This window comes from Empedobacter sp. UBA7494 (assembly GCF_002478465.1).
Lineage (GTDB): Bacteria > Bacteroidota > Bacteroidia > Flavobacteriales > Weeksellaceae > Empedobacter > Empedobacter falsenii_B.
Genome location: NZ_DLOC01000035.1, coordinates 1 through 41,284 on the forward strand (window position 1 = coordinate 1; position 41,284 = coordinate 41,284).

General features: G+C 32.2%; 51 protein-coding genes and 1 pseudogene. 46 read left to right on the forward strand and 6 right to left on the reverse strand.

All coding sequences use genetic code 11. The features are described 5' to 3' along the window. The 38 genes and pseudogenes from B4E95_RS03380 to B4E95_RS03565 form a co-directional block, all read left to right on the forward strand. Positions 1 to 149: pseudogene (locus B4E95_RS03380) on the forward strand (50S ribosomal protein L3); the annotation flags it as partial. Further along, positions 140 to 769, forward strand: coding sequence for a 50S ribosomal protein L4 (gene rplD / locus B4E95_RS03385; RefSeq protein WP_038335460.1), 630 nt, complete (start codon positions 140 to 142; stop codon positions 767 to 769). The pseudogene B4E95_RS03380 and the gene rplD, both read left to right, overlap by 10 nt. A 10-nt stretch (positions 770 to 779) precedes the next feature. Then, complete coding sequence (rplW, locus tag B4E95_RS03390; protein WP_038335466.1) at positions 780 to 1,064, forward strand: 50S ribosomal protein L23; 285 nt, start codon at positions 780 to 782, stop codon at positions 1,062 to 1,064. Positions 1,065 to 1,079: 15 nt separating this feature from the next. Continuing rightward, positions 1,080 to 1,904, forward strand: a complete 825-nt coding sequence (gene rplB, locus B4E95_RS03395) for a 50S ribosomal protein L2 (protein ID WP_038335472.1) — start codon at positions 1,080 to 1,082, stop codon at positions 1,902 to 1,904. Positions 1,905 to 1,907: 3 nt separating this feature from the next. Further along, positions 1,908 to 2,186, forward strand: a complete 279-nt coding sequence (rpsS, locus tag B4E95_RS03400) for a 30S ribosomal protein S19 (RefSeq protein WP_019974202.1) — start codon at positions 1,908 to 1,910, stop codon at positions 2,184 to 2,186. Between the two features lie 9 nt (positions 2,187 to 2,195). Further along, a complete protein-coding gene (gene rplV, locus B4E95_RS03405) occupies positions 2,196 to 2,612 on the forward strand; it encodes a 50S ribosomal protein L22 (protein WP_019974201.1) in 417 nt (138 codons plus the stop codon). A gap of 4 nt (positions 2,613 to 2,616) precedes the next feature. Further along, complete coding sequence (gene rpsC, locus B4E95_RS03410) at positions 2,617 to 3,339, forward strand: 30S ribosomal protein S3 (RefSeq protein WP_019974200.1); 723 nt, start codon at positions 2,617 to 2,619, stop codon at positions 3,337 to 3,339. 36 nt (positions 3,340 to 3,375) lie between these two features. After that, positions 3,376 to 3,795 (forward strand): 50S ribosomal protein L16, encoded by a 420-nt coding sequence (gene rplP, locus B4E95_RS03415; RefSeq protein WP_038335490.1) that lies wholly within the window; start codon positions 3,376 to 3,378, stop codon positions 3,793 to 3,795. A gap of 22 nt (positions 3,796 to 3,817) precedes the next feature. Continuing rightward, positions 3,818 to 4,006, forward strand: a complete 189-nt coding sequence (gene rpmC / locus B4E95_RS03420) for a 50S ribosomal protein L29 (protein WP_038335494.1) — start codon at positions 3,818 to 3,820, stop codon at positions 4,004 to 4,006. A gap of 16 nt (positions 4,007 to 4,022) precedes the next feature. Further along, positions 4,023 to 4,277 (forward strand): 30S ribosomal protein S17, encoded by a 255-nt coding sequence (gene rpsQ / locus B4E95_RS03425; protein ID WP_019974197.1) that lies wholly within the window; start codon positions 4,023 to 4,025, stop codon positions 4,275 to 4,277. An 8-nt stretch (positions 4,278 to 4,285) separates the two neighbouring features. After that, complete coding sequence (gene rplN / locus B4E95_RS03430; protein ID WP_019974196.1) at positions 4,286 to 4,654, forward strand: 50S ribosomal protein L14; 369 nt, start codon at positions 4,286 to 4,288, stop codon at positions 4,652 to 4,654. A 9-nt stretch (positions 4,655 to 4,663) separates the two neighbouring features. Continuing rightward, positions 4,664 to 4,978: a 50S ribosomal protein L24 gene (rplX, locus tag B4E95_RS03435; protein WP_291089938.1), complete on the forward strand. Its 315-nt coding sequence runs from the start codon at positions 4,664 to 4,666 to the stop codon at positions 4,976 to 4,978. 1 nt (position 4,979) lies between these two features. Then, on the forward strand, positions 4,980 to 5,543 hold the full coding sequence (rplE, locus tag B4E95_RS03440) for a 50S ribosomal protein L5 (protein ID WP_291089941.1): 564 nt from the start codon (positions 4,980 to 4,982) through the stop codon (positions 5,541 to 5,543). 6 nt (positions 5,544 to 5,549) lie between these two features. Further along, positions 5,550 to 5,819, forward strand: coding sequence for a 30S ribosomal protein S14 (gene rpsN / locus B4E95_RS03445; protein ID WP_019974193.1), 270 nt, complete (start codon positions 5,550 to 5,552; stop codon positions 5,817 to 5,819). A gap of 118 nt (positions 5,820 to 5,937) precedes the next feature. Continuing rightward, positions 5,938 to 6,534 carry a hypothetical protein gene (locus B4E95_RS03450; protein ID WP_291089944.1) on the forward strand — a complete coding sequence of 199 codons (597 nt, stop codon included), beginning with the start codon at positions 5,938 to 5,940 and terminating at the stop codon, positions 6,532 to 6,534. Between the two features lie 249 nt (positions 6,535 to 6,783). After that, on the forward strand, positions 6,784 to 7,185 hold the full coding sequence (gene rpsH / locus B4E95_RS03455) for a 30S ribosomal protein S8 (protein WP_019974187.1): 402 nt from the start codon (positions 6,784 to 6,786) through the stop codon (positions 7,183 to 7,185). A 21-nt stretch (positions 7,186 to 7,206) separates the two neighbouring features. Further along, positions 7,207 to 7,752 (forward strand): 50S ribosomal protein L6, encoded by a 546-nt coding sequence (gene rplF, locus B4E95_RS03460; protein WP_291089947.1) that lies wholly within the window; start codon positions 7,207 to 7,209, stop codon positions 7,750 to 7,752. A 13-nt stretch (positions 7,753 to 7,765) separates the two neighbouring features. Further along, positions 7,766 to 8,119: a 50S ribosomal protein L18 gene (gene rplR / locus B4E95_RS03465; RefSeq protein WP_291089950.1), complete on the forward strand. Its 354-nt coding sequence runs from the start codon at positions 7,766 to 7,768 to the stop codon at positions 8,117 to 8,119. A 16-nt stretch (positions 8,120 to 8,135) separates the two neighbouring features. Next, complete coding sequence (rpsE, locus tag B4E95_RS03470; protein WP_038335536.1) at positions 8,136 to 8,657, forward strand: 30S ribosomal protein S5; 522 nt, start codon at positions 8,136 to 8,138, stop codon at positions 8,655 to 8,657. Positions 8,658 to 8,668: 11 nt separating this feature from the next. Continuing rightward, a complete protein-coding gene (gene rpmD, locus B4E95_RS03475) occupies positions 8,669 to 8,848 on the forward strand; it encodes a 50S ribosomal protein L30 (RefSeq protein ID WP_038335538.1) in 180 nt (59 codons plus the stop codon). Positions 8,849 to 8,878: 30 nt separating this feature from the next. Then, entirely contained in the window at positions 8,879 to 9,334 is a 456-nt protein-coding gene (gene rplO / locus B4E95_RS03480; protein WP_038335541.1) for a 50S ribosomal protein L15, read from the forward strand. Positions 9,335 to 9,349: 15 nt separating this feature from the next. Next, positions 9,350 to 10,720, forward strand: a complete 1,371-nt coding sequence (secY, locus tag B4E95_RS03485) for a preprotein translocase subunit SecY (protein ID WP_038335544.1) — start codon at positions 9,350 to 9,352, stop codon at positions 10,718 to 10,720. 22 nt (positions 10,721 to 10,742) lie between these two features. Then, entirely contained in the window at positions 10,743 to 10,958 is a 216-nt protein-coding gene (gene infA / locus B4E95_RS03490; RefSeq protein WP_019974180.1) for a translation initiation factor IF-1, read from the forward strand. Positions 10,959 to 11,033: 75 nt separating this feature from the next. After that, positions 11,034 to 11,150, forward strand: a complete 117-nt coding sequence (gene ykgO, locus B4E95_RS03495; RefSeq protein WP_013598490.1) for a type B 50S ribosomal protein L36 — start codon at positions 11,034 to 11,036, stop codon at positions 11,148 to 11,150. A gap of 12 nt (positions 11,151 to 11,162) precedes the next feature. Further along, positions 11,163 to 11,540: a 30S ribosomal protein S13 gene (gene rpsM / locus B4E95_RS03500; protein ID WP_038335547.1), complete on the forward strand. Its 378-nt coding sequence runs from the start codon at positions 11,163 to 11,165 to the stop codon at positions 11,538 to 11,540. Positions 11,541 to 11,551: 11 nt separating this feature from the next. Then, the gene (gene rpsK, locus B4E95_RS03505; protein WP_019974178.1) at positions 11,552 to 11,941 is read left to right on the forward strand and encodes a 30S ribosomal protein S11; all 390 of its coding nucleotides are present in this window, start codon (positions 11,552 to 11,554) and stop codon (positions 11,939 to 11,941) included. Between the two features lie 47 nt (positions 11,942 to 11,988). Next, positions 11,989 to 12,591, forward strand: coding sequence for a 30S ribosomal protein S4 (gene rpsD, locus B4E95_RS03510; protein WP_114999018.1), 603 nt, complete (start codon positions 11,989 to 11,991; stop codon positions 12,589 to 12,591). Positions 12,592 to 12,613: 22 nt separating this feature from the next. After that, positions 12,614 to 13,606 carry a DNA-directed RNA polymerase subunit alpha gene (locus B4E95_RS03515; RefSeq protein ID WP_038335552.1) on the forward strand — a complete coding sequence of 331 codons (993 nt, stop codon included), beginning with the start codon at positions 12,614 to 12,616 and terminating at the stop codon, positions 13,604 to 13,606. A 12-nt stretch (positions 13,607 to 13,618) separates the two neighbouring features. Next, entirely contained in the window at positions 13,619 to 14,092 is a 474-nt protein-coding gene (rplQ, locus tag B4E95_RS03520) for a 50S ribosomal protein L17 (RefSeq protein ID WP_171623156.1), read from the forward strand. A gap of 230 nt (positions 14,093 to 14,322) precedes the next feature. Next, a complete protein-coding gene (locus B4E95_RS03525) occupies positions 14,323 to 15,393 on the forward strand; it encodes a DUF6263 family protein (RefSeq protein WP_291089953.1) in 1,071 nt (356 codons plus the stop codon). 1 nt (position 15,394) lies between these two features. Beyond that, on the forward strand, positions 15,395 to 15,646 hold the full coding sequence (locus B4E95_RS03530) for a hypothetical protein (RefSeq protein ID WP_291089956.1): 252 nt from the start codon (positions 15,395 to 15,397) through the stop codon (positions 15,644 to 15,646). Next, positions 15,643 to 18,288, forward strand: coding sequence for a YfhO family protein (locus B4E95_RS03535; protein ID WP_291089959.1), 2,646 nt, complete (start codon positions 15,643 to 15,645; stop codon positions 18,286 to 18,288). Before B4E95_RS03530 ends, B4E95_RS03535 begins: the two co-directional genes overlap by 4 nt. 7 nt (positions 18,289 to 18,295) lie before the next feature. Then, a complete protein-coding gene (locus B4E95_RS03540) occupies positions 18,296 to 19,597 on the forward strand; it encodes a glycosyltransferase (protein ID WP_291089961.1) in 1,302 nt (433 codons plus the stop codon). 59 nt (positions 19,598 to 19,656) lie between these two features. Further along, positions 19,657 to 20,502, forward strand: coding sequence for a GLPGLI family protein (locus B4E95_RS03545; RefSeq protein ID WP_219034153.1), 846 nt, complete (start codon positions 19,657 to 19,659; stop codon positions 20,500 to 20,502). A gap of 152 nt (positions 20,503 to 20,654) precedes the next feature. Continuing rightward, the gene (locus tag B4E95_RS03550) at positions 20,655 to 20,879 is read left to right on the forward strand and encodes a hypothetical protein (protein WP_125349688.1); all 225 of its coding nucleotides are present in this window, start codon (positions 20,655 to 20,657) and stop codon (positions 20,877 to 20,879) included. A gap of 55 nt (positions 20,880 to 20,934) precedes the next feature. Further along, positions 20,935 to 21,756 (forward strand): GLPGLI family protein, encoded by an 822-nt coding sequence (locus tag B4E95_RS03555; protein ID WP_185144170.1) that lies wholly within the window; start codon positions 20,935 to 20,937, stop codon positions 21,754 to 21,756. Continuing rightward, positions 21,753 to 24,380, forward strand: a complete 2,628-nt coding sequence (locus tag B4E95_RS03560) for a carboxypeptidase regulatory-like domain-containing protein (protein WP_291089963.1) — start codon at positions 21,753 to 21,755, stop codon at positions 24,378 to 24,380. Before B4E95_RS03555 ends, B4E95_RS03560 begins: the two co-directional genes overlap by 4 nt. A gap of 143 nt (positions 24,381 to 24,523) precedes the next feature. Further along, positions 24,524 to 26,788 (forward strand): NADP-dependent malic enzyme, encoded by a 2,265-nt coding sequence (locus B4E95_RS03565; protein ID WP_291089965.1) that lies wholly within the window; start codon positions 24,524 to 24,526, stop codon positions 26,786 to 26,788. 96 nt (positions 26,789 to 26,884) lie between these two features. On the opposite strand, the gene B4E95_RS03570 is transcribed toward B4E95_RS03565, so the two are convergent. Together B4E95_RS03570 and B4E95_RS03575 are read right to left on the reverse strand one after the other, a co-directional pair. Further along, positions 26,885 to 27,280: a hypothetical protein gene (locus B4E95_RS03570; RefSeq protein ID WP_291089969.1), complete on the reverse strand. Its 396-nt coding sequence runs from the start codon at positions 27,278 to 27,280 to the stop codon at positions 26,885 to 26,887. Between the two features lie 60 nt (positions 27,281 to 27,340). Further along, a complete protein-coding gene (locus B4E95_RS03575) occupies positions 27,341 to 27,676 on the reverse strand; it encodes a hypothetical protein (protein WP_291089971.1) in 336 nt (111 codons plus the stop codon). A gap of 255 nt (positions 27,677 to 27,931) precedes the next feature. Here B4E95_RS03575 and B4E95_RS03580 point away from each other — a divergent pair, with 255 nt between their 5' ends. After that, positions 27,932 to 28,855, forward strand: a complete 924-nt coding sequence (locus B4E95_RS03580) for a T9SS type A sorting domain-containing protein (RefSeq protein WP_291089974.1) — start codon at positions 27,932 to 27,934, stop codon at positions 28,853 to 28,855. A 33-nt stretch (positions 28,856 to 28,888) separates the two neighbouring features. Here the strand turns inward: B4E95_RS03580 and B4E95_RS03585 are convergent, their stop codons facing one another. The 3 genes from B4E95_RS03585 to B4E95_RS03595 all read right to left on the reverse strand — a co-directional run bounded on the left by B4E95_RS03585 (position 28,889) and on the right by B4E95_RS03595 (position 32,416). Then, the gene (locus B4E95_RS03585) at positions 28,889 to 29,815 is read right to left on the reverse strand and encodes a T9SS type A sorting domain-containing protein (protein ID WP_291089976.1); all 927 of its coding nucleotides are present in this window, start codon (positions 29,813 to 29,815) and stop codon (positions 28,889 to 28,891) included. A 116-nt stretch (positions 29,816 to 29,931) separates the two neighbouring features. Next, on the reverse strand, positions 29,932 to 31,833 hold the full coding sequence (gene dnaK / locus B4E95_RS03590; protein WP_125349684.1) for a molecular chaperone DnaK: 1,902 nt from the start codon (positions 31,831 to 31,833) through the stop codon (positions 29,932 to 29,934). 256 nt (positions 31,834 to 32,089) lie between these two features. Beyond that, positions 32,090 to 32,416, reverse strand: a complete 327-nt coding sequence (locus B4E95_RS03595) for a tRNA-binding protein (protein WP_291090005.1) — start codon at positions 32,414 to 32,416, stop codon at positions 32,090 to 32,092. Between the two features lie 615 nt (positions 32,417 to 33,031). On the opposite strand from B4E95_RS03595, the gene B4E95_RS03600 reads away from it, so the two are divergent. The 6 genes from B4E95_RS03600 to ftsY all read left to right on the forward strand — a co-directional run bounded on the left by B4E95_RS03600 (position 33,032) and on the right by ftsY (position 38,238). Beyond that, a complete protein-coding gene (locus B4E95_RS03600) occupies positions 33,032 to 34,675 on the forward strand; it encodes a M1 family metallopeptidase (protein ID WP_291089978.1) in 1,644 nt (547 codons plus the stop codon). Positions 34,676 to 34,818: 143 nt separating this feature from the next. Next, positions 34,819 to 36,474 (forward strand): apolipoprotein N-acyltransferase, encoded by a 1,656-nt coding sequence (gene lnt / locus B4E95_RS03605; protein WP_038337063.1) that lies wholly within the window; start codon positions 34,819 to 34,821, stop codon positions 36,472 to 36,474. Positions 36,475 to 36,556: 82 nt separating this feature from the next. Then, positions 36,557 to 36,793 (forward strand): 50S ribosomal protein L28, encoded by a 237-nt coding sequence (rpmB, locus tag B4E95_RS03610; protein WP_038337064.1) that lies wholly within the window; start codon positions 36,557 to 36,559, stop codon positions 36,791 to 36,793. Between the two features lie 11 nt (positions 36,794 to 36,804). Beyond that, positions 36,805 to 36,987, forward strand: a complete 183-nt coding sequence (rpmG, locus tag B4E95_RS03615) for a 50S ribosomal protein L33 (RefSeq protein ID WP_038337065.1) — start codon at positions 36,805 to 36,807, stop codon at positions 36,985 to 36,987. 14 nt (positions 36,988 to 37,001) lie between these two features. Next, positions 37,002 to 37,151, forward strand: a complete 150-nt coding sequence (locus B4E95_RS03620) for a DUF4295 domain-containing protein (RefSeq protein WP_084106961.1) — start codon at positions 37,002 to 37,004, stop codon at positions 37,149 to 37,151. Between the two features lie 124 nt (positions 37,152 to 37,275). Next, on the forward strand, positions 37,276 to 38,238 hold the full coding sequence (gene ftsY / locus B4E95_RS03625) for a signal recognition particle-docking protein FtsY (protein ID WP_114999036.1): 963 nt from the start codon (positions 37,276 to 37,278) through the stop codon (positions 38,236 to 38,238). A gap of 68 nt (positions 38,239 to 38,306) precedes the next feature. Here ftsY and B4E95_RS03630 read toward each other — a convergent pair whose 3' ends face one another. Then, positions 38,307 to 38,741 carry a hypothetical protein gene (locus tag B4E95_RS03630; protein WP_291089981.1) on the reverse strand — a complete coding sequence of 145 codons (435 nt, stop codon included), beginning with the start codon at positions 38,739 to 38,741 and terminating at the stop codon, positions 38,307 to 38,309. Positions 38,742 to 38,856: 115 nt separating this feature from the next. Between B4E95_RS03630 and B4E95_RS03635 the strand changes: the two genes are divergently transcribed. After that, positions 38,857 to 40,947 (forward strand): outer membrane beta-barrel protein, encoded by a 2,091-nt coding sequence (locus B4E95_RS03635; RefSeq protein WP_291089984.1) that lies wholly within the window; start codon positions 38,857 to 38,859, stop codon positions 40,945 to 40,947. Positions 40,948 to 41,284 lie beyond the last annotated feature (337 nt).

Genomic DNA, 41,284 nt, shown 5'->3' on the forward strand with positions numbered 1-41,284 from the left:
TGCGTATGGCTGGAAGAATGGGTGGTAAACAAGTTACTGTTCAGAACTTAAAAGTACTTAAAGTGGATACTGAGAAAAATCTTTTAATTGTTAAAGGTGCTATCCCAGGTCCTAAAAATTCATACGTAATCGTTAGAAGATGGAAGTAGTAGTATTAAACATCAAAGGTCAAGAAACTGGAAGAACAGTATCTTTAGACGAGGCAGTTTTCGGAATTGAGCCTTCTACACACACAGTGTACTTAGAAGTTAAACAATATTTAGCAGCTCAACGCCAAGGAACGCACAAAGCAAAAGAAAGAGCTGAGATTGCGGGATCAACTCGTAAAATCAAAAAGCAAAAAGGAACAGGTACAGCTCGTGCTGGTTCTATCAAATCTCCAGTGTTTAGAGGAGGAGGTAGAGTTTTCGGGCCACGTCCAAGAAACTACTCTTTCAAATTAAACAAAGCACAAAAGAGATTAGCTAAAAAATCAGTTTTATCACAAAAATTAGCTGAGAATGAAATCAAAGTTGTTGAAAACTTTTCTTTCGAAGCACCAAGAACTAAAGAGTTCAAAACTGTTTTAACTGATTTAGGATTAGAGAACACAAAATCATTATTTGTATTAGGTGAATCTAATAGCAATGTATATTTATCTTCTCGTAACTTACAAAAAGTTAAAGTTGTTACAACTGAGGAATTAAATGTATTTGATTTAATTAATGCTTCTCAAATCGTATTTTTAGAAGGTTCTTTAGCAACAGTTCAAGAAAATTTAACAAAATAAGACGAAGAAAATGGGAATCATAATTAAACCAGTAATTTCAGAAAAAGCAACTAATAACAGTGAGTTGTTAGGGCAATATTCGTTTTATGTAGACACAAAAGCTAACAAAATTCAAATTAAAGAAGCTGTAGAAAAAACTTACGGTGTATCTGTAGTTTCTGTTAGTACTTTAGTATCTGCTCCAAAAGTAAAAACTCGTTACACAAAAACAGGTTTTCAAACTGGAAAAACAAATAAGTTGAAAAAAGCGATCGTTAGCTTAGCTGAAGGTCAAGAAATAGAGTTGTTCGGATAATTTAAGAATTAAAAAATGTCAGTAAGAAAATTAAAACCTATCACCCCGGGACAACGTTTTAGAGTGGTTAATGAATTTGCGGCAGTAGATAAAAATGCTAAGCCAGAAAAGACATTAGTTGAAGGAAAATCTAAATCGGGTGGACGTAACAACACTGGTAAAATGACAATGCGTTATATCGGTGGTGGACACAAACAAAAATATCGTATCATCGACTTCAAACGTGATAAAGAAGGTGCTGCAACTGTAGAATCTGTACAATACGATCCAAACAGAACTGCATTCATCGCTTTATTATCTTACGAAGATGGTGAAAAACGTTACATTATTGCTCAAAATGGTTTGAAAGCTGGACAAGTAATTGTTTCAGGTGAAAACGTAGAACCAGAAGTAGGTAATGCTATGAAGCTTAAAAATATGCCATTAGGTACAGTGATCTCTTGTATTGAGTTACGTCCAGGGCAAGGAGCAGTTATGGCAAGAAGTGCAGGTACTTATGCTCAATTAGTTGCGCGTGATGGTAAATATGCTATCGTTAAGTTACCAAGTGGTGAATCAAGAATGATTTTAGTGGAGTGTAAAGCAACAGTAGGTGTTGTTTCTAACACAGACCATCAGTTAGAAGTTTCTGGTAAAGCTGGTCGTTCTAGATGGCAAGGTCGCCGTCCAAGAACTCGTCCAATGGTTATGAACCCTGTAGATCACCCAATGGGTGGAGGTGAAGGTCGTGCGACAGGAGGTATCCCTCGTTCTCGTAACGGTATTCCAGCGAAAGGTTACAAAACTCGTGACAAGAAGAAAGCGTCTAACAAATATATTGTTGAAAGAAGAAAAAAATAATTTATGGCACGTTCATTAAAAAAAGGACCATTCATCCACTATAAATTAGAAAAGAAAGTTCTTGCTAACGTAGAAAGCGGTAGCAAAAACGTGATCAAAACATGGTCAAGAGCATCAATGATTTCTCCTGATTTTGTTGGTCAAACAATCGCAGTACACAACGGAAAGCAATTTATTCCTGTTTATGTTACTGAGAATATGGTAGGTCATAAATTAGGTGAGTTCGCTCCTACACGTACTTTTAGAGGTCATGCCGGAGCTAAAAACAAAGGAAAAAAATAGTAAAGGGCCATGGGATCTAGAAAAAGATTAAGTAACGAAAGAATCAAAGAAGCTAACAAGCAGGTAGCTTTTGCGAAATTAAATAATGTTCCTACTTCTCCTCGTAAGATGAGATTAGTAGTAGATATTATCCGTGGAGTTGAAATTCAAAAAGCTTTAGGTATTTTAAAATATACTAAAAACCACGCTTCAATCCGTTTAGAGAAATTGTTATTAAGCGCTATCGCTAACTGGCAAATCAAAAACGAAGGAGCTGATGTTGAAGAAGCTGGATTATATGTTAAAGAAATCTCTGTTGATAGTGCACGTCAATTAAAAAGAATTCGTACTGCACCTCAAGGTAGAGCACATAGAATCAGAAAACGTTCAAACCATGTAACTTTGGTTTTAGGAACTAAAGAAGATAAACAAAAAGTACAAGATTAAGAATATGGGACAAAAAACTAATCCAATCGGAAATCGTTTAGGAATCATCAGAGGATGGGATTCTAACTGGTACGGTGGAAATGATTACGGTGATAAAATTGCAGAAGATGCAAAAATTCGTACTTATTTAAGAGCGCGTTTGTCTAAAGCCGGAGTTTCTCGTATTTACATCGATCGTACTTTAAAATTGGTTACAGTAACTGTAACTACTGCTCGTCCAGGTATCATTATTGGTAAAGGTGGACAAGAAGTTGACAAATTAAAAGAAGAGTTAAAGAAAATCACTGGTAAAGAGGTTCAAATTAACATCTTCGAAATTAAGAGACCAGAATTAGATGCAATCTTAGTAGGGGATAGTATCGCTCGTCAAATTGAGAATCGTATTTCTTACCGTCGTGCTATTAAAATGGCAATTCAATCAGCAATGAGAATGAACGCAGAAGGAATCAAAGTTCAAATCTCTGGTCGTTTAAACGGTGCAGAGATGGCACGTTCTGAAACTTATAAAGATGGACGTATTCCTTTGTCTACATTCCGTGCAGACATTGATTACCACATTTCAGAAGCTCATACAACTTACGGTCGTTTAGGGATCAAAGTATGGATCATGAAAGGTGAGGTATATGGTAAGAGAGAATTATCTCCTTTAGTTGGATTACAGAAAAAACAAAAAAAATCTGACAACAACAGAAAGGGAGGTGAAAGATCTAATAATAGAAAGCGATAATTTAGTTTAACAACTAACATAAAGAATTAAGTAGATATGTTATCACCGAGAAGAGTAAAGTTTAGAAAAACCCAAAAAGGTAAGATGAAAGGTGTTTCTCACAGAGGAACTCAATTAGCTTACGGGACTTTCGGGATCAAATCTTTAGACGAAGCGTTTATTACAGCACGTCAAATCGAGGCAGCTCGTATTGCTGCAACTCGTTTCATGAAGAGAGAGGGTCAATTATGGATTAAAATATTTCCAGATAAACCAATTACTAAGAAACCAGCAGAGGTACGTATGGGTAAAGGTAAAGGTGCACCAGAATATTGGGTAGCTCCTGTACAACCAGGTCGTATCTTATTCGAAGTAGGAGGTGTGCCAGTAGAGGTTGCAACTGAAGCATTGCGTTTAGCAGCTCAGAAGTTACCTGTTAAGACTAAGTTTATCGTTGCACGTGATTTCCAAAATTAATAATTTCAAAAATTAAGAAAAAATGAAAGCAGCAGATATTAGAAATCTAAGTGTTGAGGAGTTACAAGCTAAAATAGCTGAAGAACAAGCGAACTACGATCAATTAAAATTGACAAACGCTGTTTCTCCTGTAGCAAATCCAATCGGTATTAGAGACTTACGCAGAACAATTGCTCGTTTGAATACCGTGTTAAACGAAAAACAATCATAACAGTAATCTGTAACTGATGGAAAGAAAATTAAGAAAAGAAAGAGTAGGTTTAGTTACATCAAACAAAATGGAAAAAACCATTGTTGTAGCTGAAACTAAGAAGCAAAAGCACCCATTCTATGGGAAATTCGTTTTAAAAACGAAGAAATATACAGCGCACGACGAAAATAACGAGTGTAACGAAGGTGACACAGTGCGTATCATGGAGACTCGTCCTTTGTCTAAAAACAAAAGATGGAGATTAGTAGAAATCATTGAAAGAGCTAAATAAGATAAGTTATGTTACAACAAGAATCTAGATTAAAAGTTGCAGATAACACAGGAGCTCGTGAAGCATTAGTAATCCGCGTTTTAGGTGGTACTAAAAGAAGATACGCATCAGTAGGTGACAAAATCGTAGTTGCGATCAAAGAAGCTACACCTTCAGGAAACGTTAAAAAAGGTGCTGTATCAAAAGCTGTTGTAGTTAGAACTAAAAAAGAAGTTCGTAGAAAAGACGGTTCATATATCCGTTTCGACGATAATGCATGTGTATTATTGAACACTCAAGGAGAAATGCGTGGTACTCGTGTATTCGGTCCAGTTGCTCGTGAGTTACGTGATAAAGAATATATGAAAATTGTATCATTAGCCCCAGAGGTATTATAATAGAACAACATGGCAAAGTTAAAAATTAAAAAAGGAGACAAAGTAGTCGTATTATCAGGATCTAACAAAGGTCAAACTGGTACTGTGTTACGCGTATTCCCTGACAAAGCTAAAGCTATCGTTGAAGGGGTTAATATTGCAAAAAAACGTGTAAAGCCAAGCGCACAAAATCCACAAGGTGGAGTTGTTGAAAAAGAAGCTCAAATCTATTTATGTAAATTGGCTTTAGTAGATCCAGAAACTGGGAAAGCAACGAAAGTAGCGATCAAAGAAGAAGGAGGGAAAAAAGTAAGAATTACTAAAAAATCAGGAAAAGCTATCTAAGATGAGTACAACAACATACACACCTCGTCCGCAGGTTAAATATAAAGAAGAGATTGTAGCTGCTCTTAAAGAAGAGTTCGGATACAAATCTATTATGCAAGTTCCTAAATTAGAGAAAATTGTTTTATCTCAAGGTTTAGGTGCGGCTACAGCTGACAAAAAAATCGTTGATTACGCTATCGAAGAGTTAGAATTAATCACTGGTCAAAAAGCAGTAGGAACAATTTCTAAGAAAGATGAAGCAGCTTTCAAATTACGTAAAGGAATGCCAATTGGGGCTAAAGTAACTTTACGTGGTGAGAAGATGTATGAATTCTTAGACCGTTTAGTATCTGCAGCTTTACCACGTGTACGTGATTTTAGCGGTATTTCTTCTACAGGTTTCGACGGTAGAGGTAACTATAATTTAGGTATCAAAGAACAAATTATCTTCCCAGAAATTAATATTGATAAAATCAAGAAAATTCAAGGTTTAGATATTACCTTTGTAACTTCAGCGAAAACAGATAAAGAAGCTAAAGCTTTATTATCTAAATTCGGATTACCATTTACTAAAGAAAAATAAGAAGTCATGGCTAAAGAATCAATGAAAGCGCGTGAGCGCAAAAGAGAAGCATTAGTTGCTAAATATGCTGCGAAACGTCAAGCTTTATTAGAAGCTGGTGACTACGAAGCATTACAAAAATTACCTAAAAACGCTTCTCCTGTACGTTTACACAACCGTTGTAAATTAACAGGTCGTCCAAGAGGATACATGAGAACTTTCGGGATCTCTCGTGTAACTTTCCGCGAAATGGCGAACGAAGGGTTAATCCCAGGTGTTAAAAAAGCGTCTTGGTAATTTACCAATAGCTTTAGAAATATTAAATCCTTACTCTTTATTGAGTAAGGATTTTTTTTGTGTATTAATACATGCTTTAGCTATATTTACACAACGTATTATCAGACTAAATATATTTATGGGACCACTATTTGTCATCCTATTTCATTTGATTTTCATCTTTATTGTAGCAAGTATTTTAGCTTTTGTATTTACAATATTTAGTGCATTTTTTAAGAATAAGAAAAAACGAAAAATTGTATTTGCTCTTTTATCGCCTTTTGTATTTTGTTACAGTCTCTATTTTTTTGCACTTATAGGTAGCGGAATTGTTTCGGCAATCAAAGATGTTGATGTGGGAATTGGAGATTATTGGTCTGTTCCACTGATTGACAATGTAAAATTAAGTTTTATAGATTCTTCTGACAATTGTTTCTTAGAGACTGATCAGGAACAATTACCAAATGTTAAAAAAATTCAGCAAATCCAAAATGACTATTATATCAAAACAAGTGATAATAGTTATTTACTCAAAAATGATTCAGATGATTTTGTTGAAACAATTATTCCTTCAGAAGTAAAGTTATTGGATAGTTGGGATTTCTATTTTAAAAAGAAATATGAAATTGCTGGAGGTTTATTAGTATTCTTTGGTATAGTTTCCTTGGCTTTATCTTGTTTTATCGTCTATTTACTAAAAATAATTGTGATTGGACGTAACGTTTCTAAATCATAATTTTAGATGATTATTTCTAAATTGATTTTAAAAATTATTTTTGAATAAGTTTTTTATCAAATTAATTTTCAATAATCATCCATCAAACAAGCTTTTTGCCTACGGCTTAGCGCTTTAAAAATAAATTATTTAGATTAATAGTTTGTAATTAAAAAATATGCAATATATTTGCAACCCAAATGCATAGTGCATTTTGGTAAAAGTTTAATTTTAAAAGTAGTGCTTACGCGCTATACTATAGAATTATTTATGTATACAGATCCAATTTCAGATTTTCTAACTCGCGTTAGAAATGCAATGATGGCAGGACACAAAGTAGTGGAAATCCCTGCATCTAAAATTAAAAAAGAGATCACTAAGATCTTATTTGAACAAGGTTACATCTTGAACTACAAATTCGAAGGACAAGATCAACCTCAAGGAACAATCAAAATCGCTTTAAAGTACGACAAAGTTACTAAAGAGCCAGCTATCCGTAAAATCAAAAGAGCTTCAACTCCAGGTTTACGTCAATACGCAGGATCTAAAGAATTACCTCGTGTATTAAACGGTTTAGGTGTTGCTATCATCTCAACTTCTAAAGGTGTGATGACAGATAAACAAGCTCGTCAAGAGAATGTAGGTGGTGAAGTTTTATGTTTTGTTTATTAATCTTTTAAAAATTAAGAAATTATGTCAAGAATAGGACACGCACATATCAACATCCCTGCAGCAGCAACTGTTGAATTTAAAGATAACGTAGTTACTGTAAAAGGTAACAACATTACAATGACAAGAGAGTTAAAAGAAGGATTTGATTTAACAATCGAAGACGGAGTTTTAACTGTAGTTCGTCCAAACGATTCTAAAGATAACAAAGCTTTACATGGTTTATACCGCTCATTAATCAATAACATGATTACTGGTGTAACTGAAGGTTTCAAAAAACAATTAGAATTAGTTGGTGTTGGTTATAGAGCATCTAACAACGGACAAAAATTAGATTTGTCATTAGGTTTCTCTCACAATATCGTTATTGAATTACCTACAGAAATTAAAGTTGAAACTTTAACAGAAAAAGGTAAAAACCCAATTATTACATTATCATCTCATGATAATCAATTATTAGGAATGATCGTAGCGAAAATTCGTTCTTACCGTAAGCCAGAGCCTTACAAAGGAAAAGGAATTAAATACGTAGGAGAAATTATTAGAAGAAAAGCAGGTAAATCTGCATAAAAATCATTGAAAAATGGCATTATCTAAAGTAGAAAAAAGACAAAAAATAAAAAGACGCGTGCGTCGAAATATTTTTGGAACAGAAACTAAACCTCGTTTATCAGTTTACCGTTCTAACAAAGAAATTTACGCTCAAATTATTGACGATAACAATGGAGTAACTTTAGCTTCTGCATCATCTCGTGAAAAAGGTGTTGCTGTAGAAGGTACAAAATCTGAAGTTTCTGTATCAGTTGGAAAAGCATTAGCTGCTAAAGCTGTTGCAAAAGGAATTGAAACTGTAGTTTTTGATCGTAACGGTTTCGTATATCATGGTAGAATCAAAGCTTTAGCAGATGGTGCTAGAGAAGGTGGATTAAAATTCTAAAAAAGAGAAAGAAATTATGTTAGGATTTAAAAACGTAGAAAGAGTAAAGCCAACAGGATTAGATTTAAAAGATCGTTTAGTTGGAGTACAACGTGTTACTAAAGTAACAAAAGGAGGTAGAGCATTCGGATTCTCTGCTATTGTTGTAGTAGGAGATGGTAATGGTGTTGTAGGTTACGGTTTAGGGAAATCTAAAGATGTAGCTTCTGCAATCGCTAAAGCAATCGAAGATGCTAAGAAAAACTTAGTACGTGTTCCATTATTTAACAACACAATTCCTCACGAACAAGAAGCTCGTTTCGGTGGTGCGCAAGTATTCATCCGTCCAGCATCAAAAGGTACAGGGGTAATTGCAGGTGGTACAGTACGTGCGGTATTAGAGTCAGTTGGTGTACATGATGTATTATCAAAATCTAAAGGTTCTTCTAACCCTCACAATGCAGTAAAAGCTACTTTCCGTGCTTTATTAAGCTTACGTTCTGTAGAAACTATTGCTCGTCAAAGAGGTATTTCTGTAACTAAAGTATTCAACGGTTAAAAAAAAGTAAAATGAGCAAAGTAAGAGTAAAACAAACACGTAGTGCAATCAACCGTGATAAATCTCAAAAAGCTACATTAGTTGCTTTAGGTTTAAAAAAGTTGAATCAAGTTGTTGAGCACGAATCTACTCCTCAAATTGAAGGAATGATCCGTAAAATCTCACACTTAGTAGTAGTAGAAAGAGCTTAATCGCTTTTAACCTTTTAAAAATTATTAAAAATGAATTTAAGTAATTTAAAACCAGCTGCTGGTTCAGTACAAAATAAATTCCGTAAAGGTAGAGGTGAAGGTAGTGGAAACGGTTTGACAGCAGGTCGTGGACACAAAGGTGCTAAATCTCGTTCTGGTTATTCAAGAAAAATCGGTTTCGAAGGTGGACAAATGCCTTTACAAAGACGTTTACCTAAATTTGGTTTCAAAAACATCAACAGAGTTGAGTACACAGGAATCAATTTAGACACAATTCAACAATTAGTTGATAACAACAAAATTACAGATACTTTAAATAAAGAAACATTAGTTCAGTTAGGATTAGCTCACAAAAATGACTTAGTTAAAATCTTAGGTCGTGGTGAGTTAAAAGCTACTGTTAATGTTACTGCTGATAAATTCACTCAAACAGCTCAAGAGGCTATTGAGAAAGCAGGAGGTAAAGTAGAATTAGTTAACGCTTAAGAATATATTTTATAGATGAAAGGGTTTATACAGACCATAAAAAATATCTGGAGCATAAAAGAATTGAAGGATAAGTTACTTGTAACTATCCTTCTATTGTTGGTTTATAGATTCGGTTCTCATATTCCACTTCCAGGTGTCGATATTAACGAGGTTAATCGTTTTGTTGCAGACCAAGAAAATGCAAATTCAGGAATTTTAGGATTATTAAACTCTTTTACCGGAGGTTCTTTTAAGAGAGCTTCCGTATTTGCGTTAGGAATTATGCCTTATATCTCTGCTTCGATTGTTATACAATTGATGGGATTAGCAGTACCTTACATCCAAAAACTACAAAAAGAAGGAGAAAGCGGACGTAACAAAGTAAATCAAATTACGAGATGGTTAACAATCGGGATTTGTTTGGTGCAAGCACCAGCATACCTTACATTGGTAACTTCTCAAATTTTACCTTACGATCCAACTTCTTCATATGCTATCTATGTAATTCCTCCAACCAACTTTTGGTTCTGGTTCCCTTCAACAATCATTTTGATTACAGGGACAATCTTTGCCATGTGGATGGGAGAAAAAATTACTGACAAAGGTATAGGTAATGGTATTTCAATCTTAATTATGGTTGGTATCCTAGCCGACTTACCAAAAGCAATATTTAATGCATTTGAAGTAGATCCTTCAAACGGTATTTTCTTCTTGATAGAAATGTTAGGGTTAATCCTAGTTATTGCAATGTGTATTATGATTGTTGCAGCGGTGCGTAAAGTACCAGTACAATATGTAAGAAGAGCGCAAACTTCAAGTAGTTCATATATGAGATCAGTTACAGACTCTGTACGTTCATATATTCCACTTAAAGTAAATGCAGCAGGTGTAATGCCTATTATCTTCGCACAAGCAATTATGTTTTTACCAGGAACATTGGCAAACTATTTCTTAGACGAAGGAAGTCCAGTAAAAGCATTCTTCGCGAAAATGGCAGATCCATTTACGTGGGAATATAATTTGATCTTCGGATTACTAATTATTATCTTCACATATTTCTATACTGCGATCACAATCCCAGTAAACCAAATGGCAGAAGATCTTAAACGTAACGGAGGAATCATCCCTGGAATCCGTCCTGGAAAAGAAACTGCAAATTTTTTAGACGAAATTTTATCAAAAATTACGTTACCTGGAGCAATTTTACTAACTTTGCTTGCTGTTTTGCCAGCGATTGTAAAATTATTAGGTGTAGAACAGAGCTTAGCAATGTTCTTTGGAGGTACATCAATGTTAATTATGGTGGGAGTTATCTTAGATACTGTACAACAAATTAATACATATTTATTAAATCACCGTTACGATGGTTTAATGTCTTCAGGTAGAACTTCAAGAGATATCTAATAAGATTTTATTAAAAAGATTTATGGCTAAACAAAAACATATTGAACAAGACGGTACGATTACAGAAGCATTATCAAATGCAATGTTCCGTGTCGAATTAGAAAATGGACATGTTGTAACATGTAACATATCTGGTAAAATGCGTATGCACTATATCAAATTATTACCAGGTGATAGAGTTAAAATAGAGATGTCTCCTTACGATTTAACGAAAGGAAGAATATCTTACAGATACTAAAAGAAATAATAACGACTGGTGGTAGAGTTAATGTAGATACGTTAACTCTATCGGATTATAAATAAATTTACAAAGATGAAAATTAGAGCATCCATTAAAAAGAGAAGTGCTGACTGTAAAATTGTGCGTCGTAAAGGACGTTTGTATGTGATCAACAAAAAGAATCCTAAGTTTAAACAAAGACAAGGTTAATTATTTAGAATTATGGCAAGAATTTCAGGTGTAGATTTACCTAAAAACAAAAGAGGGGTAATCGGACTTACATACATTTACGGGATCGGAAGAAGTAGTGCTTCTAAAATCTTAGCTGAAAATAACATTTCAGAAGATACAAAAGTTAGCGAATGGACTGATGAAGAAATCAATGCAATCCGTGCATCGATTAATGAAACTTTCAAAGTAGAAGGTGAATTAAGATCGGAAATCCAATTAAACATTAAACGTTTAATGGATATCGGATGTCAAAGAGGTATTCGTCACAGATTAGGTTTACCATTACGTGGTCAAAGAACAAAAAATAACTCACGTACAAGAAAAGGTAAAAAGAAAACAGTTGCTAACAAGAAAAAAGCCACTAAATAATAAATAGGATCATGGCAAAAAATCAGAAAGTAGTAAAGAAAAGAAAAGTAGTTATTGAAGCTACTGGACAAGCTCATATTCAAGCATCGTTTAACAACGTTATCGTTACTTTAACAAACAAAAACGGTGAAGTTATCTCTTGGTCTTCAGCAGGTAAAATGGGATTCCGTGGATCTAAAAAGAACACTCCTTACGCTGCTCAAGTAGCTGCTCAAGATGCAACAACAGTTGCATACGAAGCAGGATTAAGAAGAGTAAAAGTATTCGTGAAAGGACCAGGTCAAGGTCGTGAATCTGCTATTAGAACAATTCATAACGGTGGTATCGAGGTTTCTGAAATCGTTGATGTTACTCCATTACCACACAATGGATGTCGTCCACCTAAAAAGAGAAGAGTATAATCATTTTTCTCAATTTAATTATTTAATATATTTAATAGTAACAAATCATGGCAAGATATACAGGACCAAAAACTAAAATTGCAAGAAAATTTGGACAACCAATTTTCGGTGACGATAAATCTTTTGAGAAAAAGAAATATCCTCCAGGGCAACACGGACCTAACAAAAGAAGAGCTAAAAAATCAGAATACGCTATTCAGTTAACTGAAAAACAAAAAGCAAAATATACTTACGGTATTTTAGAGCGTCAATTTGCTAACTTATACAAAAAAGCAAATGCTTCTAAAGGAATTACAGGTGAAGTATTATTACAATTATGTGAATCTCGTTTAGATAACGTAGTTTACCGTTTAGGTATCGCAAACTCACGTAGTGCTGCACGTCAATTAGTATCTCACAAACACGTAACTGTAAACGGAGAAATCGTGAACATCCCTTCTTACCAATTAAAAGCTGGTGATGTAATCGCTGTTAGAGAAAAATCTAAATCTTTAACTGCAATCACAAACTCTTTACACGCACGTAGCGAGTACGATTGGTTAATTTGGAACGACGAACAAAAATCAGGAACTTTCACAAAAGCTCCAGAAAGAGTTCAAATTCCAGAAGATATTAAAGAGCAATTAATCGTCGAGTTATATTCTAAATAAACCTTAAAATCAGACTAATAAAATGACTATTTTAAATTTCATCAAACCTGACAAAGTAATCTTAGTAGAGTCTGACTCTAAATTCGGACAATTCGAGTTCCGTCCATTAGAGCCAGGATACGGGATTACAGTTGGAAATGCTCTACGTAGAGTGTTACTTTCTTCATTAGAAGGATATGCGATCACTTCAATCAAAATTGAAGGAGTTGAGCACGAATTTTCAACTATTCCAGGAGTAGTGGAAGATGTTACAGAGATCATTTTAAATCTGAAAAAGGTTCGTTTTAAGAAACAAATTGATGAATCAGATGCTGAAACTGTAACTGCTACTATCTCAGGGCAAGATCAATTAACAGCAGGTGATTTAGGGAAATTTATTTCTGGATTCCAAGTTTTAAACCCTGAATTAGTTATCGCTAACTTAGACGCTAAAGTAAACGTAACAATTACATTTACAATCGAAAAAGGTAGAGGATACGTACCAGCTGATGAGAATAAAAAGGCTTCTGCGCCAATCGGTACTATAGCAATTGACTCCATTTACACTCCAATTAAGAATGTAAAATATGCAATTGAAAACTATCGTGTAGAACAAAAAACTGACTACGAAAAATTAGTTTTTGAAATTACAACAGATGGTTCTATAACACCTCAAGATGCTTTAACTGAAGCAGCTAAAATCTTAATTCACCACTTTATGTTATTCTCAGATGAGAGAATTACATTAGAAGCGGAAGAAGTTGCATCTGGTGAAACTTATGATGAAGAAGCATTACATATGCGCCAATTATTGAAAACAAAATTGGTAGATATGGATTTATCAGTAAGAGCATTAAATTGTTTAAAAGCAGCTGAAGTTGAAACATTAGGCGAATTAGTTTCTTTCGCTAAGTCTGACTTAATGAAATTCAGAAACTTTGGTAAGAAATCTCTTACAGAGTTAGAAGAATTGGTGGACAGCAAAGGTCTTAACTTTGGAATGGACATCGTAAAATATAAGTTAGACGTAGAATAATTTTATTAAAAAATGAGACACGGAAAAAAATTTAACCATTTAGGTAGAACTGCCTCTCATAGAAGAGCTTTATTATCTAATTTAGCTATAGCGTTGATTACTCACAAGAGAATTAACACAACAGTAGCAAAGGCTAAAGCATTACAAACATATGTTGAGCCTTTATTGACAAAGTCTAAAACAGACGATACTAACAACCGTCGCGTTGTATTTTCATACTTACAAGATAAAGAAGCTGTAACTGAATTATTCAGAACTGTAGCTCCTAAAATTGCAAATCGCCCAGGAGGATACACACGTATCATCAAAACTGGATTCCGTTTAGGTGACGGTGCTGATACTGCAATGATCGAGTTAGTAGATTTCAATGATATCTACACTAACACGAAAGTTGAAAAGAAAGCAACTACACGTCGTAGTAGAAAAAGTACGAAAACAGAAGAAGCTGCTCCAGCTGCTGAAACTGAAAGTACAGAAGAAGCATAATCTATTCGATTATAATATGAAAAGCCTCCCAAATTGGGAGGCTTTTTTTGTATTTATTAATTATGACAATTTGTAATACTTTATAATTTTCTAGATTGACAATAAATTCTTTTCAATCATCTAATTTTCTAGATATGATTGTTTTAAAATCTTAATGTTAAAAAATCAACTAAAATCCTTATTTTTGGATTGATTTTGGCAATAAACCAATTATCAAACATAAAATTGATATGAAAAAATTACTATTCATGATGGCTGTCGCAATGACAGTTGTTTCATGTAAAAAAGATGATAAAGTCGTAGGAAAAGATAAAGACGGAAAAGAATTAATTGTGAACGAAAAAGGTGATACAGTTGCCAAAACGGAAACAACAGATTCTTTGAAAGTCGCTGAAACGCCTGTTGAGTCAGAAGTTGTAGCAATAACAAAAGGTGCAGATGACAAATATGCATACAAATACAATTTGGAGATAGGAAAAACTTATCCAATGACGTTGGGAATCAAAACAACTCACACGGCTTCGGATGGGAAACAATCTCAAAAAATGTCAAGTGAAAGTAAAAAACAAATTGATTATACGGTAAAAGATTTCAAAGATGGTGTGTATACATTAGAAGTGAAATCTAAACAATATAGCGAGAAAATGACAGATCCTTCGGGAAAATCAATTTCGTATGATACAAATGCTGTAAAACCAGCGAACAAAGATATTGCGGTTTCTTGGTCGATTTACAAAGCGATGACAGGGAAAACGTATACAATGAAAGTTGATCAGAAAGGAAAAGTTGTAAGCGTTGATGGATTAGAAGGAATCAAAACTTCAATTCTTAATTCTGTGAAAAAACAAGTTTCTGCAGAAGAGTTCAAATTCTTTACACAGATTATCGACAATTCATTAAACAAACAAGCGATTTCTTCTCAGTTTGAAGAAACGATGAATATTTTCCCTAACAAAACTTTAGCGCTTAAAGAATCTTGGAGCGATAGTCAAAAAATTGATCAAGGTCCAATGAAAGGAAATATTTCAATGAAGAGAACTTTATCAAGTGTTGAGCCTGCAAATACGACAATTACTGTAAATGGAACGCAAAGTTTGAAAGGTAATGAGTCGCAACAAGGTGTTACAATGTCTGCGAATAGTAGTGCGAATGTAGATGGTAAAATTTTGTTGGACACTAAATCTGGTTGGATCAACAAAGTTAATTTAACGAAAAAGGAAACATTAAAACGTACAGTAGAAGCGCAAGGTCAAAAACAAACGATGACTGAGTCGGTTACAACTGTCACAACAGTTAACTAAAATGAAAACAATTCTTTGGGTTCTAATTTTAAGTATTATTTTCTTAACTATTTTTAGATTTTTAAGAAAAGTATTTGCTGTAAAAAAAGTTTTTCAAGAAGCAATTAATCAGCAAAGAAACGCTTATAATCAGAGCCAAAACTCAAATGATTCGTACAACGAATCGAAACCAAACACATCTTTCGACAAACCGAAATATAATATAGACGCCGAAACGGTGGATTACGAAATAATCGAAGAAAAAAAAGGATGAAAAATAAAAAGAATTTACTCTACGTTCTTATCTCATTGATGCTTTTTGCAGTGATTGCATTGGTGTATTGTTCACCAGTTTTATCGGGAAAATCTGTTATTCAGCCTGATATTATCAACTACAAAGGTAGTGCGCAAGAAATGTTAACATATCAAGACAAAACGGGCGAAAATGTCTATTGGTCTGATGCGATGTTTGGTGGTATGCCAACCTATCAAACTGGTGCGAAATATAGTTTTGATATCATTAAAACCATTGATGGCGCATTCAGATTTTTACCGCGTCCAGCAGATTACATTTTCTTGTTATTTACAGGATTTTTTATACTTGGATTAACGCTTTTCAGAAAGTGGCAATATGCTTTAGTTGGTGCAATTTTCTTTGCATTTGGCTCGTATTATTTTGAGTTAATTGCAGCCGGACATAACGGAAAGCTACATACAATTGGTTATTTCGCGCCTTTGGTTGCCGGAATTCTTTTATTGTATCGTAAAAAATATATTGCAGGTTTTGTACTCACAACCTTGTTTATGGGATTGCAATTACAAGCCAATCACATCCAAATGACGTTCTATTTGTTTTTAGCGATGTTGGTTTTTGCAATTGTTCAATTTATTGATAGTTTAAAGAAAAAAGAATTACCAGATTTCTTAAAATCATCTGCATTAGTAGTTGTAGCTGTAATTATTGCAGCAGGTTTGAATGCAAATCGACTATTGTCAACTTACGAATACAGTAAAGAAACAACGCGTGGAAAGTCTGAAATGACGTTGTTGAAAAAGAATTCAAACGGATTAGATCACGATTATATCACACAATGGAGTTATGGAAAATTAGAAACATTAAATCTTTTTATTCCAAACTTGATGGGTGGTGGTTCGCAAACGAATCCAGAAGATTTAAAGAATTATACATCCGAATTACAAAATACACAATATAGTCTTGGTGAAGACGAGTTCAATCAGCAAGTTTTTCAAGCTGTGGCAAGTCAACCGAGAAGTGCATATTGGGGAGATCAGCCAGGAACTTCTGGTCCAGCTTATCAGGGAGCTGTAGTCGTTTTTTTGTTTATTATCGGAATGTTTATGGTACGTGGAAAATACGCGACCTATAAAAAATGGTTAGTTGGAGCAACGATTCTAAGTTTCATTTTGGCTTGGGGTAAAAATTTACCATTCGTTACCAACTTATTCATTGATTATTTCCCGATGTATGATAAGTTCCGCGCTGTATCATCAATCTTGGTAATTGCCGAATTTACAATGCCTTTCTTAGCAATTTTGACTTTATATTATTTCTTTAATTCTGACGAATCAGATGAATTCAAAAAGAAAGTACTTTATATAGCTGGTGGTTCTACAGTCGGAATTCTAATTATTTTCTTCTTATTCGGTGGAATGATTTTTCCATTTACATCAGAGAATGAAAAATTAATGACTGAACAATTAATCGGACAAATTCAGCAAGCAAATCCAAATGCAATCGGACTTTGGGATGGATTAATAAAACGATTAGATGAAGCATTAATTCAAGATAGAATTTCTATGTTTAAAGCGGATACAGTTCGCACATTGATTTTTGTTTTGTTCACAATGGCTTTGTTGTTGGCTTATTTATTCAAGTTTATCAAAAAACCAATTATCGTTATTTTAGCGATTGGTGCGTTGGCTTTTATTGATGGATTTACGGTGAATAAAAGATATTTGAACGAAGATAATTTTGTGTCTAAATATATTGTTGACAATCCTTTCCCAACAGAAATGTCGCCTCGTTTACAAACCGAAGCTCAGAACAATAATAATGTAGCGCAAATTGCTTACAAAGTTCCGTTGAACAATTTATTATCAAATATTTCAAAACAAGATAAATCGCATTTTCGTGTATACAACACAGTTTTGAGTACGTTTAACGAAGCTGGAACTTCATATTTTGTTCCTTCAATTGGTGGTTATCATGCAGCGAAATTAGGAAAATACCAAGATGTTGTGGATATCTATTTTTCGCAAGATCCACAATTGAAAAAATACGGAATCAAAGATGAAACAGGTTTGATTAATGTATTGAATATGATGAATACGAAATACATTATTCATGGAAGTCCAACTGAGCCGCAAGTGCAGCAAAATCCTACAGCTTTGGGAAGTGCTTGGTTAGCATCGAATATTAAATGGACAGAAAATGCCAATGACGAAATCCTAGCGATAAATTCTACACCAGTTGATCATACCGTTATTTTACGTAAAGATTTGGTTGAGAATAAAAACTTAAATGTTTCGGCAGATGCTAATTCTAAAATTGAATTAGTTGATTATTCACCAATGAAGATGACGTATAAATCTTCTTCTAATACAGATCAAATTGCTGTTTTCTCAGAAGTTTATTACCCGCACAGTTGGACTGCAACGGTTGATGGAAAAGAAGTTCCGATCGAAAAAGCGAATTATGTTTTGCGTGCAGTTCCCGTACAAAAAGGAAATCACACAATTGTAATGGAATTTAACCCACAAGTTATTTCTACTGGAAATATAATTGTGATTGTTTCGAATATTTTACTTTTAATCGTTGTGGCTGGAGGTATTTATTTGGGATATAAAAAATGTTCTATAAAAGAGAATTTAAACTTAGCCGCTGAAAAGGCTTAATTTTAGAATGAAAAAAATATTAATCATCACCTATTACTGGCCTCCTGCGGGAGGTCCTGGTGTTCAAAGATGGTTGAAATTCACAAAATATCTTCCTGAATTTGGATATGAAACCTATGTTTATATTCCAGAAAATCCTTCATATCCAATTCTTGATGAAACATTATCCAAGGACATTAATCCAAAAGTTAAAATCGTCAAGAATAAAATTTGGGAACCATACCAGTTAGCAGAAAAACTGAATCCAAAAAATAAAGCTTACAAAGGTGGACATTTCGAGAAGAAAGAAAATCAATCTTTCATGTCGAAATTGTCGGTTTTTGTGCGTGGAAATTTCTTTATTCCAGATGCGCGCAAGTTTTGGGTAAATCCTTCTGCAGAATATTTAAAAGACTTTTTACAGAAAGAAAATATAGATACGATTGTAACTTCTGGTCCGCCTCATAGCTTACATTTAATTGGCTTGAAGCTGAAAAAACAATTCCCAAATCTCAAATGGTTAGCAGATTTTCGTGATCCTTGGACGCAAATTAGTTATCACAAAGAATTGAAATTAACTTCTTGGGCTGCAAAAAAACACAAAGATTTGGAACGTGAGGTAATGCAAAAAGCTGATGTTGTTTTGGCAACAAGCTATGCAGATGCTGAAAACTTCAAGAAAATTGGAGCAAAACATGTCGAAGTAATTACCAATGGTTTTGAAGAAGTAAAACAAACGATTACAAAAGATCAAAAACATTTTCAACTTACTTATTCAGGAGGATTAGAGATGCTTCGAAATCCTGTTGCATTGTGGAAAGCTTTAGCTGAATTAACTTCCGAAAATCAATCATTCAAAGAAGATTTTAAACTTAATTTTTATGGTTCTTTGGCTGACGATGTCAAAAAATCAATTCTTGAACAAGGTTTACAAAATAATTTAATTGTTCGCGGATATGTTTCGCACCAAGAATCGTTAAATGCGATTAATTCTGCAAATATTCTGTTGTTAACAAATTTTGATAATGTTGCTTCGAAAGGAATTATTCCAGGGAAATTATTCGAATATATGGCAACTGGAAATCCAATTTTAGCAGTTGGTCCAGCAGATGCTGATGTCGAAAAAATACTTCAAAAAACTAAAGCAGGTGATTATTTTTATCATCAACAAGTGAATGAAATCAAAACGTATATTCTCTCGATTTACAATCAATGGTTGAAAAATCCAAACCAAAAATTTGAAACAAACGAAGAGGAAGTTCAACAATTCAACCGTAAAAACTTGACTAAAAAGTTGGTTGACGTGATAAATAATTTAAAAATAAATTAATACTATATTTGTAGAATAAAAATATTTATAGTAATTTCATCATAATTAATAACCTTATAATGAAATTACTATACTATTTTATCATTTTTATTGGTTGCATTGTATATGCACAGCCACAAATAAAAACTGATATATCCTTTGCGCCTATTAAATATTCGCAAACGAATTACGAGTTGTCCAATTACAACATTATTTATGACTACAAAATTGTTCGTAATGTAAAAAAACCTGAAAAAACAAAAACTGGTTTAGCACTTTTACAAATTGGTAAACGTTACAATAAATTCGTCGATTACAATCAAATCGGTACGGATTCTATTCTTGAAAGTTTTAGTCATTTACCTACAATTAAGACGAATGAATTTAATCAAATAATGTCTCAAAGTTTTAAATCTGCTTTTAAATATCAACTTATTCTAAAGAAAGAAAATGATGAACTTACATTTGTTGATAGAATCTCTCCGAATGATTTTCTTTACAAAGAAACGTTACCAAAATTAGATTGGAAACTACTGAATGACACCAAACAAATCTTGAATTATACTGCAAAAAAAGCGACTGTAAACTACGGTGGTAGAAAATGGACGGCTTGGTACACTGACGAAATCCCAATGAATGCTGGTCCGTATAAATTTTATGGTTTGCCTGGTCTTATTTTAGAGATTTATGATGATAAAGAACATTATCATTTTACAGCAAACGCTAGCAACCAAAATCCTAAACAAATCTATTTAGCTCAAGGTGAAAAAACACCTATAAAAGTTAAGAAAACAGAATTCTATAAAGCTGAAAAAGATTATCATGAAAATGCAGCTGAAAGGTTAAAAGGAGTTGCACTTGACGAAAATAAGAAACCTATAACCAATTTTGGTGGAATGCCTTATAACCCTATTGAATTGGAGTAAGAATTTAACATATTTTATTCGTTTTTAATTACTTAAATTACAAAACGATTTGTTTTATTCATTTATTATTATTATTGATGTAATTAACGTTAATGAGGCAATTGTAGGTTGCAAACTATGATTGATTATTAAAAAACTAAATTACTTAAAAAATGAAGAAAATGTTATTAGCAAGTGCTTTTGCACTTATCGGAACTTTTGCAATGGCAAATGAAACAGAAACTGAAGATAAACAAGATGTAACTTCAGTAGAATGCTGGGATGTATCTGTTGAAAGATGTGGAGTTGGATTTGTATATGAAGATTGTGGTCCTTTAGGAGATGTTATAGATTTTGCTGTAGAACTTTATGAAGAAATGGAAGTTTATTGTAATTAAATAATAAGAGGTATAGCATTAAACTTAGTTAATGCTATACTTTATAAATAGAGTTATGAAAAAAATATTCATATTATTTATTTTATCCTCTTTTTTTATTCAAGCACAAACATATAAAGTTGTATATGACGTGAAATTTGTAACTGATTCTGTAAAAAAAGAAGTAAAATATGAAGAAATGGATTTGTATATTGCAAAAGATAGTACAATTTATATAAGTCCAAAAAAGGTAAACTACGATAATTATCTTCAAGGATTAAATGCTAAAAATACTCAAGAATTTATAACAAATAACACACTAAATATAGCTGCTATAAAAGAAAAATACCCATCCCCAATCATTAATCATACTATAATAAGAAATAATGGAACAAATAAAATATTAAGTAAAGTAAATAGAAATATTTACCTATTAAATCAGCCTATTGAGGAAATAAATTGGAAAATAGAAAATGAGCAAAAAACTCAGCTGGATTTAATTATAAAAAAAGCAACAACAACATATTTAGGGCGAAAATGGACAGCTTGGTACACAGAAGAAATACCAAACAGTGTTGGTCCATACAAATTTGGAGGATTACCAGGGCTTATTTTAGAAATCTATGATGACAATAATTATTTCCATTTTTCTGCAATTGAGATTAATCAAAATAATACAAAACCTGATTTAACAAAAGATTTTACAAAATCAAAAAAAGTGAATTTAGAGGATTACAAAAAAATATATGAAAATAGGGGAGTTGAAATTATACAAAACTTAAAAAGTCTTAATATAACAAGCTCTAATATTTCACCAGCTGAAATGGAAAAAAAGATAGATAATAAATTAAAAAGCGAAAATGTTTTTTTAGAAAAAAGTAATCATATTAATTTTTGAAAGCCCAATTAACACTATTATTTGCTTTATTTTTTCACTTTATTTTTGCACAATTTACTATTTCTGGTGTTGTTAAAAATGAAGAAGGAAAACCTATTTCTGGTGCTAATGTTACCATTTCACCAAGTACTTCGGACGAAACGTTGGCATACTTTATTACAAAATCTGATGGTAAATATTCTATCAAAATAGATAATCCATCGCACGAAACCTATGAAATTAAGGTTCGTGCGATGAATTATGCTTTTACTTCAGATTTGGTAAATGAATCGTCTACAAACTTTGATTTCACTTTACAAGAAAAAGCTATCGAGTTAAAAGAAGTTAAATTAAAAGAATCTCCAATTCGCAAAAAAGGCGACACAATTGCCTATGATGTCAGTAATTTTAAAGATATAAAAGACCGTTCTATAGCAGATGTGATCAAAAAAATGCCTGGAATAGAAATCGAAAATTCTGGTAGAATCTTGTATCAAGGCGAACCAATCAATAAATACTACATCGAAGGAATGGATTTGTTGGGCGGAAAATATGCATTAGCAAACGAAAATCTTTCTGCAGACGCTGTGGATAAAGTACAAATTTTAGAGAATCATCAACCGATCAAGATTTTAGACAGTTTGGTTTATAGCTCTAAAGCCGCATTAAATATCAAATTAAAAAGCAAAATTACCTATTCTGGTAAAGCAGAAGTTGGTCTTGGCGCTTCACCATTGTTGTATCAGGCGAATATTACACCAATGTTGTTCACAAAAAAGCAACAAATGATAGGTTCTTATCAAGGAAATAATCGTGGAAATGATGTTTCTCGTCAATTAAAAACCTTAAGTCTTGAAGATTTTTTAAATGACTCTGAAAAATTTTCGAACGAAAGTTGGTTATCAATTGCAGGTGTACAAACTCCCAATTTTGATGGCGAACGTTGGTTAGATAATGCAATAAATATTGGTTCTTGGAATCATCTTTTTAAATTAAAAAAAGAGCTAGATTTACGAATTAACTTGTCTTATCACAACGATTTTCAAAAGCGATTCGGAGAAACAAACACACAATATTTTTTACCAACAGGTGATATATTTCTCAACGAAATCAAAAAAAATTATTTGCAAATAGAAAGTCTTAATCTAAAAGCAACATTATCTCAAAATAGTTCTAAAAATTATCTTGAAAATGTCTTGGAATTTATAGGAGACTGGAACAGTTCGAGAGGAGATCTCAATCAAAATAATAATTTTATTACACAACGATTAACACAACCAAATCGGCAGTTTACCAATCAGTTTAATACAATCAAGAAAGTTGGTAAACAATTAATTACGTTGCGTTCTGTTATTGCATACAGAAATTATAACGAGAATTTAAGTGTTTCTCCTGGAGTTTTTACTGATTTTATAAACAACGGAAATGATTATCAAAATGTGTTTCAACAAATTAATTTTGAGAAATTTTCGACAAATAATTTCGCTGAATTTTCAAAAGGAATAAAAGCTTTAACGCTACAATCAAAAATTGGAATTAAGTACACCAATCATACAATGAAAAGTGATTTGTTAGCAGATAATCAACCAATAAATTCTACTTTTACTAACAATACACGCTGGTCAACTTTAAATCCGTATGTAGAAAATAACTTTTCGTACAGAAAGAATCGACTTAATTTTTCTTTTGGAATTCCTTTTCAGTGGTATAATTTAGAGAATAATTCTTTCGGAAATAAAACTTCATACAATCGTTTTTACATCGAACCAAAATTTAATATAGGTTTAGAATTTTCAAAATTCTGGAAAGTATCAACCTCGCATAATTTCTCTAATGATTTGGGGAGTTTAACACGTTTGCACGAAGGATTTATATTGTATCGATACAATTCTATTCAACAAAATGACGGAAATTTTAACGAAGTAAAAAAATGGATTTCTTCTTTACGTTTCGAGTATAAAAATCCGATAAAATCTAGGTTTATCAATTTTGGATATTCGTACAATTGGTCAGAAAATAACTTAATCTACAATTACAGCTATAATGCGGATGCAAGTACAGTTTTAGAAGCTTTGAACTTAAAAAATCATCAAAAAACACATTCTGTTAATGCTAAAATAAGTCAATATTTTTCTAAAATTAAGACAACATTTAATTTAGCTGGAGGTTATAATTTTACAACCTACGATCAATTATTAAATGATGATTTAATCGAAATTCACAATACCATTTTAACTTCTAATTTTGATGCATCTTTCAGATTATTAAGTTGGATGACTTTTGAATATAAATACGGTTTAACAAATTATAAAAATAAGTTTTCAAAGGAATCTGAATCACGTTCAATCACCAATCAAATCCACCAAATAGGATTACATTTTTTTCCTGCAGATCAGCATTATATAAAACTTAATTTTGATTTGTATGTTAATGATGATTCAAGATTAAATCCAAATTCAACTTTCGGAGATTTAATGTATCGTTATTCATTAAAAAAGAAGAAAATAGATTTTGAATTGTCTGCTTATAATCTTTTTAATGAAAAATATTTTTCTCAAAACAGTTTTTCTTCCAATTATGAACAACGATTTATCTATAAGTTGAGACCAACTCAAGTTATGTTTACCACTCGATTTAATTTTTAATTTATCAACCTCATAATTATTAACTTCAAAATTGTATAACTCGATAATTTATTTTAATAAAATATCAAAATCTAACATCTGTCATAAGTGGGTTGAATATATTTTACCTAAATTTATTTTGAAAAAATATAAACCACAGAGAAATGAATGACAATCGTAAGAAAGATGCATTGAATTACCATTCAATGGGTCAACCAGGAAAGATTGCAGTAGTGCCTACAAAACCTACGAATACACAACGTGATTTATCGCTTGCTTATTCACCAGGTGTTGCGGAGCCTTGTTTAGAGATTGAAAAAGATCCAGAAAATGCTTATAAGTACACAGCAAAAGGAAATCTGGTTGCAGTTATTAGTAACGGTACAGCCGTTTTAGGCTTGGGAGATATTGGTGCGGTAGCTTCAAAACCGGTGATGGAAGGTAAAGGTCTTCTATTCAAAATTTTTGCTGATATTGATGTTTTCGATATCGAATTGGATACAAAAAATGTTGATGAATTTATCAATACGGTAAAAGCTTTAGAGCCGACTTTTGGAGGAATTAATCTTGAAGATATCAAAGCGCCTGAGTGTTTCGAAATTGAGAAACGTTTGAAAGCTGAAATGAATATCCCAGTTATGCACGACGATCAACACGGAACAGCTATTATTTCTGGTGCAGCGTTGATTAATGCATGTGAATTACAAGGAAAAGATATTTCTAAAGTTAAAATTGTAGTAAACGGAGCTGGTGCTGCGGCAATTTCGTGTACAGGAATGTATATTTCTGTTGGTGCAACGAAAGAAAATATCGTGATGTTAGACAGTAAAGGCGTAATCCGTTCTGACCGTGACAACCTTGATCCTTCTAAGGCTGAATGGGCAACAGATCGTGATATTTCGACATTGGCAGATGCTGTTAAAGATGCAGATGTTTTTATCGGTTTATCGGCTGCAGATGTTTTATCAGCAGATATGTTGAATACAATGGCAGAAAATCCAATTGTGTTAGCAATGGCAAATCCAAATCCAGAGATTGCGTACGATTTAGCAGTTGCGACGCGTCAAGATATTATTATGGGAACTGGGCGTTCTGATTATCCAAACCAGGTGAATAATGTACTTGGGTTTCCGTATATTTTTAGAGGAGCGTTAGATGTTCGTTCGACGACAATTAATGAGGAAATGAAAATTGCTGCTGTTCGAGCAATTGCAGAATTAGCAAAAGAACCAGTTCCTGAAGTTGTGACGCAAGCATACAATAATCATTCGATCAAATTTGGAAAAGATTATATAATTCCAAAACCTAATGATCCCCGTTTGTTACCAGAAGTTTCGGCTGCGGTTGCAAAAGCGGCGATCGAAACTGGTGTTGCTAAAAATATCATTACAGATTTCGAAGCATATAAATTGTCTTTGATTAAGCGAATCGGAAAAGAAAGTACGATTATGCGTAATTTGACACAAACGGCAAAATCAAATCCAAAACGTGTTGTTTTTGCTGAAGGAGATCGTTTCGAAATTCTTCGTGCAGCGCAAATTGTAAAGAAAGAAAAAATCGCTATTCCAATTATTTTAGGAAAGAAAAATAAAATTCAACAAATGATTAAAGATTATATGTTGGATTTGGAAGATGTTGAAATTGTTGATACAAATGCTGAAGAAGATTCGGATAGATACAATCAATTCGTTGATTTTATTTATTCGAAACGTCAACGAAAAGGAATCTCAAAATCTGATGCGAAAAAATTATTGAGAGATCGTAATTATTTTGGATCATGTATGGTTGAGTTTGGTTATGCAGATGCAATGATTTCGGGAATGACGAAAAATTATTCGCAAGCGATTCGTCCAGCTTTAGAATTAATTGGAGCGGAACAAGGTCAAAAAGTTGCGAGTATGTATATGATGTTGACGGAAAAAGGACCAGTTTTCTTAGGTGATACAACGGTTAATTTAGATCCAACTTCAGAGGATTTAGTTAACATTACATTGCAATTTAACGAAACAATTAAGAAGTTTAAAATTCAACCAAAGATTGCATTATTATCTTATTCAAACTTCGGATCAAATAAAGGAGAAACGGTTTCTAAAGTTCATAATGCAGTGAATTATCTACATCAAAATCATCCAGATGTTTTAGTTGATGGCGATATTCAGGCAAATTTTGCAGTAAACAGAGAGAAATTACAAAGTAATTTTCCGTTTTCTAAATTAGCAGGAACGCATGCAAATACATTAGTTTTTCCAAATCTTGAATCAGCGAATATTTCGTATAAATTATTACAAGAATTAGGAAATATAGAAGCGGTTGGACCAATTTTGATCGGAATGAAAAAACCAATTCATTTATTACAATTAGATAGTACCGTTCGCGAAATTGTGAATATGGTTACCATTGCTGTAATTGATGCACAACAACATCAGTAAAATATAAATTTAGAATTAAAAAAATCCACTTAAATGATTTTAAGTGGATTTTTTGTATTGTATGAAACCGAGATGATTTTTAAAATATTTATATTATCATTTGATAATAATGTAATATTTAGAACCTTTTTCATTATTAATATTATCTACTAAATTAGTGTTTGTAATTATTAATGAGTCATGTTCCTTATTTATTTTAACAGAGTTAAAAGGTAGGTAATTTCCTAGCTTACCTCTCTCTCCAAACAAAAAAATACTATCATTAGGATTCAATTTATAAATACCCTTCTCAAAATCATTTGGATTATTTAATTTCTTAGAATTTATTTTTTTATAACTAACACCTTGTTTAATCATTATTCTTTTTTCAATTGAAGGTTGTGTTTCTAGTTCTATTTCATCGTCTGTATTATTTACAATGAATATATTGTAGGCAGGATAACAGCCTACTGTAAATAATAAAAGAGTAAATAAAACAAAATATAACTTCATAATGATTAATTTGGATGATAATGTACAAATAAACTATTTATTATTTAAATTCTTAAAAGACTATTCAACGACTATTTGATAAATTCCGTTTTGAGAAAAACCTTCAATATCTTCAAAAGAAACATTATCTATTTTATTTCCTCCACATTTTCCGGATAATTTAGAAGCATTGACAGTAAAATTAAAGAATTTAATTTCCTTTGCTTGTACGATAACTTCATAGGTTGTAGAACCTACTATCCATCCAGGTTTATTTAAAATAACTCTATTTTCATGATTAATATCAAAAGAAATTCCAATTTTAGTATCGCCAACAACTTGTAAGAAATGAAAATGTTCTTTTGTTAATGTTCCATTTTGTATTAAATTATCTCCTTTTGAATTTACAAATTCCATTACAATAGGCTCTGGAGGTGTAAAGCAATCATCATCATTACACGAAAATAGGATAAATTAAAAGATGAAGGATAAAAAAAGTAATTTTTTCATAGTAGATTAATTTTTAATAAGATGAGTAAATATAAAATAGGTTGCGTAATGATAAATAATATTTACGTATAATGATAACATCTGTAAAATGTATTTATTGTAATGAGGATTAAAACTCAATTAAGAATTATTTTAATATCTTGTAAGCTTAATTGAATTAATATGAAGAAGATTTACATTTTATTACTTACTGCAAGTACATTATCATTTGCGCAGAAGAACACATCTTTTGAAGCCAAAGAAGGATTTATATTAGGAAATATCCATACTCAAAATGGTTGGGATGTTGCGGAGGGAAACGGAAAAATTTTAAATAATCAACTTGTTTCTGATGAACAAGCAAGCGAAGGAATTTATTCTTTCAAGAATGGAGATCAGACCGATTTTGGTGATCAATGGTTTCCAGTAATGGGCGTTACCAAAATGTTTGATAAACCGGTCGATTATAAAAATTTTACAATTTCATTTGATGCTTTTGTAACAAAACGGAATGGAGCTGATTTTGAATTTACGTTATTTACAGTTAATTCATCTACTGATGAGTTTTATCCAGTTGCTGGTCTTGGAATGGAGAATAGTGGATATTTGTATATTACAAAAAATATTGATTATGGCTTCGATTATGCTGATGCAGCAGAAGGTTGGCCAATTAATAAATGGAATAATTTTAAAATTGAAGTTACTGAGAATCAGATTAAGTATTATCTAAATGATAAATTAGTTTATACAGGTGATAATTTTACGAAATTAGATGTTCATGGTTTTACAATGCTTCATAATAATTATGGCGGAGATGCTTATTATGATAATTTTAAATTTAGTACAGATGATTTAGCTGTGAATCAAGTTAATCAGAAAGAATTCAAAGTTTATCCAAATCCAGTTCAAGATGTTTTAACATTCGATACGAATTTTTATGATCAGATTTCTGGAGTTGAGGTTTCTAATACTGTTGGTCAAATTGTTTTGAAAGCTGATAAATCTTTAAAAGAAATGAATACATCGTCTTTAAAATCAGGAATATATTTTGTGAAAATCTATATGAAAGATGGAAAAACAATGACAAGAAAAATTATTAAAAAATAAAAATAAGGAAAGCCTCGCATTGCGAGGCTTTCCTTATTTTTTTAAGAAGCTAATAACTTCTTTTTGTTGATGAGTTGTAATAACAAGATAATATTTTCCTATAGTTAATTTACTTACATTTATTTTATCAAAATTATTATTTTGTTGTAAAACAATTCTTCCGTTAATGTCAATGATACTTATTTCCTTTATATCTTTTGTTGTATTTAAATTTACAAAAGACCTTGTAGGATTCTCCGTAATCATGTATTTTTTTGAAACATTAACATTAGTAATCTTTAATAATTCATTGTTTTTGCTATAATAATTTAAACCATCATTAGAAAAACCTAACAAATAGCTGAAAAAACCATCGATATTATTTGAAGTTTGATAAATAAAATCACTTTTAATATCACCTATTCCTTCGTATATCCTTGATTCAACACTTTGAGCAGGGATTTTATAAACAAATTCTCTTGTAGAAATATTGAAATAAGTGGCATTATTAATTTCATATAAATTTTTCACATAAGGATCAGGATTGACGCTTACTTGTTCCGAAAAATCATAAAACTCTTTTTCTTCACCATCAAATTGTCTAATATAGACTTTCTTATTTTCTACATCATCTCTTAGATATCCAACAAGAATAGCTTGATTATAATTATTTTCATTCAAATATCCTAAGTAATTACCAGCTTCCGAAGTTTTATCACAAAGCCAAGCTTTTTGAAAGCTTTCTTTAGAATCAAAATTATATTGACGATAGATTTCTCTATATTCTTTTCCATCTATTATTTTCAAAAGTTTAGTAGATAAAATGTAGTCAATTTTTTCTTGCGGTAAATTTTGACATTCAGTACCTATTGGCCAAGTCTGTAATTGCAATTTCCAAGAATTATTTTCTTTTGCCATAGGAATATAGTTTTGAGCAAAAGCTATTGATCCTATAAAAATAAAAAGTAAATGTTTTTTCATATTATTATAGTGTTATCTACTAATATACAGTAATTTAATGTATAAACAATAAACTAATATGATACAAAAAAAAGCCTCGCATTGCGAGGCTTTCCTATTTGATAAATGAAATTCTATTATTTAACTTCTTCGAAGTCTACGTCTTCAACACCATCATTATTTGCTTGACTTTGATCAGCACCTGGTTGAGCTTGCGCACCACCTTGTTGACCTTCGTTCATTGCAGCATAAATTTCTTGTGAAGCAGCATTCCAAGCTGTGTTCAATTTTTCCATAGAAGCATCAATTGCAGCAACGTCTTGAGCAGCGTGAGCAGATTTAACCTCAGCTAAAGCTTCTTCAATTGGTTGTTTTTTGTCAGCAGGAATTTTATCTCCATACTCAGTCAATTGTTTTTCCGTTTGGAAAATTAACGCGTCAGCAGCATTTACTTTTTCAATTTTTTGTTTTGCTTCTTCGTCTTTTGCAGCATTTTCTTGCGCTTCTTTTTTCATTCTTTCGATATCAGCATCAGATAATCCAGATGAAGCTTCAATTTTGATTGACTGCTCTTTTCCAGTTCCTTTATCTTTTGCAGATACACTTAAGATACCATTCGCATCAATATCAAATGTTACTTCGATTTGAGGAACACCTCTTTGTGCTGGTGGAATATCTACTAAGTCAAAACGTCCGATTTCTTTGTTATCGTTGAATAATGGACGCTCTCCTTGACCAATTCTTAATGTTACTGCTGGTTGATTGTCAACTGCAGTTGAGAAAACTTCAGATTTTTTAGTTGGAATTGTTGTATTCGCTTCGATTAATTTTGTGAATACTCCTCCTAAAGTTTCGATACCTAAAGATAATGGTGTAACGTCTAATAATAATACGTCTTTTACATCACCTGTTAATACACCTCCTTGGATAGCTGCACCAATTGCAACAACCTCGTCTGGGTTAACTCCTTTAGATGGTTTTTTACCGAAGAATTTTTCTACTTCTTCTTGGATTTTTGGCATACGTGTAGATCCACCAACTAAGATAACTTCATCGATATCGTTGATTGATAATCCTGCATCAGATAACGCTTTTTTACAAGGCTCCATAGAACGACGTACTAAATCTTCTGTTAACTGATCAAATTTAGAACGAGTTAAAGTTTCTACTAAGTGTTTTGGTCCTGTTTCGTTAGCTGTAACGTATGGTAAATTAATTTCTGTTTGAGCAGAAGAAGATAATTCGATTTTAGCTTTTTCAGCAGCTTCACGTAAACGTTGTAAAGCCATTGCGTCTTTTTTCAAATCTACACCTTCTTTCGCTTGGAATTCAGAAGCTAACCAATTGATGATTGCATCATCAAAATCATCACCTCCTAAGTGCGTATCACCGTTTGTAGATAATACTTCGAATACACCGTCACCTAATTCTAGGATAGATACGTCAAAAGTACCACCACCTAAATCGTAAACAACGATTTTTTTATCTGAATTTGCTTTGTCTAATCCGTAAGCTAATGCAGCAGCAGTAGGCTCGTTGATAATACGTTCTACTTTAAGACCTGCAATTTCACCAGCTTCTTTAGTTGCTTGACGTTGAGCATCGTTAAAATAAGCTGGTACAGTAATTACCGCTCTTGATACTTCTTGTCCTAAATAATCTTCAGCAGTTTTTTTCATTTTTTGTAAAATCATTGCTGAGATTTCTTGTGGAGTATAGTTACGTCCATCAATATCAACTGCTGGCGTATCATTGTTTCCTTTTACAACTGAATAAGGAACACGACCGATTTCATCTGCATCATTATTAAATTTAGTTCCCATGAAACGTTTAATAGAATAAATCGTTTTCTTTGGGTTTGTTACAGCTTGACGTTTTGCTGAATCACCAACTTTAATTTCTCCTCCTTCTACGAATGCTACGATAGATGGAGTAGTTCTTTTACCTTCTGCATTTGGAATTACAACTGGCTCGCTTCCTTCCATTACAGAAACACAAGAGTTCGTTGTACCTAAGTCGATTCCGATTATTTTGCTCATATTGTTTAGTTATTTTTTATATTATTAATGATTTATTTTAAACTTTTACATACCATCAAAAATGATGCTACAATAAATAGTCAATCTTTGTGCCAACATAAAAAAAATGACATCCAATAGATTTTAGATGTCAGGTTGTCAGATTATGATTAATGATTTGATTATTTATCGATAAAAAAGTCAGTTTATTGGTTGATAAAATGTCAGCGTTAAGTTATACTTAAATTTTATCTCAGTCTTAGTCTCAACCTCAATATTACCCAATCTTACTTCCGTTTTCTACTTTTCGTTCGGGATTCAAAAGAATAACATCTTTATTATTTCCATAAACGCCCATCACGAGACATTCGCTCATAAAAGTGGAAATTTGTTTTTCCGGAAAGTTAACCACAGCCATTATTTGTTTTCCAATCAATTCTTCTTTGCTATAAAGCGACGTAATTTGCGCCGAACTTTTCTTGATTCCTAACGGACCAAAATCAATTTCTAATTGATAAGCAGGATTTATTGCTTTCGGAAAATCATTTGTACTGATAATTGTTCCAATTCTCATATCAACTTTTTCGAAATCTTGCCAAGAAATTGTTTCAGTATTATTTTCAAGTTTTGGTTCTTCTTTTGGTTTATTTTCTTTGTCGTAAATTGTTTGTAGAATTTTTTCTAAATCCATTTTTCCATTCGCATATTTCGTTTTCATATTATCGGGCATTCGGTTGTAATACGTCAAAGCTTTTTCGCCAAACTGCTTGATGTAAAAATCGGTCAATGGTGGAACGTTTGGAAATTGTTTATGAAAAATCATTTCTGTATATGCTTGCCATTCGCGTTCTTCTCGCAATTCGATTTGATTTTCGCCCGAACGCTGAAAAACATGTACCATTTCGTGCATCAAAACGTTAGAAAGTAATACCAAATCAAAATCAAGAATATTACGCGGAACACGAATTGTAATTCCTGTTTTTTCTTCGCCTTCTGCAGTTAATAAAAAACTTTTTGGATCGATTTCTTCTCGAAACGTAAAACCTGTAAAAGCACTATGTTTTAATTTCAATTCATCTAAAATTTCGTACAATGCTTCAACGATTAAGTGATTATTTTTTAAATAATTTATTCTTTCTTTAAATTTTTCTGTAATCATAGCTTTTTGGCTTATTTATCAAATATATAATCTTATTTTTGATATGTTTTAAAAATGACTATGAAGAAATTAGTACTATTACTTGGTTTGATCTCGATAACAACAAATGCACAAGTACTTAATAACAAACAAGAGTTTACGCGACAAGATTCGCTTCGCGGAACGAATAATGAATTCCGAAATTGGTGGGATGTCAAAAAATATAAAGTAAGTGTAGAACCAGATTATCAGTCAAAATCGATAAAAGGAAAAACGACAATTACGTTTGATAAAACTACTCCTCAACAATCAGATTTATTACAGATAGATTTACAAGATCCAATGATGGTTTCGGCTGTAAAATTGAATGGAAAGAAAATTTCTGATTTCAAACGTGATGGAAATGTTTATTTTATTAATGTCGGAAAAAATATCAAGAATACGTCGAATCAATTAGAATTAGAATACAACGGAAATCCTCGTGTTGCGGTAAGAGCACCTTGGGATGGTGGTTGGATTTTTGCGAAAGATGAAAAAGGTCGCGATTGGATGTCTGTTGCTGTGCAAGGTTTGGGTGCAAGTGCTTGGTTTCCGAACAAAGATTATTTAGGCGATGAACCAGATAATGGAATGGAATTGGAAATTATCACACCAAAAGATTTGGTAGGAGTTGGTAATGGACGATTAGTTTCTAAAAAAGAAAAAAATGGTAAAACAACTTCTACATGGAAAGTTGTTAATCCAATCAATAATTATAATATCATTCCTTATATCGGACATTATGTCAATTTCAAAGATACTTTCGAAGGCGAAAAAGGTAAATTGGATTTAGATTATTATGTATTAGATTATAATATAGATAAAGCAAAATCGCAGTTTGAACAAGCAAAATTGATGTTGAAAAGTTTCGAGCATTGGTTTGGACCTTATCCATTTTACGAAGATTCTTTCAAGATTGTAGAAGCTCCGCATTTGGGAATGGAACATCAATCTGGAATTGCGTACGGAAATAAATTCGAGAATGGTTATTTAGGTCGTGATTTATCAGGTTCTGGCTGGGGATTGAAATGGGATTTTATCATCGTTCATGAAGCTGGTCACGAATGGTTTGGGAATAATATTACCGAAAAGGATGTGGCAGATATGTGGATTCACGAAGCGTTTACTGCTTATTCGGAAACTTTGTTCACAGAAACTTATTATGGAAAAGATGCGGCAAGCGAATATGTGCGTGGAACGAGAAAGGCAATCCAAAATGATATTCCAATTATCGGTGTGTATGGCGTAAACCAAGAGGGTAGTGGCGATATGTACTATAAAGGTGCAAATATGATTCATACGTTGAGAACTTGGATGAATAATGATGAAAAATTCAGACAAATGTTGCGTGGATTAAACAAAGAATTTTATCATCAAACTGTAACTACAGAGGAAATTGAAAATTATATTGCGAAGTTTTCTGGTTTAAATTTGAACGCTTTTTTCAATCAATATTTAAGAACAGTTAAAGTACCTACTTTAGAACTTAAACAAAATGGAAATAAAGTTGAATATAGATATACGAATGTGGTGGATGGATTTACGATGGCTTTGCGATTGAAAGATTCTGATATAACAATCAATCCTACGACTAATTGGCAAACAATTAATAATTCAACGATTACAAAAGCGATTGATGTAACAATTAATCCAAATTATTATATCGATTTACATATTATTTATTAAAACTAAATGAGATATTGAAACAAGTTCAATATGACAAGGAAAGTCAATCTGAACTTGTTTTCAGGTTCTCATCCAAAATGATTTATAAAATATTCCAAACAAATATCATCGGTTATTGAATGATGAAATTATAAATTTGTGACATGAAAAAATATATTGCATACGCAATCTTATCAGGATTATTATTAACAGCAGGTTGGCCATCGCATGGTTTTCCATTGTTATTATTTATAGGATTTGTACCCTTGATGTTAGCAGAACATCAAATCACACAACGCGCAGAATTCAAGAAAAAAGGACGTAAAATTTTCGGACTTTCGTTTTTAGCTTTCTTTATTTGGAATGCGATTGTAATTTGGTGGTTGCATTATGCACAAGAAACGGACGCGAATGGAGATTTGCACAATTCGTGGAGCGCTTATTTGATTCCCGTTGTGGCGAATTCGTTGTTTATGTCAATTGTTTTTCAGTTGTATCATTTCGTCAAAACCAAAGCTGGTAATTTATATGGATTGGTTTTTCTTCCTGCGATTTGGATGAGTTTCGATAAACTAACCTTGAATTGGGAGTTGACTTGGCCTTGGTTTAATCTTGGAAATGGTTTTGCAAAATATTACGAATGGGTGCAATGGTACGAATACACAGGAACTTTTGGAGGTGCACTTTGGATTTGGTTAGTTAATATTACGGTATTCTATTATTTGACGGCTTATATTAATAAGAAAGAAATGAGATATCTAAATAAATTAGGTATTTACGCTGGATTATTAATTGCTGTGCCAATTGGTATTTCTTATATTATTTATGCGAATTACGAAGAAAAAGGAAAAGCACTTGATGTGTTAGTTCTTCAACCAGATCTTGATCCATACAATGAAAAGTATATGAAAGATGGTTTGCAGATTTATGATGAATTGAAACAATTGGCATTGAAAAATATTCAACCAAAAACTCAATTTGTTGTCGCGCCAGAAACTGCTGTACCTGGATCATCTGCCTTGATTTTTGATAATATGTATGATGATTTAATTATACAAGACATTCAGCAATGGACAAAAACCAAAAAAGATTTACATTTTGTAACAGGAGCATCTATCATGCGAATTTATCCAATGCAATCTTTAGCATCGGAAACGGCATCTGTTATGAGAGATGGAATTACGTGGTACGACGCTTATAACTCGGCTTTGCAGATAAGCGGAAACGATTCTATAGAAGTTTATCATAAGAGTAAATTAGTACCTGGAGTAGAAATTTTTCCATATCGAAACATTTTAATGCCAATTATTGGAGAATTTATGCTTAACTTTGGCGGCACAACAAAAACGTTGGGGATTCAACCTCATCGTTCTGTTTTCAAGAATAAAACAAACAACGCTACTGTTGCTCCGGTTATATGTTACGAATCTATTTACGGAGACTATACGACAGAATATGTGAGAGAAGGCGCAAATGTTATATTCACAATGACCAACGATTCTTGGTGGGGCTCTACCGATGGTCATCGTCAATTACTATTATATGGTAATTTGAGAGCTATTGAAAATAGACGCGCTATCGTTAGATCTGCAAATTCAGGTATTTCGGCTTTCGTTAATCAGCGAGGAGATATAATGAAGTCTTTACCATATGGAGAGCAGGGTGCCTTAAATGGTACAATTTTAATGAATAGTGAATTAACGTTTTACACAAAATATGGCGATGTAATCGCGAGAATAGCGCTGTTGGTAATGGGAATTATCTTGGCTTATACTCTTGCGCAGAAGTTGTTATATAAACAAAATAAGAAAAAAATATAAAATTAATAACCTAAAGAGTTGTATAAGTAATATATAATTTGTTACTTTGCACTCCGTTTAAAATAGGACAATACAAAATAAGATGTCAAAAATTTGTCAAATTACAGGTAAGAAGAGATTAGTGGGAAACAATGTTTCTCATGCTAATAATAAAACAAAACGCACTTTTGAAGTGAATTTGTTCAAAAAGAGATTTTTTATGCCAGAAACTGGTGAGTGGATTACATTAAGAGTTTCTGCACACGGTTTAAAAACAATCAACAAATTAGGAGTTGATGAGGCTGTTAAACGTGCACGTAAAGAAGGTTTAATCAAATAATTTAAGACACCATGGCAAAAAAAGGAAACAGAGTACAAGTTATTTTAGAATGTACAGAGCATAAAGAAAGTGGTATGCCAGGAATGTCTCGTTATATCACAACTAAAAACAAAAAAAATACTCCAGATCGTATTGAGTTGAAAAAATACAACGCAGTATTGAAAAAGTATACAATTCACAAGGAGATTAAATAATAAAATTTTAGACGATGGCAAAGAAAACGGTAGCAACCCTACAAACTGGGTCTAAAAAAATGACCAAAGTTATCAAAATGGTAAAATCTCCAAAATCTGGAGCTTACGTATTTGTTGAAAAAGTAGTTAACGCTGATGAAGCAGATTCTTTCTTCACGAAATAATCAAATCATCTCCTTAACAAAAAATATTTAAGGTTAATTGAGCTGCCTCGTTTTCAGGGCGGCTTTTTTATTTCCTTATATTTTATGTATCTTCGTACAAAATTTTAAGAAATTTAGCTTATTAATGAGTTGGTTCAAAAAGATATTAGGTAAAGAAAGCAAAGAAAAATTAGATGAAGGATTAGAAAAATCTAAAACTTCTCTATTTGATAAAATCAGTCGCGCTGTAGTAGGTAAATCTAAAGTAGACGATGAGGTTTTAGATGATTTAGAGGAAGTATTGATCTCTTCTGATGTCGGCGTTGAAACAACGATCAAAATTATTCGTCGAATAGAAGAACGCGTAGAGCGTGATAAATATGTTTCGACTTCTGAGTTAGATTTAATTCTTCGCGAAGAAATTGCAGGCTTACTTTCCGAGAATAATATCGAAGATACAAATGGTTTTTCGATTCCAAAGAAAGATGTACCATATGTTATTATGGTGGTCGGAGTAAATGGAGTTGGTAAAACAACGACGATTGGTAAATTGGCTTCTCAGTTCAAATCACAAGGACTTAAAGTGGTTCTTGGTGCAGCAGATACATTTCGTGCAGCGGCTGTAGATCAATTAGTAATTTGGTCGGAGCGCGCAGGTGTACCAATTGTAAAACAAGCGATGGGTTCTGATCCTGCTTCGGTTGCATTTGATACCATTCAGTCGGCAGTTGCCCAAAATGCAGATGTTGTTTTGATTGACACAGCAGGACGTTTGCATAACAAAATTAACTTGATGAATGAGTTGACAAAAATAAAACGTGTGATGCAAAAGGTAATTCCAGATGCGCCTCACGAAGTTTTATTAGTGTTAGATGGTTCTACAGGTCAAAATGCTTTTGAACAAGCGAAACAATTTACACAAGCAACAGAAGTTTCTTCTTTAGCGGTTACAAAATTAGATGGAACAGCAAAAGGAGGAGTAGTAATTGGGATTTCAGATCAATTTCAGATTCCAGTTAAATATATTGGTGTTGGTGAAGGAATCAATGATTTACAAGCTTTCAATAAAATGGAGTTTGTCGATTCTTTTTTCAAACGAAATAATTAAGAAATTTAATTCCTATAAAAATATAAATCCTTCAAGTTTTTCTTGAAGGATTTTTTTATGATATAGTTTTAATAAATCACCTTAATATATTCTTTATAAAACTTTTTGCTTTTGTTTTCTTTCTTCGAAATGGTTTTTAGAAACTCGTTTAAATATTCTCTAAAAGGAGAATCTTTCGCTAAAGCATCTTGTTTTTTGCTTGTCAAAATCTGAACAGTTCCATACATTTCTTCATCATTTTCTACACTCGATGCAATCAAAGTAAAAGTTTCATTTGATTCATTAATGATATTTTTATTTGACCAAACTAACAACGGTTGATTGTTTTTAGTGTACAAAACATTGTCCCATTTTCCAAACCAATCGTATAGCATTTTTTTCGCAACCAAAGATGTTTGGAAACTTTCGACACGATATTCTGTCAACGAACGTTCGGCTTGTTCTTGCGCATATAATAAATTGAAACTTGTAAAAAGTGCGATAAAAAGAAATAATTTTTTCAAACTCAAAAATCTTGTTTAGCGTAAAGTTATCAAAAATAATTGCAATTCTTATGTAACTTATTTGTTCTTCATGCGTCATTTAAGTATACACTAACTCTTAATTGAAGAATTAACCATGAAGAAATTTTTTGTACTTGCTGTTACATTGTCAGGAATTTTTGCTTTTGGACAAGATGAAAAGCAAGATTCAACGGACTATAATCCAATTGAAATAAAAGAAGTTTTAGTTCAATCGCAACGCAAAAAAATGTTTGCGGACAAAACAGTTTATACCTTCGATAAAGAAGCGTTGGAAAAAGCGCGTTACGCAAAAGATTTGTTAAATACGTTACCAGAATTACAAGTTGATCCAATTTCGAATACGATACAAAGTACAAAAGGTGGAACGACTTTGTTATTGATTAATGGAATTGAGGCAACAGATAATCAAATTCGTGCTGTGAAACCGCAAGATGTGGTGCGTGTTGAGTATTTTGATATTCCGCCAGCGCGTTATGCAAATCGTGCAGATCAAGTGGTGAATTTGATTACGCGTAATCAAGAAAATGGTTATGTATATGGTGCGGATCTCACTTCGGCGTTTACAACAGGTTTTATAAATGGTTCTGCTTATGCGAATTTTACGAAAGGAAAAAGTAACTTTGGATTAGAGTATAACATTTATCTGAGAGATTATAAAGATCGTACTTCGATGAATATTTATGATTATAACTTAAATAATATTCATTACAGAACAGAAAATCAGCGCAACGAATATTTTGGATATACGGATCAAACAATTGCATTGCGATATACCAATTCGGATTCGGATAAATATGCTTTTCAAGCAAAGTTGGATATGAATATCAGTTCGAGTTTTGCTTATGCGAATGGAACAAGTTTGTTCTATCAAAATAGTTTATTAAACAATCATTCAACCTATAAACATTCTAATTCTAATTATTCAAAACCAACATTAGATCTTTATTATTCGAGAAAATTAGGAAAGAAAGATGAGTTAAGTTTAAATGTAGTTGGATCGATGTATACAACGAAATCGATTGACGAAACGCGCGAATGGGAAACAATTTCTGGTGCTGAACAATATAATTATTTGACAAATTTAGAAGCTGATCAAAAAGGAATTGTAGGAGAAATAGCGTATACACATAGTTTCGAGAAAGGAAAATTAAATTCTGGTTATCGAATTTCGAATAATTCAATTGATAATAAATTAGAAAACTTAAATGGTCCTTCGAATAATAAAGTAAATTATTTAGAACAATATATCTATTCTGAATATTCTGGAAAAGCGAAAAAGTTGTCATATCGTTTGGGTGTTGGATTAACGAATGTTCATAACAAGAATGAAGATACAAACACAGATACGTGGACGTTTACGCCAAAATTAGTATTGGGTTATGAATTAGCGAAGAATCAAAATTTACGTTTTTCGAGTTCATACAAACCAACCAGTCCTTGGAATTCGGCATTGAGTAAAAACGTGATTCAGGTTGTAGAAAACATTACACAAGAAGGAAATCCGTATTTAACCATTCAGAAATCGTTTGGAAATAATTTGATTTACTCTTTCAATTCAAAATATTTTGATTTAAATACAAATGCATTTTATCATTATACAAAAGATCCAATTAATCAATTGTATTTGCAAAATATCATAAATGGAAATGTAGAAGGATATAAATTAACCTACGAAAATGCTCAAAATTCGCAACGTTACGGTGTTCAAATTACAGGTTCTATCAAACCTTTCGGAACAGATATTTTAGCTGTTAAAGTAAATATAGCACCAGCAACAGAGCGTTTTAAAACGAAAGATGGTAGAATTTTGAAGAATGATTATATCGGAAATTATTTTGCATTATCATCTGTTTACAAAAACTTTCGTGTAGATTATCAATTTAATATTCCGTATTACACGTTGGGCGGAGCTTTGTTGTATACACAAGAAAACATGAACCATGCTTTTGCGAGTTATAAGTACAATAATTGGACTTTTTCTACTGGAATGTATTGGATTGGAATGCCATCGACTTACAAGCAAAAAACGATGGATAAACAATATGTGGATTATTCTCGTGTAGGAAAAATTTGGGACAACAAATCGATGTTTGTCGCTGGTTTAAGCTTTGATTTTGCTACAGGTAAGAAAACAAATATCAACCGAAAATTGGAAAATGAAACTGCAGGAGCAGCAACGTTTTAATAATAAATGAAGATGATTTTTTAATTTTTGATAAATTTTTTTTTATATCTTTAATATATCAAAACCTAAATTATGGATAGAAGATATGTGTTTTATGGAGTGATAATAAGTTTGATAGCTTTATTTGCTTATTCTTTATATCATTATAATACGGAGGATTATAAATGGTTGTTTGTAGCTGTTTTGTCATATTATTTTTTGAAAAAGACAATTGATATTTTAAGACTGAAAGTAGAGTTGTCTAATTATGAGTGTGTAAGATATTATATTCCTTTTTATTCTTATTTTAGAAAAGAATGATAAACGATAATAAAATTAAATAAACAAAAAGAGAATC

Excerpts from the sequence above, each read along its gene's own strand:
- B4E95_RS03570 (WP_291089969.1), bottom strand. The coding sequence starts at position 27,280 with ATGAAGTTATATTTTGTTTTATTTACTCTTTTATTATTTACAGTAGGC.
- rpsN (WP_019974193.1), top strand. The coding sequence starts at position 5,550 with ATGGCTAAAGAATCAATGAAAGCGCGTGAGCGCAAAAGAGAAGCATTA.
- rplD (WP_038335460.1), top strand. The coding sequence starts at position 140 with ATGGAAGTAGTAGTATTAAACATCAAAGGTCAAGAAACTGGAAGAACA.
- secY (WP_038335544.1), top strand. The coding sequence starts at position 9,350 with ATGAAAGGGTTTATACAGACCATAAAAAATATCTGGAGCATAAAAGAA.
- B4E95_RS03620 (WP_084106961.1), top strand. The coding sequence starts at position 37,002 with ATGGCAAAGAAAACGGTAGCAACCCTACAAACTGGGTCTAAAAAAATG.
- rplN (WP_019974196.1), top strand. The coding sequence starts at position 4,286 with ATGTTACAACAAGAATCTAGATTAAAAGTTGCAGATAACACAGGAGCT.
- B4E95_RS03525 (WP_291089953.1), top strand. The coding sequence starts at position 14,323 with ATGAAAAAATTACTATTCATGATGGCTGTCGCAATGACAGTTGTTTCA.
- rpsE (WP_038335536.1), top strand. The coding sequence starts at position 8,136 with ATGTTAGGATTTAAAAACGTAGAAAGAGTAAAGCCAACAGGATTAGAT.
- rpmG (WP_038337065.1), top strand. The coding sequence starts at position 36,805 with ATGGCAAAAAAAGGAAACAGAGTACAAGTTATTTTAGAATGTACAGAG.
- rpsH (WP_019974187.1), top strand. The coding sequence starts at position 6,784 with ATGTATACAGATCCAATTTCAGATTTTCTAACTCGCGTTAGAAATGCA.
- rpsC (WP_019974200.1), top strand. The coding sequence starts at position 2,617 with ATGGGACAAAAAACTAATCCAATCGGAAATCGTTTAGGAATCATCAGA.
- rpmB (WP_038337064.1), top strand. The coding sequence starts at position 36,557 with ATGTCAAAAATTTGTCAAATTACAGGTAAGAAGAGATTAGTGGGAAAC.
- ftsY (WP_114999036.1), top strand. The coding sequence starts at position 37,276 with ATGAGTTGGTTCAAAAAGATATTAGGTAAAGAAAGCAAAGAAAAATTA.
- rplQ (WP_171623156.1), top strand. The coding sequence starts at position 13,619 with ATGAGACACGGAAAAAAATTTAACCATTTAGGTAGAACTGCCTCTCAT.
- B4E95_RS03550 (WP_125349688.1), top strand. The coding sequence starts at position 20,655 with ATGAAGAAAATGTTATTAGCAAGTGCTTTTGCACTTATCGGAACTTTT.
- ykgO (WP_013598490.1), top strand. The coding sequence starts at position 11,034 with ATGAAAATTAGAGCATCCATTAAAAAGAGAAGTGCTGACTGTAAAATT.
- rpsS (WP_019974202.1), top strand. The coding sequence starts at position 1,908 with ATGGCACGTTCATTAAAAAAAGGACCATTCATCCACTATAAATTAGAA.
- rpsQ (WP_019974197.1), top strand. The coding sequence starts at position 4,023 with ATGGAAAGAAAATTAAGAAAAGAAAGAGTAGGTTTAGTTACATCAAAC.
- lnt (WP_038337063.1), top strand. The coding sequence starts at position 34,819 with ATGAAAAAATATATTGCATACGCAATCTTATCAGGATTATTATTAACA.
- rpsD (WP_114999018.1), top strand. The coding sequence starts at position 11,989 with ATGGCAAGATATACAGGACCAAAAACTAAAATTGCAAGAAAATTTGGA.
- B4E95_RS03600 (WP_291089978.1), top strand. The coding sequence starts at position 33,032 with ATGAAGAAATTAGTACTATTACTTGGTTTGATCTCGATAACAACAAAT.
- rpmD (WP_038335538.1), top strand. The coding sequence starts at position 8,669 with ATGAGCAAAGTAAGAGTAAAACAAACACGTAGTGCAATCAACCGTGAT.
- B4E95_RS03540 (WP_291089961.1), top strand. The coding sequence starts at position 18,296 with ATGAAAAAAATATTAATCATCACCTATTACTGGCCTCCTGCGGGAGGT.
- rplP (WP_038335490.1), top strand. The coding sequence starts at position 3,376 with ATGTTATCACCGAGAAGAGTAAAGTTTAGAAAAACCCAAAAAGGTAAG.
- B4E95_RS03530 (WP_291089956.1), top strand. The coding sequence starts at position 15,395 with ATGAAAACAATTCTTTGGGTTCTAATTTTAAGTATTATTTTCTTAACT.
- B4E95_RS03635 (WP_291089984.1), top strand. The coding sequence starts at position 38,857 with ATGAAGAAATTTTTTGTACTTGCTGTTACATTGTCAGGAATTTTTGCT.
- B4E95_RS03515 (WP_038335552.1), top strand. The coding sequence starts at position 12,614 with ATGACTATTTTAAATTTCATCAAACCTGACAAAGTAATCTTAGTAGAG.
- rpsK (WP_019974178.1), top strand. The coding sequence starts at position 11,552 with ATGGCAAAAAATCAGAAAGTAGTAAAGAAAAGAAAAGTAGTTATTGAA.
- B4E95_RS03555 (WP_185144170.1), top strand. The coding sequence starts at position 20,935 with ATGAAAAAAATATTCATATTATTTATTTTATCCTCTTTTTTTATTCAA.
- B4E95_RS03535 (WP_291089959.1), top strand. The coding sequence starts at position 15,643 with ATGAAAAATAAAAAGAATTTACTCTACGTTCTTATCTCATTGATGCTT.
- rplE (WP_291089941.1), top strand. The coding sequence starts at position 4,980 with ATGAGTACAACAACATACACACCTCGTCCGCAGGTTAAATATAAAGAA.
- B4E95_RS03565 (WP_291089965.1), top strand. The coding sequence starts at position 24,524 with ATGAATGACAATCGTAAGAAAGATGCATTGAATTACCATTCAATGGGT.
- rplB (WP_038335472.1), top strand. The coding sequence starts at position 1,080 with ATGTCAGTAAGAAAATTAAAACCTATCACCCCGGGACAACGTTTTAGA.
- rplV (WP_019974201.1), top strand. The coding sequence starts at position 2,196 with ATGGGATCTAGAAAAAGATTAAGTAACGAAAGAATCAAAGAAGCTAAC.
- dnaK (WP_125349684.1), bottom strand. The coding sequence starts at position 31,833 with ATGAGCAAAATAATCGGAATCGACTTAGGTACAACGAACTCTTGTGTT.
- B4E95_RS03575 (WP_291089971.1), bottom strand. The coding sequence starts at position 27,676 with ATGGAATTTGTAAATTCAAAAGGAGATAATTTAATACAAAATGGAACA.
- rplR (WP_291089950.1), top strand. The coding sequence starts at position 7,766 with ATGGCATTATCTAAAGTAGAAAAAAGACAAAAAATAAAAAGACGCGTG.
- rplW (WP_038335466.1), top strand. The coding sequence starts at position 780 with ATGGGAATCATAATTAAACCAGTAATTTCAGAAAAAGCAACTAATAAC.
- B4E95_RS03545 (WP_219034153.1), top strand. The coding sequence starts at position 19,657 with ATGAAATTACTATACTATTTTATCATTTTTATTGGTTGCATTGTATAT.
- B4E95_RS03580 (WP_291089974.1), top strand. The coding sequence starts at position 27,932 with ATGAAGAAGATTTACATTTTATTACTTACTGCAAGTACATTATCATTT.
- rpmC (WP_038335494.1), top strand. The coding sequence starts at position 3,818 with ATGAAAGCAGCAGATATTAGAAATCTAAGTGTTGAGGAGTTACAAGCT.
- rplF (WP_291089947.1), top strand. The coding sequence starts at position 7,207 with ATGTCAAGAATAGGACACGCACATATCAACATCCCTGCAGCAGCAACT.
- B4E95_RS03450 (WP_291089944.1), top strand. The coding sequence starts at position 5,938 with ATGGGACCACTATTTGTCATCCTATTTCATTTGATTTTCATCTTTATT.
- rpsM (WP_038335547.1), top strand. The coding sequence starts at position 11,163 with ATGGCAAGAATTTCAGGTGTAGATTTACCTAAAAACAAAAGAGGGGTA.
- infA (WP_019974180.1), top strand. The coding sequence starts at position 10,743 with ATGGCTAAACAAAAACATATTGAACAAGACGGTACGATTACAGAAGCA.
- rplO (WP_038335541.1), top strand. The coding sequence starts at position 8,879 with ATGAATTTAAGTAATTTAAAACCAGCTGCTGGTTCAGTACAAAATAAA.
- B4E95_RS03585 (WP_291089976.1), bottom strand. The coding sequence starts at position 29,815 with ATGAAAAAACATTTACTTTTTATTTTTATAGGATCAATAGCTTTTGCT.
- rplX (WP_291089938.1), top strand. The coding sequence starts at position 4,664 with ATGGCAAAGTTAAAAATTAAAAAAGGAGACAAAGTAGTCGTATTATCA.